This window comes from Pseudomonas sp. L13 (genome assembly GCF_009935965.1).
In the GTDB taxonomy this organism is placed as follows: domain Bacteria; phylum Pseudomonadota; class Gammaproteobacteria; order Pseudomonadales; family Pseudomonadaceae; genus Aquipseudomonas; species Aquipseudomonas lactis.
Genome location: NZ_QODJ01000041.1, coordinates 1 through 54,677, shown reverse-complemented (window position 1 = coordinate 54,677; position 54,677 = coordinate 1). Strand labels below are relative to the sequence as shown.

At 59.0% G+C, this 54,677-nt stretch carries 58 protein-coding genes and 4 pseudogenes (1 of these 62 running past the window's edge); 27 read left to right on the top strand and 35 right to left on the bottom strand.

Translation table 11 applies throughout. The annotated features are described in order from the left end of the window. The 3 genes from DK871_RS19585 to DK871_RS19575 form a co-directional block, all read left to right on the top strand. On the top strand, positions 1-173 hold the end of the coding sequence (locus DK871_RS19585) for a glycerophosphodiester phosphodiesterase (protein WP_105228078.1). It extends 955 nt beyond the left edge of the window; only the last 173 of its 1,128 coding nucleotides appear in the window; its start codon lies off the left edge, out of view; it ends in the stop codon at positions 171-173. 94 nt (positions 174-267) lie between these two features. Next, a complete protein-coding gene (locus tag DK871_RS19580; RefSeq protein ID WP_161906344.1) occupies positions 268-582 on the top strand; it encodes a PepSY domain-containing protein in 315 nt (104 codons plus the stop codon). A gap of 148 nt (positions 583-730) precedes the next feature. Next, positions 731-1,750, top strand: coding sequence for a transporter (locus DK871_RS19575; protein ID WP_161906343.1), 1,020 nt, complete (start codon positions 731-733; stop codon positions 1,748-1,750). Positions 1,751-1,866: 116 nt separating this feature from the next. Here DK871_RS19575 and DK871_RS19570 read toward each other — a convergent pair whose 3' ends face one another. Genes DK871_RS19570 through DK871_RS19560 form a run of 3 tightly spaced genes read right to left on the bottom strand, consistent with a single transcriptional unit; the run spans position 1,867 to position 4,531 of the window. Beyond that, on the bottom strand, positions 1,867-2,841 hold the full coding sequence (locus DK871_RS19570) for a biotin-dependent carboxyltransferase family protein (protein ID WP_161906342.1): 975 nt from the start codon (positions 2,839-2,841) through the stop codon (positions 1,867-1,869). Next, positions 2,838-3,716, bottom strand: coding sequence for an allophanate hydrolase subunit 1 (locus tag DK871_RS19565; protein ID WP_161906341.1), 879 nt, complete (start codon positions 3,714-3,716; stop codon positions 2,838-2,840). Before DK871_RS19565 ends, DK871_RS19570 begins: the two co-directional genes overlap by 4 nt. A 56-nt stretch (positions 3,717-3,772) precedes the next feature. Next, positions 3,773-4,531, bottom strand: a complete 759-nt coding sequence (locus DK871_RS19560) for a 5-oxoprolinase subunit PxpA (protein WP_161906340.1) — start codon at positions 4,529-4,531, stop codon at positions 3,773-3,775. Positions 4,532-4,636: 105 nt separating this feature from the next. Between DK871_RS19560 and DK871_RS19555 the strand changes: the two genes are divergently transcribed. Next, a complete protein-coding gene (locus DK871_RS19555) occupies positions 4,637-5,554 on the top strand; it encodes a LysR family transcriptional regulator (protein ID WP_138763518.1) in 918 nt (305 codons plus the stop codon). Here the strand turns inward: DK871_RS19555 and DK871_RS19550 are convergent. Further along, positions 5,551-6,447, bottom strand: coding sequence for a LysR family transcriptional regulator (locus DK871_RS19550; RefSeq protein ID WP_161906339.1), 897 nt, complete (start codon positions 6,445-6,447; stop codon positions 5,551-5,553). The genes DK871_RS19555 and DK871_RS19550 overlap by 4 nt on opposite strands. A 105-nt stretch (positions 6,448-6,552) precedes the next feature. Between DK871_RS19550 and DK871_RS19545 the strand changes: the two genes are divergently transcribed. Then, positions 6,553-7,311 carry an SDR family NAD(P)-dependent oxidoreductase gene (locus DK871_RS19545; RefSeq protein ID WP_161906338.1) on the top strand — a complete coding sequence of 253 codons (759 nt, stop codon included), beginning with the start codon at positions 6,553-6,555 and terminating at the stop codon, positions 7,309-7,311. 79 nt (positions 7,312-7,390) lie between these two features. On the opposite strand, the gene DK871_RS19540 is transcribed toward DK871_RS19545, so the two are convergent. Further along, positions 7,391-7,855 (bottom strand): multidrug/biocide efflux PACE transporter, encoded by a 465-nt coding sequence (locus tag DK871_RS19540; protein ID WP_161906337.1) that lies wholly within the window; start codon positions 7,853-7,855, stop codon positions 7,391-7,393. Between the two features lie 88 nt (positions 7,856-7,943). Here DK871_RS19540 and DK871_RS19535 point away from each other — a divergent pair, with 88 nt between their 5' ends. Next, positions 7,944-8,798, top strand: a complete 855-nt coding sequence (locus DK871_RS19535; protein WP_161906336.1) for a LysR family transcriptional regulator — start codon at positions 7,944-7,946, stop codon at positions 8,796-8,798. 112 nt (positions 8,799-8,910) lie between these two features. Here DK871_RS19535 and DK871_RS19530 read toward each other — a convergent pair whose 3' ends face one another. Genes DK871_RS19530 through DK871_RS19515 form a run of 4 tightly spaced genes read right to left on the bottom strand, consistent with a single transcriptional unit; the run spans position 8,911 to position 11,448 of the window. Continuing rightward, positions 8,911-10,134 (bottom strand): RNA polymerase sigma factor, encoded by a 1,224-nt coding sequence (locus tag DK871_RS19530; protein ID WP_161906335.1) that lies wholly within the window; start codon positions 10,132-10,134, stop codon positions 8,911-8,913. Continuing rightward, complete coding sequence (locus DK871_RS19525) at positions 10,131-10,607, bottom strand: SRPBCC family protein (protein ID WP_116667868.1); 477 nt, start codon at positions 10,605-10,607, stop codon at positions 10,131-10,133. The genes DK871_RS19530 and DK871_RS19525 overlap by 4 nt, the downstream gene beginning before the upstream one ends. A gap of 25 nt (positions 10,608-10,632) precedes the next feature. Next, positions 10,633-10,986: a YciI family protein gene (locus DK871_RS19520; RefSeq protein ID WP_161906334.1), complete on the bottom strand. Its 354-nt coding sequence runs from the start codon at positions 10,984-10,986 to the stop codon at positions 10,633-10,635. A gap of 42 nt (positions 10,987-11,028) precedes the next feature. After that, a complete protein-coding gene (locus DK871_RS19515; RefSeq protein WP_161906333.1) occupies positions 11,029-11,448 on the bottom strand; it encodes a nuclear transport factor 2 family protein in 420 nt (139 codons plus the stop codon). Positions 11,449-11,593: 145 nt separating this feature from the next. Between DK871_RS19515 and DK871_RS19510 the strand changes: the two genes are divergently transcribed. From DK871_RS19510 to DK871_RS19500, 3 genes are read left to right on the top strand one after another with little or no spacing between them, the layout of a single operon-like run. Next, positions 11,594-12,127 carry an N-acetyltransferase gene (locus DK871_RS19510; protein WP_161906332.1) on the top strand — a complete coding sequence of 178 codons (534 nt, stop codon included), beginning with the start codon at positions 11,594-11,596 and terminating at the stop codon, positions 12,125-12,127. Positions 12,128-12,151: 24 nt separating this feature from the next. Continuing rightward, complete coding sequence (locus DK871_RS19505) at positions 12,152-12,406, top strand: helix-turn-helix domain-containing protein (protein WP_161906331.1); 255 nt, start codon at positions 12,152-12,154, stop codon at positions 12,404-12,406. Further along, positions 12,399-13,607: a type II toxin-antitoxin system HipA family toxin gene (locus tag DK871_RS19500; protein ID WP_161906330.1), complete on the top strand. Its 1,209-nt coding sequence runs from the start codon at positions 12,399-12,401 to the stop codon at positions 13,605-13,607. The genes DK871_RS19505 and DK871_RS19500 overlap by 8 nt, the downstream gene beginning before the upstream one ends. 54 nt (positions 13,608-13,661) lie before the next feature. On the opposite strand, the gene DK871_RS19495 is transcribed toward DK871_RS19500, so the two are convergent. Beyond that, a complete protein-coding gene (locus tag DK871_RS19495; RefSeq protein ID WP_161906329.1) occupies positions 13,662-14,144 on the bottom strand; it encodes a GyrI-like domain-containing protein in 483 nt (160 codons plus the stop codon). A gap of 195 nt (positions 14,145-14,339) precedes the next feature. Between DK871_RS19495 and alaC the strand changes: the two genes are divergently transcribed. Beyond that, on the top strand, positions 14,340-15,551 hold the full coding sequence (gene alaC, locus DK871_RS19490; RefSeq protein ID WP_161906328.1) for an alanine transaminase: 1,212 nt from the start codon (positions 14,340-14,342) through the stop codon (positions 15,549-15,551). 135 nt (positions 15,552-15,686) lie between these two features. Here alaC and DK871_RS19485 read toward each other — a convergent pair whose 3' ends face one another. Further along, entirely contained in the window at positions 15,687-17,039 is a 1,353-nt protein-coding gene (locus tag DK871_RS19485; RefSeq protein ID WP_161906327.1) for a GntP family permease, read from the bottom strand. 84 nt (positions 17,040-17,123) lie between these two features. After that, complete coding sequence (locus DK871_RS19480; RefSeq protein ID WP_161906326.1) at positions 17,124-17,657, bottom strand: gluconokinase; 534 nt, start codon at positions 17,655-17,657, stop codon at positions 17,124-17,126. Positions 17,658-17,882: 225 nt separating this feature from the next. On the opposite strand from DK871_RS19480, the gene DK871_RS19475 reads away from it, so the two are divergent. Further along, positions 17,883-18,914 (top strand): LacI family DNA-binding transcriptional regulator, encoded by a 1,032-nt coding sequence (locus DK871_RS19475; protein ID WP_161793224.1) that lies wholly within the window; start codon positions 17,883-17,885, stop codon positions 18,912-18,914. A gap of 10 nt (positions 18,915-18,924) precedes the next feature. On the opposite strand, the gene DK871_RS19470 is transcribed toward DK871_RS19475, so the two are convergent. Further along, the gene (locus tag DK871_RS19470; RefSeq protein ID WP_161906325.1) at positions 18,925-20,070 is read right to left on the bottom strand and encodes a hypothetical protein; all 1,146 of its coding nucleotides are present in this window, start codon (positions 20,068-20,070) and stop codon (positions 18,925-18,927) included. Between the two features lie 589 nt (positions 20,071-20,659). On the opposite strand from DK871_RS19470, the gene DK871_RS19465 reads away from it, so the two are divergent. The 7 genes from DK871_RS19465 (at position 20,660) to DK871_RS19435 (ending at position 26,355) form a co-directional block, all read left to right on the top strand. Then, positions 20,660-21,430 carry a hypothetical protein gene (locus DK871_RS19465; protein ID WP_256677495.1) on the top strand — a complete coding sequence of 257 codons (771 nt, stop codon included), beginning with the start codon at positions 20,660-20,662 and terminating at the stop codon, positions 21,428-21,430. A 393-nt stretch (positions 21,431-21,823) separates the two neighbouring features. Then, positions 21,824-22,057, top strand: a complete 234-nt coding sequence (locus DK871_RS19460; RefSeq protein WP_161906324.1) for a DUF6124 family protein — start codon at positions 21,824-21,826, stop codon at positions 22,055-22,057. Between the two features lie 248 nt (positions 22,058-22,305). Then, positions 22,306-22,719 carry a hypothetical protein gene (locus tag DK871_RS19455; RefSeq protein WP_161906323.1) on the top strand — a complete coding sequence of 138 codons (414 nt, stop codon included), beginning with the start codon at positions 22,306-22,308 and terminating at the stop codon, positions 22,717-22,719. Positions 22,720-22,861: 142 nt separating this feature from the next. Then, positions 22,862-23,494, top strand: coding sequence for a glutathione S-transferase family protein (locus DK871_RS19450; RefSeq protein WP_161906322.1), 633 nt, complete (start codon positions 22,862-22,864; stop codon positions 23,492-23,494). 90 nt (positions 23,495-23,584) lie between these two features. Continuing rightward, positions 23,585-24,991 carry an MFS transporter gene (locus DK871_RS19445; protein ID WP_161906321.1) on the top strand — a complete coding sequence of 469 codons (1,407 nt, stop codon included), beginning with the start codon at positions 23,585-23,587 and terminating at the stop codon, positions 24,989-24,991. 226 nt (positions 24,992-25,217) lie between these two features. Beyond that, on the top strand, positions 25,218-25,625 hold the full coding sequence (locus tag DK871_RS19440; protein WP_161906320.1) for a hypothetical protein: 408 nt from the start codon (positions 25,218-25,220) through the stop codon (positions 25,623-25,625). Between the two features lie 274 nt (positions 25,626-25,899). Continuing rightward, the gene (locus DK871_RS19435; RefSeq protein ID WP_161906319.1) at positions 25,900-26,355 is read left to right on the top strand and encodes a hypothetical protein; all 456 of its coding nucleotides are present in this window, start codon (positions 25,900-25,902) and stop codon (positions 26,353-26,355) included. Positions 26,356-26,478: 123 nt separating this feature from the next. On the opposite strand, the pseudogene DK871_RS29760 reads toward DK871_RS19435, so the two are convergent. From DK871_RS29760 to DK871_RS19410, 6 genes and pseudogenes are all read right to left on the bottom strand, one after another. Further along, positions 26,479-26,904, bottom strand: a pseudogene (locus DK871_RS29760) (methyl-accepting chemotaxis protein); the annotation flags it as partial. 117 nt (positions 26,905-27,021) lie between these two features. Next, positions 27,022-27,798: pseudogene (locus tag DK871_RS29755) on the bottom strand (PAS domain-containing protein); the annotation flags it as partial. A gap of 188 nt (positions 27,799-27,986) precedes the next feature. Beyond that, positions 27,987-28,937: an aliphatic sulfonate ABC transporter substrate-binding protein gene (locus tag DK871_RS19425; RefSeq protein ID WP_161906317.1), complete on the bottom strand. Its 951-nt coding sequence runs from the start codon at positions 28,935-28,937 to the stop codon at positions 27,987-27,989. Between the two features lie 110 nt (positions 28,938-29,047). Next, positions 29,048-29,569, bottom strand: a complete 522-nt coding sequence (locus DK871_RS19420; protein WP_161906316.1) for a sigma-70 family RNA polymerase sigma factor — start codon at positions 29,567-29,569, stop codon at positions 29,048-29,050. A gap of 108 nt (positions 29,570-29,677) precedes the next feature. Further along, complete coding sequence (locus DK871_RS19415) at positions 29,678-30,469, bottom strand: phosphate/phosphite/phosphonate ABC transporter substrate-binding protein (protein ID WP_161906315.1); 792 nt, start codon at positions 30,467-30,469, stop codon at positions 29,678-29,680. A 9-nt stretch (positions 30,470-30,478) separates the two neighbouring features. After that, complete coding sequence (locus tag DK871_RS19410; protein WP_161906314.1) at positions 30,479-31,408, bottom strand: fatty acid desaturase; 930 nt, start codon at positions 31,406-31,408, stop codon at positions 30,479-30,481. Positions 31,409-31,541: 133 nt separating this feature from the next. On the opposite strand from DK871_RS19410, the gene DK871_RS19405 reads away from it, so the two are divergent. Continuing rightward, the gene (locus tag DK871_RS19405) at positions 31,542-31,955 is read left to right on the top strand and encodes a GNAT family N-acetyltransferase (RefSeq protein ID WP_161906313.1); all 414 of its coding nucleotides are present in this window, start codon (positions 31,542-31,544) and stop codon (positions 31,953-31,955) included. Between the two features lie 117 nt (positions 31,956-32,072). On the opposite strand, the gene def is transcribed toward DK871_RS19405, so the two are convergent. The 3 genes from def to DK871_RS19390 form a co-directional block, all read right to left on the bottom strand. After that, positions 32,073-32,612 (bottom strand): peptide deformylase, encoded by a 540-nt coding sequence (def, locus tag DK871_RS19400; protein ID WP_003193731.1) that lies wholly within the window; start codon positions 32,610-32,612, stop codon positions 32,073-32,075. Beyond that, positions 32,609-33,562, bottom strand: coding sequence for a YihY/virulence factor BrkB family protein (locus DK871_RS19395; RefSeq protein ID WP_032895581.1), 954 nt, complete (start codon positions 33,560-33,562; stop codon positions 32,609-32,611). Before DK871_RS19395 ends, def begins: the two co-directional genes overlap by 4 nt. A 180-nt stretch (positions 33,563-33,742) precedes the next feature. Then, on the bottom strand, positions 33,743-33,928 hold the full coding sequence (locus DK871_RS19390) for a CsbD family protein (RefSeq protein WP_161906312.1): 186 nt from the start codon (positions 33,926-33,928) through the stop codon (positions 33,743-33,745). A gap of 201 nt (positions 33,929-34,129) precedes the next feature. On the opposite strand from DK871_RS19390, the gene DK871_RS19385 reads away from it, so the two are divergent. Beyond that, the gene (locus tag DK871_RS19385; protein WP_003193739.1) at positions 34,130-34,507 is read left to right on the top strand and encodes a hypothetical protein; all 378 of its coding nucleotides are present in this window, start codon (positions 34,130-34,132) and stop codon (positions 34,505-34,507) included. 185 nt (positions 34,508-34,692) lie between these two features. Here DK871_RS19385 and fadD1 read toward each other — a convergent pair whose 3' ends face one another. Then, a complete protein-coding gene (gene fadD1 / locus DK871_RS19380) occupies positions 34,693-36,384 on the bottom strand; it encodes a long-chain-fatty-acid--CoA ligase FadD1 (protein ID WP_161906311.1) in 1,692 nt (563 codons plus the stop codon). A gap of 381 nt (positions 36,385-36,765) precedes the next feature. Further along, positions 36,766-38,454 (bottom strand): long-chain-fatty-acid--CoA ligase FadD2, encoded by a 1,689-nt coding sequence (gene fadD2 / locus DK871_RS19375; RefSeq protein WP_161906310.1) that lies wholly within the window; start codon positions 38,452-38,454, stop codon positions 36,766-36,768. Between the two features lie 219 nt (positions 38,455-38,673). On the opposite strand from fadD2, the gene DK871_RS19370 reads away from it, so the two are divergent. After that, entirely contained in the window at positions 38,674-39,618 is a 945-nt protein-coding gene (locus DK871_RS19370; RefSeq protein ID WP_161906309.1) for an alpha/beta hydrolase, read from the top strand. A 56-nt stretch (positions 39,619-39,674) separates the two neighbouring features. Next, positions 39,675-40,145, top strand: a complete 471-nt coding sequence (locus tag DK871_RS19365) for a MaoC family dehydratase (RefSeq protein WP_003193747.1) — start codon at positions 39,675-39,677, stop codon at positions 40,143-40,145. A gap of 129 nt (positions 40,146-40,274) precedes the next feature. Here DK871_RS19365 and DK871_RS19360 read toward each other — a convergent pair whose 3' ends face one another. Further along, positions 40,275-40,742: a PA2169 family four-helix-bundle protein gene (locus DK871_RS19360; protein ID WP_020303130.1), complete on the bottom strand. Its 468-nt coding sequence runs from the start codon at positions 40,740-40,742 to the stop codon at positions 40,275-40,277. 203 nt (positions 40,743-40,945) lie between these two features. Here DK871_RS19360 and DK871_RS19355 point away from each other — a divergent pair, with 203 nt between their 5' ends. From DK871_RS19355 to DK871_RS19350, 3 genes and pseudogenes are all read left to right on the top strand, one after another. Continuing rightward, entirely contained in the window at positions 40,946-41,182 is a 237-nt protein-coding gene (locus tag DK871_RS19355; protein ID WP_003193750.1) for a DUF3820 family protein, read from the top strand. 11 nt (positions 41,183-41,193) lie between these two features. Then, entirely contained in the window at positions 41,194-41,319 is a 126-nt protein-coding gene (locus tag DK871_RS29750) for a hypothetical protein (protein ID WP_375139748.1), read from the top strand. Further along, positions 41,310-41,801, top strand: a pseudogene (locus tag DK871_RS19350) (class V aminotransferase); the annotation flags it as partial. The gene DK871_RS29750 and the pseudogene DK871_RS19350, both read left to right, overlap by 10 nt. A gap of 191 nt (positions 41,802-41,992) precedes the next feature. On the opposite strand, the gene DK871_RS19345 reads toward DK871_RS19350, so the two are convergent. Genes DK871_RS19345 through zwf form a run of 3 tightly spaced genes read right to left on the bottom strand, consistent with a single transcriptional unit; the run spans position 41,993 to position 44,842 of the window. Then, positions 41,993-42,658: a bifunctional 4-hydroxy-2-oxoglutarate aldolase/2-dehydro-3-deoxy-phosphogluconate aldolase gene (locus DK871_RS19345; RefSeq protein ID WP_026067364.1), complete on the bottom strand. Its 666-nt coding sequence runs from the start codon at positions 42,656-42,658 to the stop codon at positions 41,993-41,995. Positions 42,659-42,675: 17 nt separating this feature from the next. After that, on the bottom strand, positions 42,676-43,389 hold the full coding sequence (gene pgl / locus DK871_RS19340) for a 6-phosphogluconolactonase (protein ID WP_161906308.1): 714 nt from the start codon (positions 43,387-43,389) through the stop codon (positions 42,676-42,678). Further along, positions 43,376-44,842: a glucose-6-phosphate dehydrogenase gene (gene zwf, locus DK871_RS19335; protein WP_120248622.1), complete on the bottom strand. Its 1,467-nt coding sequence runs from the start codon at positions 44,840-44,842 to the stop codon at positions 43,376-43,378. The genes pgl and zwf overlap by 14 nt, the downstream gene beginning before the upstream one ends. 220 nt (positions 44,843-45,062) lie before the next feature. On the opposite strand from zwf, the gene DK871_RS19330 reads away from it, so the two are divergent. Then, positions 45,063-45,923 carry a MurR/RpiR family transcriptional regulator gene (locus tag DK871_RS19330; protein WP_169856377.1) on the top strand — a complete coding sequence of 287 codons (861 nt, stop codon included), beginning with the start codon at positions 45,063-45,065 and terminating at the stop codon, positions 45,921-45,923. 113 nt (positions 45,924-46,036) lie between these two features. On the opposite strand, the gene DK871_RS19325 is transcribed toward DK871_RS19330, so the two are convergent. From DK871_RS19325 to DK871_RS19295, 7 genes are all read right to left on the bottom strand, one after another. Then, positions 46,037-46,882 (bottom strand): D-hexose-6-phosphate mutarotase, encoded by an 846-nt coding sequence (locus DK871_RS19325; protein ID WP_047711647.1) that lies wholly within the window; start codon positions 46,880-46,882, stop codon positions 46,037-46,039. 98 nt (positions 46,883-46,980) lie between these two features. Next, complete coding sequence (locus DK871_RS19320) at positions 46,981-48,327, bottom strand: carbohydrate porin (protein ID WP_161906307.1); 1,347 nt, start codon at positions 48,325-48,327, stop codon at positions 46,981-46,983. A gap of 97 nt (positions 48,328-48,424) precedes the next feature. Next, the gene (locus tag DK871_RS19315) at positions 48,425-49,585 is read right to left on the bottom strand and encodes an ABC transporter ATP-binding protein (RefSeq protein ID WP_047711648.1); all 1,161 of its coding nucleotides are present in this window, start codon (positions 49,583-49,585) and stop codon (positions 48,425-48,427) included. A gap of 2 nt (positions 49,586-49,587) precedes the next feature. After that, positions 49,588-50,433, bottom strand: coding sequence for a carbohydrate ABC transporter permease (locus DK871_RS19310; protein WP_003193763.1), 846 nt, complete (start codon positions 50,431-50,433; stop codon positions 49,588-49,590). Beyond that, positions 50,426-51,334 carry a carbohydrate ABC transporter permease gene (locus DK871_RS19305; protein WP_161906306.1) on the bottom strand — a complete coding sequence of 303 codons (909 nt, stop codon included), beginning with the start codon at positions 51,332-51,334 and terminating at the stop codon, positions 50,426-50,428. The genes DK871_RS19310 and DK871_RS19305 overlap by 8 nt, the downstream gene beginning before the upstream one ends. A 156-nt stretch (positions 51,335-51,490) precedes the next feature. Then, the gene (locus DK871_RS19300) at positions 51,491-52,777 is read right to left on the bottom strand and encodes an ABC transporter substrate-binding protein (RefSeq protein WP_161906305.1); all 1,287 of its coding nucleotides are present in this window, start codon (positions 52,775-52,777) and stop codon (positions 51,491-51,493) included. A gap of 104 nt (positions 52,778-52,881) precedes the next feature. Then, positions 52,882-54,141: an AGE family epimerase/isomerase gene (locus DK871_RS19295; protein ID WP_161906304.1), complete on the bottom strand. Its 1,260-nt coding sequence runs from the start codon at positions 54,139-54,141 to the stop codon at positions 52,882-52,884. Between the two features lie 204 nt (positions 54,142-54,345). Between DK871_RS19295 and DK871_RS19290 the strand changes: the two are divergent. Beyond that, positions 54,346-54,677, top strand: a pseudogene (locus DK871_RS19290) (IS110 family transposase); the annotation flags it as partial.

Sequence of the window (54,677 nt, the reverse complement as noted above, 5' to 3'; positions counted from 1 at the left end):
ACAAAGGCCTGCTGGTGCATGTGTATACCGTGGATGAGCCGGTGGACTTCGAGAAGGTGATGAAGGCCGGTGTCGATGGCATCTTCACCAACCGCGCCGCCGAGCTGTTGAAGTTCTACAAGCGCTGGCCGTCGTCCAGCGTGCAAGACCTGCTCAACGACCATAAGTACTAAAAGCGTTGGTGTCAGTGAGCCATTAAGGATGAGTTAAGTTGCGCCGGTTAATCTGGCGCCACTTAAACAGCTCAACCTAAGAAGGACACACACCATGAAAACCTTGACTGCCCTGTTCGCTGCTACTGCACTGACTTTGACCGCCGGCCTGGCTCAGGCTGATGTTCGTCCGGATCATATCGAGGGCCTGCTCAAGTCTGGCGCCGTGATGCCTTTCGACAAACTCAACGCAGCAGCCGTGGCAACTCACCCTGGTGCTTCGATCACTGACACTGAGCTGGACACCAAACACGGCGTCGCCGACCAGTATGTCTACGAAGTGGACCTGACCGATACCACCGGCAAGCGCTTTGAAGTGAAGCTCGACGCCAAGACCGGTGCTGTACTGGAAAACAAGCAAGACACCTGAGTTGCATCCCCAAAAAACGCGCCACCTTCGGGTGGCGCGTTTTTTTATGCGCGACACCTAAGCGTCACATAACCGTCATCGCACCTTGCAATGATTTGCGCCTGGGTGCCTGTGAAACGTCCTACAGGCCCTTTCTCTGCGAGTCGCCATGAACCACAGCATCGACCACGCCCACCAAGATCCCGATCTGTTTGGCCTGCTTTACGGTTTTCGTTTTCGCCCCGGCGAGAAAGGCCAGCAAATTGATTCCGCCACCGCCCTCACCGCCTTGCAGCAACCACCAGACCCGGAAGAGTTCCTGTGGCTGCACCTGAACCTGGCCCACGCCGCCTGCGAGCGCTGGATGCAGGCGCATTTGTCGCTGCCGGAAGAATTTTTTGAAGCCCTGCATGAAGGCTCGCGCTCCACACGCATCGAGCATGTGGACTCGGCCTTGCTGGCGGTGGTCAACGATGTGGTGTTCAACTTCAGCAGCATGGTGTCGTCGGATATTTCCACGCTGTGGGTGTGCGCCCGCAGCCGCTTGCTGGTGAGCGCACGCCTGCAGCCGTTGCACTCGGTGGATAAATTGCGCTCGTCGGTGAAGGCCGGCGAACACTTTCGCTCCCCCTTGGAACTGCTGGTACACCTGCTGCGCGACCAGGGCGAAGTGCTGACACAGATCGTGCGCAAGACCAGTATCAGCGTTGACCAAATCGAGGATCAGCTGTTGTCTTCGCGCCTGTCCACCAACCGCGCCGAACTGGGTGCCGCCCGCCGCGTGTTGGTGCGCCTGCAACGCCTGCTGGCGCTGGAACCGGGTTCGCTGCTGCGCCTGCTCAATCGCCCGCCGCAATGGCTGCAAAAGGAAGACGTGAAGGAGTTACGCAAATCCACCGAGGAGTTTGCGCTGATCATCAACGACCTGACCGCCCTGGGCGAACGCATCAAGCTGTTGCAGGAAGAGATCGCAGCCAACCTCAATGAACAGAGCAACCGCACGCTGTTCACCCTCACGGTGGTGACGGTGCTGGCGCTGCCGATCAACATCATTGCCGGCTTTTTTGGCATGAATGTGGGTGGGGTGCCGCTGTCTCAAGACCCGGAAGGCTTCTGGATATTGGTAGCCTTGGTCGCAACCTTTACCCTGATCGCCGGGCGTTGGGCCTTTCGCAAATTCTCAAATTGAAATAAGCCCCACTGTGGGAGCTGGCTTGCCTGCGATTGCGGTGGATCAACCAACACAATGCAAGCTGACCCACCGCTATCGCAGGCAAGCCAGCTCCCACAGGGTTATGCGTACAGTCAGTGATTGAAGAGTCCAGCCATGGCCTTGAGCAGCTTCTTGTATACCCGCCGCGCCTCCAAGGCCTCTTCCAGGCTTACCGCCACAAACCCCGCCCGCTGGTTGGGCTGCATCTGCCCGATCAAGTCCAGGTCGGCGCTGATCACCGTGCCAATCATCGCGTAGCCACCGCCCGACACCGCATCGCGGTGCAGCACAATCGGCTCCAGCCCCGCTGGTACCTGAATCGAGCCAATCGGGTAGCAACTGTCGACGATGTTGGACGGATCGGAGCCCGCGCCAAACGGCTGTTCCCGTGGCTGGAAGCTCAATGCACTGCCGCCCTTGAAGCGATAACCGATGCGATCAGCCTCAGAGCCGACCGTCCATGGCTCGGCAAAAAAGCTGCTTTTGGCCTCGTCAGTCAAGCGCTCGTAATACAGCCCCGGCACCACCCGCAACGTCACATCGCCGCCGACCGAACGCCGCAACGCCATCGGCAAGCTGTTGCCCGCACGCCCGGTACCGCTGGCGGTACCGATCGACAACTGATCGCCCTCCTGCAAACGCCGGCCATTAAACCCGCCGAGGGCGCCGAGGGTGTAGGTGGAGCGGCTGCCGAGCACCAAGGGCACGTCGATACCGCCGGCGACGGCAAGATAAGTGCGTGCGCCGGCCTTGGGAAACTCGAACCGCAGCACTTGCCCTGCGCGCACGGCAAAAGCGGTGTCCTGGTGCACCACTTCACCGTCCAGGCGCGGCGACATCAGGGCGCCGCTCAACGCCACCAGCGCGTCTTGCTGGAACTCCAGCTCCGGCCCGATCAGCGTGCATTCCAGGCCCGCCGCGCCCATGGGATTGCCCACCAAGTGGTTGGCCGCACTCAACGCGTATTGGTCCAGCGCGCCCGACGGTGGGATGCCCAAGTGGTAATAACCTTCGCGGCCCAGGTCCTGCACGGAGGTGGCGAGGCCGGGTTTGAGGACCTTGATCATGCCAGCGCCTCCTGCAGGGTTTTCGGATAGCCGATGGGGTCGGCGAGAAAGGCATCCAGGGAAAATTCCACCGGGCGAATGCGTAAATCGAACCGCCCGGCGTCCACCTCGGCGACGGCCCGGTCATAAGCCTCGCGGTCTATCGGCTTGAACTGCACGATATCGCCGGGGCGGAAGAACACCATGTGCGCCTTGAGGTACGCCAACTGCTGCGCCGGGTCGTAGATCGGTGCCGGGGTGACGCCGAACATCTGGTAACCGCCCGCCCCTCGCACCGAGTAGATACAGCCAAAGCAGCCGCCATGGCCCAGGGTCAGTTTCGGCGTGTCGGTGCGTGGCCGCAGGTATTTGGGTACCTGCAATTGCCGCTCGCGTTCGACCATCTGGAACATGAACGGCAAGCCCGCGACAAAGCCGACCATCGACACAAACCACGGCGCGCCACTGTGGGCGACGATGAACGCGTTTACGTCGGCCAGGCCATTGATGCGTGCGGCGTATTCCAGGTCTGTGCCGCTGGGGTCTTGGTGGCGGTCACGAAAGCGCATCAGGGTTTCGTGGGTCCAGGGGTCGTTATAGAGCACCGGGATCTCGATGATGCGCGTGCGCAAGGTGCGTTCGGTCACGGCCTGGGCTTCGGCGCTTTGCACAGCGTCGAGCAGCGCGTGAGGGGCGATGCGGTCGGGGTCGAAGCGAATCTGGAACGATGCGTTGGCCAGGCAGACATCCAGTACGCCTTCAAGCGCCAGGCGCTCCACGGCGCGGGTCACCGCCATGCCCTTGAAAAAGGCCTGCAGGGACATGCTGTCGCTGACCTCGGCAAACAGGTGTTCATCACCGCCGAAGCTGTAGCGGATGGGGGACGTTTCAGCCATGTCTGTTCCTCTTGGAATCATTGTAGAAAGGCAGGCAAAAAAGTAAGGGGTGGATCTTATTGGGGTGTTGTGACGTCGATGCCCGCCTGGTCCAGGGCTGCACGGGTGGCCTCCACCAGCTCCAGGGCGCCGGGGGTGTCGCTGTGCAGGCAGATGGAATCGAATTCGATGGCCAGGTCTTCGCCTTCGACGGTCCGTACCAGGCCGGTCTGGCAGGCACGCAAGACCCGCGCGGCAACCGTGGCGGGGTCCAGCGCCCGCACATTGCGAGTAAACACGATGGAGCCGCTCAGGTCGTATTCACGGTCGGCATAGAACTCGCGCACCACCGGCTGCCCCAGTTCCTTGGCAATGCGCCAGATCACCGAGTTGGGCATGCAGTACAGCAACAGCGTGGGCTCGATGATCTGCAGGTTTTGCACCAACAGCCGCGCAGCTTCTTCATCGCGGGCCAGGTGCATATAGAGCGCGCCGTGAGGCTTGATATGTTGCAGGGTCACGCCTTGGGCACGGGCCATTTCACGCAGGGCACCAAGCTGGTAGAGCATGTCGTCCACCAGTTCCTGGGCCGGTGCGTTGATATGCCGACGACCGAAGCCCACCCGGTCACGAAAGCCTGGGTGCGCGCCGATGGCCACACCCAGTTGCTTGGCGCGCTCGACAGTGCGGCGCATGGTGCCGGGGTCGCCGGCGTGAAAGCCGGTGGCGATATTGGCCGAGCTGATGTAGGCCATCAGCTCTGCGTCGACGCCGTCGCCGATGGTCCAGGGGCCAAAGCTTTCGCCCATGTCTGAATTGAAATCCACTGTCTGCATCGAGGTCGCTCCGCCAAAGGTGATGCCCGCAAAGTAGGCTGGGGCTTGACCCCTTGGGAAGATCTATTATCAGATGGCCCATCTTCTGAAAATCAGATATCGCTCATGTCCCTTACCTTGCGCCAGGTTCGCTACTTCGTCGCCACCGCCGAGATCGGCCAGATTTCCCAGGCGGCGATTCACTTGAATATTTCCCAATCGGCGGTAACCACGGCGATCAAGGAGCTGGAAGCCATGCTCGGCGTACAGTTGTTCGTGCGCTCGGCCCAGGGCATGAACCTCACCGACGCCGGGCGGCATTTTCTCAACCGTGCCTATGTGATTGTGCGCAGCGTAGACGACGCCCTCAACAGCCCGTTGCCGGACTACCGCGCCAGCGGCGTGCTGCGGGTGGCGGCCAGCTACACCGTGCTGGGTTATTTCCTGCCGCACCATTTGCAGCGTATGGAGCACTGGCATCCGGACGTGACCATCGAGGTGTTCGAACAGGAGCGCCAAGCCATCGAACAGGGCCTGCTCGACGGCCAGTTCGACATGGCCGTGGTGCTGACCGCCAACCTCACCCACGCGGATATCGTCTCGGAAATTCTGTTCAACTCCGAACGCCGCCTGTGGCTGCCCAGCCATCACCCGTTGTGCGAACGCGGTGCCGTGAGCCTGGCGGACGTGGCCCAAGAGCCCTACATTTTGCTGACCGTGGATGAAGCCGAACACAGCGCCATGCGCTACTGGGAACAGGCCGGGCAAACCCCCAAGGTGCGGCTGCGCACCAGTTCGGTGGAAGCGGTGCGCAGCATGGTCGCCAACGGCAGCGGCGTGGCGATCCTGTCAGACCTGGTGCACCGGCCCTGGTCTCTGGAAGGCAAGCGCATCGAAACCCTGACCGTCACCGACCCGGTCACGCCCATGAGCGTCGGCCTGGCCTGGCACCGCGAGCGCGACTTTACCCCGGCTATGCAAGCGTTCCGGGACTACTTCCACGACGCGTTCCTGGCACCGCAGCAGTTGTCGGCGCGCCGCTAGAGATGGGCTTGCAGGGTGGCGGCCAACCAGTCCATGAACACCCGCACTCGCAATGGCAAATGCCGCTGGCCGGCGTACAGCAACGACACATCCAGGGGCGGCGCCTGGTAGTCGGGCAACACCGCCACCAACTCGCCGCTGACCAACAAGTCGCGTATGCCGAGCTGCGGCACCTGGGTGAGGCCAAACCCGCCCAGGCACGCCGACTGATAGGCATCGGTGCTGTTGACCGTCACCCGGCCTGCCATCGGTAACCGCTGCACTTTGTTGCCCAGCAGGTATTCGAACCCGGCCGAGCGTGCGCCCAGTGGCCGCACGTAATGCACCAACTGGTGATGCGCCAGGTCTGACAGGGTTTTGGGCACGCCGTACCGTTGCAGGTACGCCGCGCTCGCGCAGTTGACCATCGGCATGCTGCACACCCGTCGCGCCACCACAGTTTGATCAGGCTGGGCGCCGACACGCACGACGCAGTCGAACCCTTCGGCGATCAGGTCCACTTGGCGGTCCGAACAACTGATCTCCATGTCGATCAGCGGGTGGCGCGTCATGAAGGTGAGCAGGTTCGGCAAGATCACGCTGCGTGCCATGACATTGGGCATGTCCACCCGAATGCGCCCAGCAAGCTGGGTTTCATCCTGGCGAAACAAGCCCTCCAATTCCTCCATGTGCGCCAGCAGGTCCTTGCTGCGTTCGTACAGCACACGACCATCCTGGGTCGCCTGCACCTTGCGTGTGGTGCGTTGCAACAGCCGCGCACCCAGCAGTTCTTCCAGCGCCTGCACATGCTCGGACACGCTGGAGCGCGGCAGGCCGAGGCTTTCACCGGCCTGGGTGAAACTCGACAATTCCGTCACCCGCACAAAGGTACGCAGTAGCTCAAGCTTGTTCATGGATTGTTCGCCTTATCCGGCCAGTGATTCCGCAATAGCGCTGTTTATCACGTTATGGCCGGACAAATACACTCAGTCCCACTCACCCCATTCGAGGACTGCACCATGACCCGTAAAATCGCACTCATCACCGGCGCCAGCCGTGGCCTGGGCAAAAGCGCTGCCCTGCACCTGGCTGCGCAAGGCATTGACATCATCGGCACCTACCACAGCGCAGCGGCCGAAGCCCAGGCCGTGGTTGCCCAAGTAGAGGCCCTGGGCGGGCGCGCCGCCATGCTGCAACTGGACGTGAGCCAGAGCGCGACCTTCGATGCATTCGTTGGTCAGGTCGGCACGTTGCTCAAGGATGTGTTCGGCGTGGATCGCTTCGATTTCCTGATCAACAACGCCGGCGTCGGCACCCACGCAAGCTTTGTCGAGACCACCGAAGCCCAGTTTGACCAGCTGGTGGCGATCCACGTGAAGGCACCGTTTTTTCTCACGCAAAAACTGCTGCCGCTGATCAACGACGGCGGGCGCATCATCAATATTTCCAGCGGCCTGGCGCGCTTCAGCCTGCCGGGTTATGCCGCCTACGCATCCATGAAAGGCGCGGTGGAAGTATTGTCGCGCTACCAGGCTAAAGAGCTGGGCCCACGAGGGATTACCGTGAACACCCTGGCGCCGGGCGCAATCGCCACTGACTTCGGCGGCGGTGCGGTACGCGATAACAATGATGTGAATGCGATGGTTGCCAATAACACTGCTCTTGGCCGAGCCGGCTTGCCGGACGATATTGGCGGCGCGATTTCGATCTTGCTGGCCGATGGCAGCCACTGGATCACCGGCCAGCGGATCGAGGCGTCGGGCGGGATGTTCCTCTAAACGGCTCCTCGTTGTAGGAGCGAGCTTGCTCGCGAAAAGCTCAAGAGCGCCGCGTGTTTCCAGAGGCGCCGCGTTATCGTTAGCGATCTTCGCGAGCAAGCTCGCTCCTACAGTGGGCGGTGTTTTTACCGGCGATTTTTTCCCGAATGACGTCGTAACCCCAGTGGTACACGTAGGTGTACGGCAGGAAGAACAACAACACGCCAATGTCGAGGATGAAGGCTTCCAACAGGCTGATCTTCATCAAGGCAGCAATCAACGGCACCGCCAACAGAATCAGGCCGCCTTCAAACAGCAGCGCATGCAGCACACGGGTCCAACCACCGTTGGCCAGTTGCAGGCGGGCTTTAAGGCGGTCGAACAGGCTGTTGAACACCACGTTCCAGCTCAGTGCCAACAGGCTGATGCCCAAGGTCACTGCGCCCATCTCCAACGCCGGCCGGCCAGTGATCCACACCAGCAGTGGCGTGCAGATCAATAGGGCCAGCCCTTCGAAACCAAGGGCTTGAAAAACGCGTTCAGTAAGGGATTTGGTAGGGGTCATGACCCGGCTCCGTGAGTGACGATGGTTGCCATGATCAGGCTTTGTCTCGATACTTCATAACCAATAACCATCGATCAAGGCGATAGCAATGGCTTCCCACGAGGTGCTTCAGGCGTTTGTCCAGGCGGCCACTCAAGGCTCGTTTTCCGCGGCGGCGCGCAAGCTGGGCAAGAGCCAGTCCACCGTGAGCGCGGCGGTGGCGAGCCTTGAGATCGACCTGGATGTGGTGCTGTTTGACCGCAGCAGCCGCAAACCGACCCTCACGCCCGCGGGGCAGGTTTTGCTGCAACGGGCTGAGCAAGTGCTGGAAGCCAGTAGCCGCCTGGAGCTGGCGGCCAGTCAGTTATCGCAAGGCCTGGAGCCGAAGCTGAGTATCGCCATGTCCGATACTTACCAATCCGATCGGTTCGAGGTCGCCCTCACGGCCTTCGAACAACGCTATCCGGACCTTGAGCTGGAATGCCTGATCGCGGAATGCGAAGACCTGATCGCGCTGGTGCAAAGTGGCCGGGCGCAGATCGCGTTTATCGAGCAACAAGAAGTCTACCCGCCAGACCTGACGTTTTCCCCCGTGGAGGAACGCACGGAGATCGCGCTGTTCGTCTCGCCTGGACACCCATTGGCCAGCCTGGACAAGATTCACCCGCACACCCTGCAACAACACCGGGAGTTGCGCTTGGCGAGCATCATCAGCCCCAATGAAAACCGCAGCACGCAACGCGTCTGGTCGGCGCCGAGTTACCTGATGCTGATGGAAATGGCCCAACTGGGTTTTGGTTGGGCACCGATTCCGCGCTGGCTGGTGGAGCGCTTTGGCGGCAACCAGTTGGTTGAACTCAAGGTGCGCAGTTGGCCGCGTTCAGTGGCGGTGGATGCGTTGTGGTCGCGGCAACAGCCGCCGGGGCCTGCGGGGAGCTGGTTGCTGGGCAAGATGCTGGAATGAGCCTGTAGGAGCGAGCTTGCTCGCGAAGAACGTCAACGAAAACGCGTGCCTCCTGAAGAAACGCGGCGTCGGTGAGTTTTTCGCGAGCAAGCTCGCTCCTACATTTGGATCGTCACTGCCTGGGAGAATTGAGTTCGGCGAGGCGTCGCGTGATGAAGCGTTTTTCTGGCGCTTGTTGGGTCAGGGACAAGGCTTTCTCATACGCGCTGCGGGCTTCGTCAAACCGCCCCAACTGCCGGCAAAACTCCCCACGCGCCGAATGCGCCAAGTGGTAGTCCTGCAACTCACCGCGCTGCAAAAGGTTGTCCACCAGCGCCAACCCCGCCAACGGCCCCTGCTCCATCGCCACCGCCACTGCACGGTTCAACTCGATAACCGGCGACGGCAAAGCCTTGAGCAATACATCGTAGAGCCCGACAATCTGCCGCCAATCGGTTTCCCCCGCGCTGGGCGCCTCGGCGTGTACGGCGGCAATCGCCGCCTGCAGGCAATACGGTCCAAAGCGCCGAGTGTTGAGCGCCTGCTCCACCAGTGCGCAGCCTTCAGCGATCAAGGCCGCGTCCCACCGCGTACGGTCTTGAACGTCCAACAGCACCAGTTCGCCGCAGGCAGAAGTGCGGGCGGGCCGGCGCGACTCGTGCAGCAGCATCAACGCCAGCAAGCCCATGACTTCCGGCTCGGGCAGCAACTCAAGCAGCAAACGGCCCAGGCGAATCGCCTCCAGGGTCAGGTCTTCACGGGTGAGGTCGGCGCCCGCTGAGGCCGAATAGCCCTCGTTGAACACCAGGTAAATCACCCGCAGCACACTGTCCAACCGCGCGGGCAATTCGGCCCGTGACGGCACTTGATAGGGGATTTTCGCCTCACGGATCTTGCCCTTGGCGCGCACGATGCGCTGGGCAATGGTGGTGGGCGTGGCAAGAAAAGCGTGAGCGATAGCCTCGGTGCTCAGGTCGCAGATCTCGCGCAAGGTCAGCGCAACCTGGGCGTCGGCCGCCAACGCTGGGTGGCAGCAAGTGAATACCAGGCGCAGGCGGTCGTCTTCCACGTCTTCATCACTCCACGGCGCGGCCTCCAGCGCGTCGGCCTGCTCCTCCAATAACGGGGTAAACCGCGACTGACGCCGCAGGCGGTCGATGGCCTTGAAGCGGCCGGTGGACACCAGCCACGCCCGAGGATTATCCGGCACGCCATCTTGGGGCCAGCGCTGCACCGCGACAAAAAACGCCTCGTGCAACGCCTCCTCGGCCAGGTCGAAATCCCCCAGCACGCGAATCAGCGTCGCGAGCACACGGCGTGATTCGCTGCGGTAAATGGCGTCGATCTGCGGAGTCAATCGACCATGTCCTCGGTCACCAACTTCACCAGGCGGTCCAGGCTCTGGCCCCAACCGTCATGAAAGCCCATGGCTTCGTGGGCCTGTTTGTCTTCGGCACTCCAGTGCATGGCACGGGCGGTGTAGAGGGTCTTTCCGCCGACCTCCTCAAAGGTGACTTCGGCGCTCATGAACGGCTTGCCCGACGGCACCCAGCCCGGCATGAACGCGTCGGTAAACACCAGGCGGTTGGGCGCGTCGATCTCCAGGAATACGCCCTGGGTCGGGTACTCGCTGCCATCTGGCGCGCGCATCAAGGTGCGGAACAAGCCACCGACCCACAGGTTCATCTCGCATTCAGGGGTGGTCATGCCATGGGGGCCCCACCATTGTTGCAGCAGGGTTGGCTCGGTCCAGGCGCGAAACACCCGGCGGCGCGGCGCATCGATCAAGCGGCTGATGGACAGTTCAAATTCAGCGGGTTGAGTGTTCACGGGCAAACCTCCTCAAGTCTTATGATTATGGTGTTGAGAGATTCAATTGGCGCACGGGCCGCACTTCCACACTGCCGACCCGGGCCGCTGGAATATCGCCGGCCACCTGGAGCGCTTCATTGAGGTCCTTGGCTTCGATCAGGTAGAACCCGGCGAGTTGCTCCTTGGTTTCGGCAAACGGCCCGTCGGTGATCGACAGCTTGCCGTTGCGCCTGCGCACGGTAGTGGCGGTGGTCACCGACTCCAGCGGCTCGGCGGCCAGCATGCGCCCGCTGGCCTGGATGGACTCGGCGTAGGCCAGGCACTCCGAGTCGTGGGGGCTGTCGGGCGAGGTGTGCAACACCTGTTCGTCGCTGTAGATAAGGCACAGGTATTTCATGGCGTTCTCCGTTTTCGGACTACTGACTATAGTTCGCGGTGCTCAAGGTTTCAGGTCGAACAACGCCGTGCCGCTTTGCATATCAAACGGCGCCGACCAGTGCTCGTGCACCACCTTCCATTGGCCATCAATGCGCTGGTAGCCGGCGGTTACGCGCATCCAGCAAGCCTTCACCTCACCGTCCGGCCCGGCACCTCCGCAGTGGGCCAGCCAATGGGCGAATGCGCTGTCTGGCGCTTCGACGACATGCAGTTCATGAAACTCGAAGATGCCGGGGCCGGGGCAGTGCTTCATGCACTCCTCCCAATGCGCACGGTAGGCCGCCTTGCCTTTGAATTGCAGGGCGGTTACGGCGTCGAACGAGACGATATCGTCGGCGTAAAAGCTGACAATCTGGTCGATATCACGGCTGACGACGGCGTGTTTCCATTGCTCGATCAGGCTGTTGATTGCAGTGCTCATGGCGATGACTCCTTGGGGTGGAAAATCACGGAAGACACCCTTAGTCGAATGGCCCGAAGGGAAATCGACATCCCCCTGAAAAATAATTTCCCGTGGCCCAAACCCGATAAACTGCCACCTCCCTTACAGCCGTTCGGACAGCCCCATGCAAACCCGCCTCGTTGCCTACGAGGCGCTGAACGCTGTGCAACAACAGCAAGTCGGCGCCATTGAAGTTCACCCTGAGCAACTGCCGTTTTGCGGTGATATGTATTGCGCCCTCAATACCCTGCTCGCCAAGCCAAGCCCTGGGGTCAAGGGCTTTGCGCTGTTGGCCGATGACCTTCCCGTAGCGTTCCTGCTGCTCAAGCGCCCCCCGTGCCTGCCGCATTGGGCCGATGAACACAGCGCTACACTCCACGCGCTACAGGTAGACCGGCATCAGCAGGGGCGTGGATACGGCAAGGTGTGTTTGCAGGCGTTGCCCGCCGTGGCGCGTGAGGCGTGGCCGCAGATCCAAGGGTTGGAATTGTCGGTGGACACCCACAATCTGGCGGCAATGGGGTTGTATCTGGGGGCGGGATGGGTGGATCGCGGTGAGGCGTACAAGGGCCGGGTGGGATTTGAACGACGACTGAGTTGGACGTTTGGTCAGGGAACACTTGACGCACCCAAAATGTCACGTATACATGACTTATGAACATCAATGTAATGTATATGTGACATGGATATTTCAATGATCACTCAGCGCTTGGGCAATCAGATCCGGGCGATGCGCATCAATCGTGGCTACAAACAAGCGGACCTCGCGGCGCTGGCGGGCATCACTCGTCAGAAGCTCATCGAAATCGAAAAAGGCAGCCTCTCGGTTGCCATGAATGCCTATGCACGCGTCATCGCAGCCCTGGGCAGTGAGGTCAAATTGGTGCCCGCCACGATGCCGACACTGGAGGAACTGGAGGACTTGTTTGATGAATAGGCATAGCCTGCGTGTGCATACCCCTCAAGGAGAGAGCGGTAGCGTCTTGAGGAGCACCGACAACTACCTGTTTCGCTACAGCGACCACGCACTCGCAAGCAGCGCACTCTGCCTGGCGATGCCAGTTCGGGCAGAAGAGTATGCCCGTCGCGAACTTCACCCCATCTTTCAAATGAACCTGCCAGAAGGCTACGTGCTTGAGCAATTGCGCAACCGCCTTGCCAAGACGGTAAAAGTCGACCCGATGCTGCTACTGGCGTTATCGGGTAGCAGTGCACCTATCGGGCGAGTGTTTGTGTCTTCGGATCAAGTCAATGAATTGGTCCAACGCAACAGCCCTCCGGCCACCGGGGAGAACCTTAACGAAATTCTCGCCTGGGATGGTGCAGAAGACCTGTTCGCCAACCTCGTAGATCGCTATATCTTGCGAGCCGGTATTTCCGGCGTGCAGCCTAAAGTGCTGGTGCCCGAAAAAGCTCAAACGCCCGAGCAAAAATTCACGTCGAAGACCGATGAGCTGATTATCAAGAGCGGTCGTGAAGAGTTTCCGGGGTTGGCTATCAATGAATACCTGTGCATGTCCATTGCCCAGGAGGCGGGCCTGCCCGTACCACCGTTTTACCTGTCGCAAAACCATAAGCTATTCATCATGCGCCGCTTTGACCGGGACGAGCAGCTCAACCCGCTGGGCTTCGAAGACATGGCCACGCTGATGGGCCTGTCCGCCGAACAGAAATACGCTAAAAGCTACGCCGCCATCGCCAAGGCGGTAAGGATGTTTTGTTCACCGCAAAACCAACGCAGTTCGTTGGACCAATTGTTCGACAGTGTGGCGCTCAGCTGCATCGTGGGTAACGGTGATGCTCATCTTAAAAACTTTGGCGTGCTCTACAGTGACCCGGTGAAGCTCGATGCGTGTTTGGCACCGGCTTACGACATTGTAAACACCACCTGCTATATCCCCGAGGACACGCTCGCGTTGGACCTCGGCGGCAATAAATCATTGTTTGCTTCACGCCTGGGCATTCTCGAATTTGCCCGAACCTGCGAAGTCGAAAACCCCAAAAGGCGCATTCAGGCGCTGCTTCAAGCCCTTGAAACCGTGCTCAAGCGCGAAGACGATTACTGCCGGTTAGCACCTGATGTCGCGAAAGCCATTCGGCAATCCGCGCAGAGCTATCTACAGAGTTTCGGTGGCTGAAAAATCCTTCTTGCAAAAAAGGCCGAAGAACATAAACGCTCTTCGGCCGATAGCTCAGCCCCGCTCCCCGATCGGCAGCCAGATTTCCACCGTCCCCGTGCCCTTCCTGGCATCGAAATCCTCGCTGTAGCGCTCGAAATCCGCGCCCATGACCTTATAGCCCGAGTGCGGCAGCCACTCGAACATGATGCGCTCGTAGGTTTGCTCAAGTGCCTGCACCGGCCCGTAATGGGGGAACACGGCATAGTTGAGCGGCGGGATTTCGATGAACTCGAAATTGCTGGGCACATCGCCCTTGGCCGGGACTTCAACCCCCGCCATGTAATCGAATTCGCCTTGATGGGGGTTGTGGCATACCCCATAGGTCACCCCACCCACGCGGTTCTTGATGTCCTTGATACAGGTGTCGAACAACTCCCACAACCGTGGGATATCGCCCACGGTGGCCTTCGAATATCGCCCTTGCACCCCGGCGATCACCAGGGCTTTGCCGGCTTCCATGCGTGGCTCCAACGGTTGTTTTGTCTGCTGATCCATACGAACAGTCTCCTTCTTATGAGGGAACAAACCCGCATCGAGTATAGGGGCATATCCGCGTTGTACTCCATGTAGAAAAATTTCCTGCACATCTGGACAACTGGCCATCATCGCCCGTATTGTCTGCCCCGCAGGCCACCGCAGTGGCCGACGTCGCTCGGACGGTTCCGGGCGCTTACGTACCTCGAGGCAACAATGGCAGACCAAGGTTCGCCGCGCCGCTTTGCGCGCATAGATCGACTCCCCCCCTATGTTTTCAATATCACTGCCGAGCTGAAGATGGCTGCGCGTCGGCGCGGCGAAGACATCATCGACTTGAGCATGGGTAACCCTGACGGCGCCACGCCTCCTCATATCGTGGAGAAAATGGTCACCGTCGCCCAGCGTGAAGACACCCACGGCTACTCCACCTCCAAAGGTATTCCGCGCCTGCGCCGGGCGATTTCACGCTGGTACAAGGACCGTTACGCGGTGGATATCGACCCTGAGTCCGAAGCCATCGTGACCATCGGCTCCAAGGAAGGCCTGGCGCATTTGATGCTGGCCACCCTGGACCAGGGCGATACCGTGCTGGTGCCCAACCCCAGCTACCCGATTCATATCTACGGCGCGGTGATTGCCGGCGCCCAGGTGCGTTCGGTGCCACTCATCCCGGGCGTGGATTTCTTCGCTGAGCTGGAGGGCGCGATTCGCGGCTCGATCCCCAAGCCGAAGATGATGATCCTCGGCTTCCCGTCCAACCCCACCGCGCAGTGCGTGGAACTGGACTTCTTCGAACGAGTGATCGCCCTGGCCAAGCAGTACGACGTGCTGGTGGTGCACGACCTGGCCTACGCCGACATCGTCTACGACGGCTGGAAAGCCCCGTCGATCATGCAAGTGCCCGGCGCCAAGGACATTGCGGTGGAGTTTTTCACCCTGTCCAAGAGCTACAACATGGCCGGCTGGCGCATCGGCTTCATGGTGGGCAACCCGGAACTGGTCAACGCCCTGGCCCGCATCAAGAGCTACCACGACTACGGCACCTTCACCCCGCTGCAAGTGGCGGCGATTGCGGCGCTGGAAGGCGACCAACAGTGCGTCAAAGACATTGCCGAGCAGTACCGCCAGCGCCGCAATGTGCTGGTCAAGGGCCTGCATGAGCTGGGCTGGATGGTGGAGAACCCTAAGGCGTCGATGTACGTCTGGGCCAAGATTCCCGAGCAATATGCCGCCATGGGCTCGCTGGAGTTTGCCAAGAAACTGCTATTGGAAGCGAAGGTGTGTGTGTCGCCGGGGATCGGCTTTGGTGAGTATGGCGATGATCATGTGCGCTTTGCGCTGATCGAGAACCAGGACCGGATTCGCCAGGCCGTGCGTGGGATTCGCGGGATGTTCAGGGCGGATGGACTGGTCAGCAAAGCCTGACCTGATCCACCTGAAGAAACCCAATCAATGTGGGGGCTGGCTTGCCTGCGATGGCAATGTTGGATTCACTACCGCTATCGCAGGCAAGCCAGCTCCCACATTTGATCAGTTCCCACCCTTGCTTTGGGGTGTGGCTTACACCACCAACGACAGCAACATGATGAAGATCAGCGCCACGATCGACAGAATGGTCTCCATCGCCGTCCAGGTCTTGAACGTCTCGGCCACGGTCATGTTGAAGTACTGCTTGACCAGCCAGAACCCCGCATCGTTGACGTGAGACAGGATCAACGAACCCGCGCCCGTCGCCAGTACCAGCAACTCGCGGTTAACCCCTGGGATCATGCCCACCACCGGCACCACAATGCCCGCGCCGGTAATGGTCGCAACAGTGGCAGAACCGGTCGCCACGCGAATCACCGCCGCCACCAGCCACGCCAGCAGGATCGGGTTGATCTGCGCGTTCACCGCCATATGGCCGATCACGTCACCCACGCCGCTGGTCACCAGCATCTGCTTGAAGCCACCACCGGCACCGATGATCAGGATGATCGCGGCGGTCGGCGCAAGGCTGGCGTCAAGCAACTTGAGGATCTGCTTGGAGTGGATGCCCTGGCGATGGCCAAAGGTGTACAGCGACAACAGCAACGCCAGCAACAGCGCGGTGATCGGGTGGCCGATCATGTCCATCCAGTTGCGCACCACGTTGCCTTCGGCAAACGCGATGTCGGCAAAGGTTTTGAGCAGCATCAGGAACACCGGCAGCAGCACGGTGACCAGGGTGATGCCAAAGCTTGGCAGCGACTTGTTATCGGTCTCGCGGGCCAGTTGGTCCACCAGTTCCTGGGACGGGTTGCCCGGAATGTACTTGGCGATGAACGTACCGAAGATCGGGCCGGCGATGATGGCGGTTGGCAGGGCGACGATCAGGCCGTACAGGATGGTCTTGCCGATATCGGCGCCGAACACACCGATGGCCAGCAGCGGGCCCGGGTGCGGTGGCACCAGGCCGTGCACCGCCGAGAGGCCAGCGAGCAGCGGAATACCGATCTTGATCAACGACACGCCGGTACGCCGGGCGACGATAAACACCAGCGGGATCAGCAACACAAAGCCGATCTCGAAGAACAGCGGGATGCCCACCAGGAACGCGGCGAACATCATGGCCCATTGGACCTTTTCCTTGCCGAAGGCGCGGATCAGGGTCTGGGCGATCTGATCGGCACCGCCGGACTCGGCCATCATTTTGCCGAGCATCGTGCCCAGCGCGAGGATGATGCCGACAAAGCCGAGCACCCCGCCGAAACCGTCCTGGAACGCCTTGATGATCTTGTCCACGGGCATGCCCGAGGTCAGGCCGAGGAAACCGGCCGCGATGATCAGTGCAATGAACGGGTGCACCTTGAACTTGGTGATCAGTACGATCAACCCGATGATAGTGACTACTGCATCTAGCAGCAGGTAAGACTCGTGGGACATGCCAAACATGGGGGGTCTCTCCTGTTTGTTGTTGTTATTAAAGCGGGTGTTGAACTTCCTGCCGGGGATAGCGCTATCTTTTCCGGCAAAAAATTAATGAGTAGGTTCAAAGCCGTGCTCAAGCCACCAAGCGTTGGTCTGCTCGGCCAGTTCCTCGACGCTGTCTTCACTGGCGTTGAGCGCCAGGGTCAGCGGCTCGCCCTTGGGCGATTCCAGGGTGGCGAACTGGCTGTCGATCAGGCTGGCCGGCATGAAATGGCCGGGGCGGTGAGACACGCGGTCAGCGGCGACTTCGCGGGTCAGCTCCAGGAAGACAAAACCCAGGCCCGGCGCGGCTTCGCGCAGGTGGTCGCGGTATTTTTTCTTCAGGGCCGAACAGGTCAGTACGGGATGCTCGCCGGCTTTCAACGCGCGGCGCAGTTCATCGCACAGGATGTCGAGCCAGCCGGCGCGGTCGTCGTCGTTGAGGGGGTGGCCGGCGCTCATCTTTTCGATGTTCGCGGCAGGGTGAAAGCTGTCGCCTTCAATGGCAGTGGCGCCGTTGAGGGCGCACAGGGCTTGGCTGACGCTGGACTTGCCACAGCCGGAAACACCCATGATGACCAGGGCGGTAACAGGTTGACTCATGAAACACCTCAGGACGCAGATAGCGCTACCTTTGCATAGCGTAAGGCTAGTGCAAAAACAGGCTTTTCCCGCGCCGACTTGTCATTTTTATGGAGTGACGCGTGCATCCGTTCCAACAGTTTGACTTCAAGAGCTGGACAGGATCAGGCAACCCTTTATCCAAGAATTTGCAGCCCTTTGGAGACAGCGCTACCTTAGTGCCTCGATTTTTGTTTGGCAAGCCGCCTGATGACCTCCAAGAACGATAAAAATACCCGCACGACGGGCCGCCCTACCCTCAATGAAGTGGCGCGCCTTGCTGGCGTCAGCCCGATCACCGCCTCCCGCGCCCTGCGTGGTATCAGCACGGTGGCCACCGAACTGGTGGAAAAAGTGCAACAGGCCGCCGCCGAACTGAGCTACGTGGTCAACCCCGCCGCCCGCGCCCTGGCTTCGGCGCAGAGCCATTCGGTGGTGGTGCTGGTGCCGTCGCTGTCCAACCTGCTGTTTATCGAAACCCTGGAAGCTATCCATCAGGTACTGCGGCCCAAGGGCTTTGAAGTACTGATCGGCAACTCCCATTATTCGCGCGATGAAGAAGAAGACCTGCTGCGCAACTACATGGCCTACCAGCCACGGGGTTTGTTGCTGACCGGCTTTGACCGCACCGAAAGCGCGCGACGAATGGTCGAGGCCAGCAATGTGCCCTGCGTGTACATGATGGATCTGGACCCTAACGCCGGAGTGAACTGCGTGGGCTTCTCGCAACTGGCCGCCGGCGAGACCGCGGCCGCGCACTTGCTGTCCCGGGGTCGCAAGCGACTGGCCTATATCGGCGCACAACTGGACCAACGCACCTTGCTGCGTGGCGAAGGCTTTCGTCGCGCCTTGCAGCAGGCGGGCATGTACGACCCGGCGTTGGAATTGCTGACGCCGCGCCCATCGTCCGTGGGCCTGGGTGGCGAACTGTTTTTGCAACTGCTGGCCGCCCACCCGGATGTGGACGCGATCTTCTTCGGCAACGACGACCTGGCGCAGGGCGCCCTGCTCGAAGCCCTGCGCCACGGCATCAAGGTGCCTGAACGTGTGGCGGTACTGGGCTTCAACGACCTGCCCGCCTCGTCCTTCATGGTGCCGCGCCTGAGCAGCATCAGCACGCCACGGGAAGCCATCGGGCGCCGAGCGGCGGAGCATCTGCTGACGATCATGGCGGGCAACAAGGTGGCCAAGCCGGTGGTGGATATGGGGTTTGAGTTGCAGGTGCGCGAGAGCACCTGAGTGCCTCGTTTTAATCAGACGCAGGGAGCCGGTAACCACCGCCCTGCGCACCTTCGTGCAACGCCGCCTGGATACGCTCATAGAGCGCATTGGCCTCTTCGGAACTGATGGAACGCGAGCAATCGCGCAACACGATACGAAGCAGGATGTTTTCCTGCCCAGGCAATAACCCCAGGCGAGCAATTGCTTGCGCCGGCAACTCATCTCGAGACCAGCGCCCCTTGATCTGCATCTCTTCCACCCACACAGCATCCTCACCGGCTGCGAGCAGCATCTTTTCGGTGATGGTTTCCTCGCTTTGCCCTGGCGTGACCGCGAGGGAGATGTCCCGAGTGATACACGGCAGTCGAGAGATCGGTTGCCAGGGTTTCAAATCAAACATTTGGGCCCTGACACGGGGATGGGTATCACGCAGGAGCCGAATATCCGGAATGCCCTTGCGCAGCATGGTCAACCGGTCCAACCCCATGCCCAATGCCAAACCACCGTGCTGCAGAGGATTGATGTTCAAGCGCTCAAGAAGTGATTGAGCAATACAACCACACTCCAGTACCTCAATCGGTTTCTCATCAAGCATCAGGTTCACCTCGATCCCCCCCTCGGTGTAATGGTGAGGGCTGTCCGAGAAGACCCAGGCCATACCGGGTACCGCGGCGTCCAAAACATCCCCAACCAGGCGCAGGAGCTGATCTTGGGTAGAAAGCTGCGGGTCACCTAATACCCAGATGTCCATCTGGTGGGGCTCAGCACAGTGCCAACGGTCTCGGCTGTCACGTCTAAATGTCATGCCTGGGGCGGCCAACATCATCATCTGTCCAGGTTGGCGGACTGTGCTTGAGTGCTGTAATGCAGCTGGAATCAAGCTGGTTGTTTGCGTACGGAGCAGGCACAAGTTACCGACCCAGCGCGTATGAGCACTGCCCAATGTAATTTCATCCCCGTCATAACCAAGCAAGCCATAGTTATCTTGAGCCGTTACCACTCGCGGCCCCTGAAGGAGTTGAGGTTCAGGCCAGTGACGCCGAGTCAGCTCGCAAAGTATTTCATCTAGCAGTAGTCGGACCGCATGAGGTTCAGGCGTCACATCGGTGAGGTCCGTAAGTGTAAGTGCCCTCTGCAGCTCGCTGGCAGTTATTACCTTTTTGAATAAACGCATGATCACACCTCCACTATCCGCACCACACTACCGCACAAACAAAAGTTAAAAATTACGCTTAAAAAACAAATAGGATCAACAACCCAACCCATAAAAACTACATTATCAGAATTAACTTACAGACAACTCTCACAGAAACCCTTATTCCTTATAAAAAAATTCCCTTAAAAAACAATCGATATAAAAAACACAAATCAACAGTTTCCTCCACCACCTATCTAGTGCTTCAATAATCCCGCCCTACCAACAGGGCATCCAATCCATTCCTACAGGAGGTAAAAATGAAAGCTTCAGAAGCTACTTCAGTAGTTGAGCCCTTTGAACCAACGCTCAATCACATCACATCCGACGCTGAAGGATTTACTTGGCCACCACTCTCATGGCCTTAACTAGAGCATGAACGCGCCAAGGCCAATGCCTTGGCGCCCTTGCCCAGGAGGAGTGAACATGACGCTTTCCCAACCACCATTTTTGGACATAACCCGTTTTGAAGTGTTCTCAGATTCCGAACCGTTCTTGAAACGCTGCACTCAACTAAACTTCGTTACGCAAAACATTATGCAGGCTGAGTCACTGGCACGAAACAGCATTGTGTTTTCATTCACTGACAGAGCTGCAAAAAAAAACGTTTGAACTGGCGAAACTTACCACCCAAAAACGCTGCATCTTTTGCCCAGTACATGTATTTGAGGCATCCATAGACAATGCCCTTTATGGCTTAGAGCAACTCAACAAAAGCAACATCGCACACGCCTTGACAGAACAGAGAAAAATGGTAGAGCTGGTTAACTGCAAGACGCCTCTAAAACTGTCTGGCCCCATGACTCACTCGAGCGTAACGCTTTCAAATGATGCCGTTCCTTATGCTGTTTTTGAAGAGGACTTGCAGGATGATTTCGTTCATTCAGTTGCAGAGCTTTTCGAGGTTCATTTCGCCCATATGAAACCTCAAGATCCCTGTCCGTTTTATGTAGATGGCGATCTTTATGTTGCGGGAATTCTGACGGTGTGCAGAAAGACAGAGAATGTGGATTGGGTTCTTAAAAACACACTTGATGGCTTGCGCGAAGAGGTTGCCTCCCAAAAAGCCTTACTCAAAATCAGTGGCAACACGGTCACGTCATTCAAAGTAGGTGACCGAGACTACATAGACCTCATTCAGAACGCGGCGGGGCCCAGGGCTGCGAAGCTCACTGAGTTCGCAATCGGCGTAAACCAGGCAATCACCCCACTGATTGATTTCAGGGTCAACTCCCAAATGAACGAAGGTATCAGCGGAGTCCATGTGGCAGTTGGGGATGGAACAACGGGATATCACATTGATTTCCTATGTCCGGGTGTCGCCGTTCAGTCATCATAAAAGTGAGTTGATGACATTCACCCTCGGCAGAACTTTTTTCCCACGAAGAACCGTGGGAATGATCAGACGAACGTAGGATCATCGTAGGACGCAGCTTACTTTGCAGTAAGCGCCTTGCTCCGCTGCCTACGCTTACGTCAGAATCCGCCGGCTTGTGCGCCTCGGTGGCGGTCTCTAAGGTTTGACGGTCGCTGAATTTCTCGGTGATCGGGTTTAGTAGCCTGAGCTTCCTCACACAAGATGCATGAGCCTATCGATGTTTGATGGTGGCTGTGCGCAGGGCGCCTTCGGGTGCGCCGGGTTTGTGTGGGATACCGGTCTACTAACCTGCGTACAGCTGCCACCCTTCGTTTAGTAGCGATGAGGTATCAGCCCAAAACAGGTATTTCAACAATGCAAAGCATCCATCCCGCGCATACGCTTTTCACCGTCATCCCTGATACTTCCCTCGAATCTTTACTGACCAACAGCTACGAAACCGTCTGCTCCGTCAGTACCCTACTGCTCGACCTGTCCGATGACCTCACCGGCAAACACCGTGATGTGGCCCTGGCCATTCATCAATTGAGCGAGTTGAGCGTATTGCTGGTGGGCAAAGCCATGGACCAGCACGTACCGCTGGCCTAGTAGCAAGGGGAGGCTCGGGCCAATAAGCACATCAGTCTGATGTAAGGCAGTCTCCCGTATCTGTCGACATGGGGTCAGATGAGAGTCGACCAAATCGCCTTCTCCTTTCAACAGGCGGTTGTCAATGTAAGCAACCATTCATCGGCCGACACAGAAAACTGTCATAAATGACAGTAGACCACACTGTATATGTGGCCTAAATATTAGGCGCAGCCCCCGCATGCTCATTATTCTCAAGGAGACTCATCATGAATTCGGCCAACAAAATCACTGGTTTCCTAAAAGAGGCTAACCAGAACTTTGATTCTCATAACATTCTCCACTTGAACACCTTCCCAGGCACAAAAAACACCACACTGGCTTTCATACAGGACAGCCATTTTATTGCATTTGAAATAGATAAAAACTTCGCAGCAGGCACCTATAAACTTTCCCATTCAAAAAAGGAGGAACATGTTCAAGTTATTTATAACAAGCCCAATCCTAATGGGGGTTTGTATCAATATCCGGCCATCTCGGGAACGTTTGAAATCGTCAACAACGAAAACAATATCCTTGATGCAAAATTCGCCTTCATAGCCGCCAAAGACGATGATCCAACCGACATTATTACCGTCGAAAGTGGCGTGTACTACATTATTGATTTCAATGCTCCTGAATAACCCCTTACACACCCCTCCCCTTGAAGGCAGCACTGCGCCTAGTCAGGCAAGTGCTTGCCTTTTCTGATCTCTGCCCAACCTCGCTATAGCTCCCAAACGTCTGGTAAATTGCCCCTGTCACTCATGATCGCAGGGAAGCTCAATGGCACACTCACTGAAAATCCTGGGCCGCACGTCCTCCATCAACGTGCGCAAAGTACTATGGACCTGCCAGGAATTGGGCATCGACTACGTGCGCGAAGACTGGGGCATCGGTTTCAAACCTACCCAATCCCCCGATTTCCTCGCCTTGAACCCCAACGCTCAGGTGCCGGTGCTGATCGACGACCATGGCGTGCTGTGGGAGTCCAATACCATCTGCCGCTACCTTGTCGGCCTCTATCAGCGCCATGACTTGCTACCCGTTGAGCCTGCCTTGCGTGCACGGGTCGAACAGTGGATGGACTGGCAGGCCACCGAACTCAACCCTTCGTGGGGCTATGCGTTCCACGCACTGGTGCGTCAAAACCCGGACTATCAGGACCCGCAACGCATCCAGGCGGGTGTGCAGGCCTGGAATGACAAGATGGCTTTGCTGGAACAACAGTTGACCAATACCGGCGCCTACGTCGCCGGCGAAGAGTTCACCCTCGCTGACATCTTGATAGGCCTTTCGGTACATCGGTGGCAGATGACCCCCATGGTGCGGCCACCCTACCCCGCCATCGCGGCGTATTACCAACGCCTCAGCCAGCACGCCGGCTTCAAGACGTTCGCTCTCAACGGCCATAATTAGAGAAGCAGTTGCGCGCTTTAAGCTCCAAGCCCAATAGCGGTTTGGCTTAAAGCTCGAAGCTTCCAACTCGCTGCTAACTGAAGGTTATTCATGCCCACACTCGCCGCCTGCGTCTCAGACCCCACCCGCGCCGCCCACATCAGCGCCCGCATCGACCGCCTGCCCGCCGTCGCCACTATTTGGCGCCTGGTGGCGTTGCTCTCCATCGGCGGCTTTTTCGAGCTGTATGACCTGTTCCAAACCGCCTATATCAGCCCTGGCCTGATCAGCGACGGGATTTTTCATACCGGCAGCGAAGGTGTGTTTGGCTTCTCGGACCAGGCCGCTTTCGCCTCGGCCACATTCCTGGGCCTGTTCCTCGGGGCCAGCCTGCTCAGCCCCATCGCCGACCGCTTCGGGCGCCGGGCGATCTTCACCTTTGCGTTGGTCTGGTACACGGTGGCCACGGTGTTGATGGGCATTCAAACCTCGGCCGTGGGCATCATTTGCATGCGCTTTCTGGTGGGCATTGGCCTGGGTATCGAACTGGTGACCATCGACGCCTATCTTTCAGAACTGGTGCCCAAGCGCATGCGCAGTTCGGCGTTTGCCTTTGCGTTTTTTATCCAGTTTCTGTCGGTGCCGGCCGTGGCCTTGATGTCGTGGTGGCTGGTGCCACAGGCGCCGTTCGGTATAGCGGGCTGGCGCTGGGTGGTGCTCTCAAGTGCGGTGTTTGCGCTGTTTATCTGGCAACTGCGCAAGCGCCTGCCGGAGTCACCGCGCTGGCTTGCACAAAAGGGCCGCTTCGAAGAGGCCGACACGATCCTGAACAACCTGGAGGCACGCTGCCGAAAGGATCACGGCAAGCCGCTGGACACGCCTGAACCCGAAGCGATCAGCGTGCAGGGCAGCGGCCGTTTCGCCGATATCTGGCAGCCGCCCTACCGTCGCCGCGCCTTGATGCTGATCGTGTTCCATGTGTTCCAGGCCATCGGCTTCTTCGGCTTTGGCAACTGGCTGCCGGCATTGCTCTCGGGCCAAGGTGTCAGCGTGACCCACAGCCTGCTCTACGCCTTCATCATCACCCTCGCCTACCCGCTGGGCCCGCTGCTGTTCGTCAAGGTGGCCAACCGCTTTGAGAACAAATGGCAAATTGTCGGCTCGGCCATGGGTGCAGTGATCTTCGGCAGCCTGTTTGCCCTGCAAACCACCGCGCTAGGGCTGATTTTCTGCGGGGTGATGATCACCTTCTGCAACGCCTGGCTGAGCTTCAGTTATCACTCCTACCAGAGCGAATTGTTCCCCACCAATATCCGTGCACGGGCGGTGGGGTTCTGTTATTCGTTCAGCCGTTTATCCACAGTGTTCAGCAGCCTGTTGATCGGCTTTATCCTTGAGCACCTGGGCACGCCGGGCGTGTTGGCGTTTATTGCCAGCAGCATGTTGATTGTGATGATTACCATCAGCTGGTTTGGGCCGCGCACGCGGAATCTGGCGCTGGAAAATATCGCTCACTGATTTAATTTGCATGGCTTTTCAGCAGAGTTGTATTTGGGGCGCTAATAACCGACCGTAATAAGCCTATCTGCTAAAAGCAGTTAAAACTCCACAAACTACACCACTCAAGTACCCGCCGATACTGTCAGCAATGACAGTTGACGCTTTATCGCCCCCCTCCATAATTAAGTCTCACCACCGTCAACAAACGCCACCTCCAAAACTTACTTTGAAAGGACAACCCATCATGCCTAAAAAAATATCCATCGGACGTCTTGAACTTACAAAGCCCGAAAAATTCAAATTTATTTCCGATTCAGCCAGTTTCCTTGAAATCGGCGAAGACTTACGCCTAGATGTATCCCATTACATACCAGAAGAACGAGTAACCATGAACATCGGTTTAGTCGTGAAAGCCGAAAAGGGCGCTTCCCACGGCGACTTCAAAGATAACGCCGAGGTACCTTACAGTTTCTTTCTGCATAGAATAGAAGGCGACCTTGGATTTGCTTATTTCTCAGAAAGCGGCACCTATAATATTAATTATGACCCAGACGCCAATGCATTGAGCGGCACCGTTGCCTTTACTGCAAAACGGGACGAAAACACCCGTTATGATTTTGCATATACCTTTAACATTCCAAGTACCAAATGATTGGTATAGGGGACGTCCTTTCATAGGGCGTCCCTCTGCCCTACCGCCCAGTATTCGGGTGCACACCGGGTGGCTTGATAGATTGAATTAAGGAGAAACGCTCTAAACCACTCTGTGGAACCGCGAGCGTCCGAACCCCGACGGCAACGCTTGGCCGCAGACAGGCTAATATCTGCCGCGACAACCGCGCTATCACCAGCAATATCAAACTTATCGCACCCGGCACAGTATTTGCTCCAGCTGTCGCACCGTCTGTTTTCATAGGTGACCGATCATGCTGGTTAACAACTCTCAAGCGGCGTCGAACGTGCAACAGATCACGCGACCCGACATGGACCCTGCCAACGCCGCCGCCAGTGCGCTGTACAGCGGCGCTTTGCAGGCTGCGCAACACAGCGTGACAGTGCCGGCCGCCCAGAAGGAACTGGACAAGGCCGGTGACCGTATCGACGAAGCCTTCGCCAAGACCCGCGTGCACATGCAAGCCGGTTCAGCACGCAGTGAGTTCACCGACTACATGACTAAAACGCCAGCCGAACGCATCCGTGATCAGTTGCTCAAAGAAAGGGGCCTGACCCTGGAAGAGCTGAACGCCATGCCGGCCGAGCAACAGCAGGCCTTTGCCAAGGAAGTGTCCGAGCGGTTCAAGCAGCAGCAACAGCAGCAGGTAGCGGCGAAGACGGCTGCCCCACAGGCGCAGGCTGTGAAAGAAACCCTGGCCGCGATCTAAGGCCATCCCCTGTAGGAGCGAGCTTGCTCGCGAAGGTCGGCAACGATGACGCGCACATCCAGAATGAACGCGGCGTTCTTGAGTTTTTCGCGAGCAAGTTCGCTCCTACAGACGGCTTTGCAGCTATTGCAGTTGCAAGGTGGAGTTGAACTGACTGATCGCATCCACCACATGCCGTGACCCTTCCTGGATCTCCAGGATCACCTGCCCCGCCTCGTTCGCCAACTCCACGCCCAGGTCCGTGCGGCTCAAGCTCGACTGCATGCTCGACACTGCGCTCAACGACAGGTCGTGGTTCTTGCGCACCACATCCACTATCTCCACCGTCGCCTGGCTGGTGCGGGCCGCGAGGCTGCGCACTTCATCGGCCACCACGGCGAACCCACGTCCATGCTCACCGGCTCGCGCCGCTTCAATCGCGGCGTTGAGCGCCAGCATATTGGTTTGTTCGGCAATGCTGCGGATGGTCTGCACGATGGCGCCGATGATATCGGACTGTTTGTTGACCGCATCGATGCTGTGGGCAGCCTGGTTCAAGTCGCTGGAGATGGCCTCGATGATCTGTACCGTTTGCTGCACCACCTGCGAGCCCTTGCGGGCGCAGGCATCGTTTTGTACGGAGGTGGCGTGGGCCGAATCGGCGGCGGTGCGCAGGGTGGTGACCTGGTCGGTGATGTCGCTGGCAAATTTCACCACTTTGTACAGGCGCCCATTGGTATCGAAGATCGGGTTGTAGGACGCCTCCAGAAACAAGGTCTTGCCGTATTTGTTTTTACGCTCGAAGCGGTGCGAGTGATATTCGCCGCGATTGAGCGAAGCCCAAAACGCCTTATATGCGGCGGACTCCACTTCGCTGCGGTGGCAAAACATACTGTGATGCTGACCAATGATTTCTTCGCGTGAGTACTGCACGGTGCGCAGAAAGTTATCGTTGGCATTGAGAATCTGGCCTTGGGGCGTGAACTCGATGACCGCCATGGACCGGCTGATGGCGTCGATCAGGCTTTGGTTCTCATGCTCATCGTGGACCCGTGCGGAAATATCCGCCGCCACCTTAATCACACTTTGCACTTGGTTGTCGCTGCCCAGTACCGGCATGTAGCTGGCTTCGAGCCAGACCTCCTGGCCGCGCTTGTTAAGGCGCATGAAGGTGCCGCTGAGCGCCTCGCCTCGCGCCAGATCGCGCCACAACTGGTGGTAGGCATCGGTGTGGGTATAAGCCTCCTCGCAAAACAGGCGGTGATGTTTGCCACGGATCTCCTCGACGCTGTAGCCCATGGTTTGGCAAAAGCGTTCGTTGGCATTCAGGATCACTCCCGTGCGGTCGAACTCAATCATCGCCATGGAGTGGCTGATGGCGGCAAGCTTGGCGTTGGCTTCGGTGAGGGCACAGGAAAAATGCTGGATTTGTTGCAGGTCGGCTTTGTGCTGGCGGTTGAACATGGTCAGATCACCCTAGATTCCCGGCGCCTGGAAGGCGCATTCCATTCATACGTTGGATATTTCTGGTACACCTGCATGGGGAAATAACCATTGGAAACGCTTTGTAGGCCAAGCGTCATTCACGGTTCTGGGTGAGCATAGACAGGCCTTGGCACTCTGCAAGGCCACTAATCCGCCAGCATTGCTGTTCAGGGATGATCAAGAGGCTTGAAGACCGCCTGCTGCACATCGACTTTTTTCGGGATCAGGCCATTGGCAAAAAACAGGTCGGCGGTGCGTTGCTGGTTGGCGATGTCGATGGCCGCCAAGGGTCGGATCGGTTCAGGCGAGCGATGTTCGAAGTAGCTTTTGACCACCGCCGGTTGCAGGCCCAGGGTGCCGGCCATCAGCGTGATGCTCGCGTCGGGCTGGTCAAGCGACAGGCGCTGCGCCTTGCCAAGCGTCTGGATAATCGTGGCGATGGCCTCTGGGTGCTGCTGGGCAAACGGATGGTTGACCACGAAGAAACTGCCCGCCGGGTTCAACCCTTGCCCGTCCCGCAGCACGCGTGCCGAGCCGTCGATCACGGCGGCGGAGTAGTACGGGTCCCACACTACCCAGGCGTCCACCTTGCCTTGTTCGAACGCGGCGCGGCCGTCGGAAGGCGACAGGTACACCACGTTCACATCCTTCCACTGCAACCCGGCGTGCAGCAGGCTTTTGAGGAACAGGTTGTGTGCACTGGAGCCCTTGAGCAACGCCACGCGCTTGCCCTTGAGTTCTGCCACGGTCTGCACCGTACTGGCCTTGGGCACCAGCACCGCTTCGGCCTTGCCTTCGTTAGGCTCGACGGCGAAATACTGCAAGTCGATACCGGCCGCCTGGGCGAAGATCGGCGGGATATCGCCAATATTCCCGATGTCCAGGCTGCCGGCGTTGAGCGCTTCGATCAGCGGCGGGCCACCGAGGAATTCGGTCCACTGCACTTGGGTCCCAGGCAGCGCCGCTTCAAAAAGCTTGTGCTCACGGGCTAGTACCATGCTGACCGAGCTTTTCTGGTAGCCGATGCGCAGTGTAGAAGGTTCGGCCGCCGAGCTGGGCTGTGCCAATACCGCCAATGCCAGCAGCGAACTGCCCAGCAGGTGTTTGATTGCTTTCATAAGTTGCCTCTTGGTGGTTCGATCAGATTCAAAGTGAGCACAGTAAGCGTGGGAGCTGGCTTGCCTGCGATGGCGGCCTGTCAGGGCCAGTGGTGTTGGCTGGCTCACCGCTATCGCAGGCAAGCCAGCTCCCACATTTGATCGGTGTGGGATTCAAGACCGGTTACAGCGCGGGCCATGTAATCACTGACCGAGCGCTGGGAAATCCCCAGTTCGGCGGCGATCTGGGGGTACGTCAGGCCGTTGACGCGGGACAACAGGAACGTCGTCTTGACCTTGGCCGGCAAGCGGTCGAGCGATAGATCGATGGCTTGCAGGGCTTCGAGTACCTGGGCCCGGTCCTCGGCGCAGGCTGCATCGTCATCCAGCGCAGCGAGGTAGGCACGCTCCAGGTCACGCCGACGCCACACCTGGTACACCAGGCGCTGGGCAATGGTGGTAAGCAATGCGCGGGGCTGTCGTATCGGGTTTACGTGAGGTGCACTCAGGAGCTGGACAAAGGTGTCGGCGGCGATGTCTTCGGCGTGGGCACGGGAGTTGAGGTAGCGGTGCAAGCGGCTGCACAGCCAAGGGTAATGAATGCGAAACAGTGAGCCCACGTAGTCGCTGTGAGCACTATCGGCGCCGGACATAGTGGCTCCTTCTGAGTAGGTTGCACGGTATGTCCGGTGTTCCGGTGGAGCGATCCTAGCAAGGCTACTTATGCTTTAATAATATTTAAAATGCATTTTTATATAACCTTATTGAAGTTTTGGGTAGCCGGCGCTGGCAGCCTGCCGTTGGTAATCCAACACCACCTGATAGTCGTCTTCGCTGGCAGGGAGCACAGCTCGCACACCGAGGGTTTGCGCCACCTGCGGCAGATCCTGCAACGCCAGGTTCATCGCCTCACGAATCTGCGCCACCTGCGCATCGCTCAAGCCCAGCGCGCCTATGTAGGGCAAAGTCGGGCTCGGCGCGCTGCGGGTGATGACGCGCAGGCCCGCGACCTCTTCAGGGGCGAATCGGGCCAGGTAGTCGTAGGTGACGCTGTCGATGGCGGCGAGGTCGGCGCGGTCTTCACGCAGCCAGCGCAAGCTCTCGCGGTGGGCGCCGCTGATGCCGACGCTGGCGAAGAACCGCCCGTCGCGCTGCAACGGCGCAAGGCAGTGACGCAGCAGGTTCATGCCGCTGTTGGAGTCGTGGTCGTTGATCACGCCACGGCTCTGGTAGAACTGCGCCAGGCGGGTGCGCGGGTTGTCAGCGCGGGTCAGCAACAGGCTGCAATGTTCGCCGTGGCTGCTGTGGGCCAACTCGTAACGGGGGCGGCCAATGATGCGCACCTGGCCGCGCAATTGGGTCATCAGCGGGTAGCCGCAGGTTTGGGTGACGAGCAATTGCGGCGCTAACCACAGGTTGGGCAAGTCGAGGTGGTCGGCATCAAGACGATGCAGCTTCAAGCGCTCGAGAATGCGCGCCAGCCAGTGTTGATTGGCCTGCTGAATGGGCTCGGGCGCAACGTACATGCGCAGGTCGGCATAGTGCTCGGTCATGGTCGTCTCTCAGGCAAACGGGTGCCGGGGGCTGTCGATCGCCTTGAGGGCGTGACGGCTGATCAACTGGCCGTAACCCTGCACCAGGAAACCGCCGCTGCGCGCCAACCACTGTTCACGACGGGCACGGTACACCCTGGGCAGCAAGTACCACGGCAACATCGGCAGGTCGTGGTGTACCAGGTGCAGGTTGTTGTTGAGAAACAGCCAGGCCCAGGGCCAGGACGCTTCGTTGAGCACCGTGCGCTGTTCCGGCCGGGGATGGGGGCGGTGCTCGTAGTAGGAACGGATCGAGGCCAGGGACAAGGCTGGCACGCTGACCAGCAGCAGGTAATGCCAGACTGGCACGGCGCTGTAGCGGGCGATAAATCCAAGCATCAACAGGGTCACGGCGCCATGGGCCAGCCACATCGGCCCTACCTCGGGCAGGCGCTGCCATTGATCGCACAGCAGCCGGCTGATGGCCAACGGCGCCGACAGCAGGAGGCGGCCGAGCACAGTCTTGGTCAGCCAATGCACACTGCGCTGCACGGGCGTGCTGTTGGCCCATTGCTGTTGATTCAGGTAGCGGCTTTCCGGGTCGATGCCGGGCAGGGTCAGGTCTTCATCGCGGTGGTGCAACAGGTGACTGTCCCGATACAGGGTGTAGGGGTACCACACCGCAAATGGGGCGTAGCCCAGCAGTTTATTCACCCGGATCGAACGGGTGGGATGACCATGCAGCAACTCGTGTTGCAGCGACAGCCAGAGGGTTACCAAGGGGATTAGCACCAGGGTGCTCAGCCACACGCCAAGCCAGTGGCTGGCAAACATCACAGCGAACCAAGCGGCATAGACGCCGCATAACAACAGCCAGGTCGGCCATTCGGTGCGGGCGGTGAAACTGTGTGCCAGGGCTTGGATTTCCTGGCGTTGGTTCAGGTCAAGGTAGTTAGCCATCAGCCGCTCGGCGCAAGGGTTCATGACTCTTGTGCAACAAGGGGCGAAAATCTTGCAGATCGTTTGGTGCTGAGCTTAGAAGCAACGCCCGCAGCGGCTACAATGCGCGCCTCGCCCTCTGAGTGGTTTTGACATGCACATCGAACGGCTGGCGCCGCTGCTATGGCCCTTACTGAACAAGTTTTACCGCAGCCATGACTCGTCGATGAAGGCACTCAAGGAAGGGCAATTGTGGGTGGCGCGCGACAGCGAGATTGTGGCCGGTGTGTGCTTGAGCCCTGTAGTGGGTGGGCAGTGGCTCACAGGGGTGTTTGTGGCGCCGGCGTATCGTGGCCAGGGGCTGGCAGCGCGATTGATTGGCGAGGCCGTGGCGGGTTGTGAGGGGACGGTTTGGTTGCTGTGCCATCCGGACCTGGAAGGTTTGTATCTGGGGATGGGGTTCAGCCAGGACACGGTTTTGCCGCAATCGCTGAGTGAACGGCTGGTGCGTTACAAGCGCAATAAGCCGATGATTGCGATGGGGCTCAATGCCCAAGATAAACACTGAACCCATGTGGGAGCTGGCTTGCCTGCGATGGCGGTGTATCAGCTACAAATAAGGTGGCTGGCCCACCGCTATCGCAGGCAAGCCAGGTCCCACAGTTGAACTGTGGGTTCAGTAGGGCTATTCGTCAGCCGTTGGGTCCAGCTCCGGGAACATCACTTCAATAAACCCGAATTTGCTGAAGTCGGTGATCCGCGACGGGTACAGCCGGCCGATCAAATGGTCGCACTCATGCTGCACTACCCGCGCATGGAAGCCGTCGGCAAAGCGTACGATCGGCTCGCCTTTGGGGTCGAACCCTTCGTAGCGGATCTGCTGGTAACGGTTCACGGCGCCGCGCAGGCCGGGCACCGACAGGCAACCTTCATAGCCCTCTTCCAGTACCGGGCTGAGCGGTGTGATCAGCGGGTTGATCAGGATGGTCTGCGGCACCGGCGGCGCGTCCGGGTAGCGTTCGCTGGCTTCGAAACCGAAGATCACCAGTTGCAGGTCCACGCCAATCTGCGGCGCGGCCAGGCCAACACCGCCCACGTGCTCCATGGTCTGGAACATATCGTCGATCAGTTGCCACAACTCCGGGCTGTCGAACATTTCCGGCGGTACCGGCGGGGCGATACGCAGCAGGCGCTCGTCGCCCATTTTCAGGATTTCACGGATCATTGCTCAGGCTCGGTCATGGGCTTGGAGTGGTCCCGGCCTAGGCCAGAGACGTGTTGTTTTTCATCAGTGTGGCCCGGCTCGCCTATTTCCTTCTCACCGGGGTCTTTGCCCTCGGCGGACATGTGTTCGATCACGGCGTTCATCTCCGCGCCCAGTAGCAGTACGGCGGCAGAGATGTAGAAATACAGGAGCAAGACAATGATCGCGCCGATGCTGCCATACATGGCGTTGTAGTCCGCGAAGGTCTTGACGTAGTAGCCAAAGCCCAGTGAGGCGACGATCCATACCACCACGGCCAAGACGGAGCCGGGGGTAATAAAGCGAAATTCCTGCTCGACGTCCGGCATCACGTAGTACATGAGGGCCACGGCGAACATCAGCAAGATCACAATCAGCGGCCAGCGCAGGATGGTCCACAGCGTGACCACGAATTCCTGCATGCCGATCTGCCCGGCCAGCCACTCCATCACCTGCGGGCCCAACACCATCAGCGCGGCGGCGGCCAGCAGCATGCCGGCGATGCCCACGGTGTAGAAAATCGACAGCGGAAAACGCTTCCAGATCGGCCGCCCTTCAACCACGTCGTAGGCGGCGTTCATGGCGCTCATCATCAGGCGCACGCCCGCAGAGGCCGTCCACAGCGCGATGACGATACCCACCGAGAGCAAGCCGCCCTTGGACTGCTGCAACTGATCGATCACCGGGTTGACCTGTTCCAGCGCCTGGGGAGGCAACACCAGCTCCGATTGCAGGCGCAGCCAACTGAAGAAGTCCGGCAGGTGCAGGAAGCCGATCAGGGCAATGAGGAACAGCAGGAACGGAAACAACGAGAACAGCATCTGGTAGGCCAGTGCCGAGGCGTAGGTAGGCATCTCGTCATCGACGAATTCCTTGATGGTGCGTACCAGCACCTTGTGCAGCTTGAGACCATCGAGTACCGGAAAAAGCATAGCGTCTCCTTTCGCCGCAAAGAGGTTGAGTTCGTGGGCGACTCAGGGGCCGTTTTCTACATCAAAGTAGCCCATTTGGCGACTTTGAAACAATTTCGAAAGTTTAGTTGCACGCTCAGATACAAAAACGGCCATCCGTGGATGGCCGTCGGGCTGCTGGGGGCTGCCCGCCAGGACGTATTACTCAGTGGCTTTTTTCACTGCGTCCTTGGTCTTGCCCACTGCTTGCTGCGCTTCACCCTTCTTCTCTTGGATCACGCCTTCAGCACGCAGTTTGTCGTTGTCTGTGGCTTTACCGACACCTTGCTTGATGTTACCCACAGCTTCGTTCGCCATGCCTTTTACCTTATCGGAAGTGCTGCTCATGGTATTACTCCTGATAACAATCAAATGGTTTTGGGTCACTACGTAGCGGTTGACCTGAAGCGCAGCGGCAGAGTTTCAATTATTTTTGCGCAAGCATTTCATCGAAAGCGGCAGGTTTGGCTTTATGTTTTGCAGCCAACCCACGAGAATGCCCGGCACATTCAGGCTGCAACGCTGAATAACAGATCCCGTAGGAAGGTTATGAAACTCAATAAAGCACAGGCCATTGCCCGCAGAAACCAGGAACTGGGCGGTGCCGTACTCGGCGTCAACAACTGCCACTTCACCGACCTGGACCGCAAACGCAACATTTGGTGGTTCGACCTGCCGGTGGGGCGCATTGCCGTGGGCCAGTACGAGTGGATCCACCTGTTGATGCACAACGCCGACACCGACCAGTTGCTGCACCTGAAGGTGCCGACCGTGTTCCTGCGTGAAAAACTCGAAGGGCTGGTGGTGCGCAATGCGGGCAAGCGCAAGCCGGAGATTACCCTGGAGCTAAGCGCGGATAAGGACTCTTTCTTGAAGGACGTACGCCCCGCCGGTGCGGGTGTGAGCTTCGCGCAGTTCGCCCTGTAAGAACCGTGCAGGCTGCCCTGAGAGGCTTTTGTAGGAGCGAGCTTGCTCGCGAAAAACTCACAGGCACCGCGTTTATCCAGGAAGCACGCGTTACCGTTAACGTTTTTCGCGAGCAAGCTCGCTCCTACGGCAGGTGATGACCGCGCCCCCATAAAAAACCCCGCATCAGCGGGGTTTTTTATGGGTTACTTTTTGAGCCCGAGTTTCTTCAGCTCTTCATCCCGCAATTCACGCCGCAGGATCTTGCCCACGTTGGTGGTCGGCAACGCATCACGGAACTCGACGGCCTTGGGCACCTTGTAGCCGGTGACGTTGGCACGCATGTGTTCCATCACCTGGTCCTTGGTGAGCGTAGCCCCTGGCTTGACCACGATGAACAGCTTGATGTGCTCGCCGGACTTTTCATCCGGTACGCCGATGGCCGCACACTGGAGCACGCCCGGCAGGCCCGCGAGCACGTCTTCCAGCTCGTTGGGGTAGACGTTGAAACCGGAGACCAGAATCATGTCCTTCTTGCGGTCGACGATACGCATGTAGCCGTCTGGCTGGATGATCGCGATGTCGCCGGTCTTCAGCCAGCCTTCGCTGTCGAGCATCTCGTCGGTAGCTTCCTGGCGCTGCCAGTAGCCCTTCATCACTTGCGGACCTTTCACACACAGCTCGCCAGTTTCGCCCAGTGCAAGCTCAGTGCCGTCGTCGGCGATGACTTTACATGCAGTGGAAGGCACCGGAATGCCGATGGTGCCGATCTGGATGTTCTGGATCGGATTGACCGTGGCCACCGGGCTGGTTTCGGTCATGCCGTAGCCTTCGCAGATCGCGCAGCCGGTCACCGCCTTCCAACGCTCCGCCGCTGCCAGTTGCAACGCCATCCCCCCCGACAGCGTGACCTTCAGCGCAGAGAAATCCAGCTTGCGGAAACCTTCGTTGTTGCACAGCGCCACGAACAGGGTGTTGAGGCCGACGAAGCCGCTGAACTTCCACTTCGACAGTTCCTTGACCATCGCCGGCAGGTCGCGCGGGTTGCTGATCAGGATGTTGTGGTTGCCGATCAGCATCATCGCCATGCAATGAAAGGTGAAGGCGTAGATGTGGTACAGCGGCAGCGGCGTGATCAGGATCTCGCAGCCTTCGTTGAGGTTGGAGCCCATCAGCGCCTTGCATTGCAGCATGTTGGCCACGAGGTTGCGGTGGGTCAGCATCGCGCCCTTGGCCACGCCGGTGGTACCGCCGGTGTATTGCAGCACCGCCACATCGCCGCTGGCCGGGCTGGCATCGTTGACCGGCTGGCCATGGCCCTTGGCGAGTACATCGTTGAACTTGATGGCCTGGGGCAAATGGTAGGCCGGGACCATTTTCTTCACGTACTTGATCACGCTGTTGATCAGCACACGCTTGAACGGCGAGAGCAGGTCGGCAACTTCGGTGACGATCACGTGCTTGACGGCGGTCTTGGGCACGACTTTTTCAGCCAGGTGCGCCATGTTGGCCAGGCAAACCAGGGCCTTGGCCCCCGAATCATTGAATTGGTGTTCCATTTCCCGCGCGGTGTACAGCGGGTTGGTGTTGACCACGATCAGGCCGGCGCGGATCGCACCGAATACAGCGACCGGGTACTGCAGAACGTTGGGCAGTTGCACGGCGATTCGATCGCCAGGCTTCAAGTCGGTATGCTGTTGCAGATAGGCGGCGAATGCGCCGGACAATTCGTACAGTTCACCGTAGGTGATGGTCTTGCCCAGGTTGCTGAAAGCCGGTTTGTTAGCGAAGCGCTGGCAGGACTGCTTCAGTACCGCCTGAATATTCGGATACTCGTCTGGATTGATCTGTGCAGCAATCCCGGCGGGGTACTTATCCTTCCAAAAGTCTTCATTCATGGAAGCCCACTCCTCAGCGACGCGAATTCATCATCGCATTTGATGCGATTATTATTGGTGTATGTTTTTAGGTGAGTCTGGCGCTTTCAAGCAGGCCTAGAAGTCACAAAGCGCGCCGAGAGTAGCAGCTTTGCCAAGGGCCGCCTAGAGCCAAAAGAGGGCCCTACAGTCATAAACATGACTCAAGAATATCCAATGGTCACTTTTAGAGCAAAAATTCTATAGCGCCAGGAATGGCTCTAGAACAGGCTTTCGAGGGCGAAAAATACAGTGTGGGAGCTGGCTTGCCTGCGATAGCGATGGATCAGTCAATTCAACAGGCGACTGAAACACTGCTATTGCGGGCAAACCAGCTCCCACATTTTTGTACCCTATTTCAATTCAAGCGATGTCGCGCAGCTCCCGGCGCAGAATTTTCCCCACCGGCGTCATCGGCAACGACTCCCTCAACACAATATGCTTGGGCACCTTATACCCCGTGAAGTTGGCCTTGCAGTAGGCCTTAAGCTCCTCGAGGCTCACCCCCTCGGCCCTCGCCACCACAAACAGTTTCACCGCCTCCCCTGTGCGCTCGTCCGGCACGCCGATCACGGCGCAGTTGGCCACGGCCGGGTGGGCCATGATCACGTCTTCGATTTCGTTGGGGTACACGTTGAAACCCGAGACGATGATCAAATCCTTCTTGCGATCTACAATGCTGATATAGCCATCGGTGTCGATCACCGCAATGTCACCGGTCTTCAACCAGCCATCGGCGTCCAGGGTTTCGGCGGTGGCGGCCGGTTGCTGCCAGTAGCCCTTCATCACTTGCGGGCCCTGGATGCACAGCTCGCCGCGCTCGCCCAACGGCAGTTCTTGCCCCAGGTCATCCACGACTTTCATCGCCGTACCCGGCACCGGGATGCCCACGGTGCCCAGGCGCGACAGGCCGCCGTAGGGGTTGGTGCTGGCCACTGGCGAGGTTTCGGTAAGGCCATAGCCTTCGCCGATGGCGCAGCCGGTCAGCGCCTTCCAGCGTTCCGCCGTGGCCTTGACCAGGGCAGTGCCGCCGGAGTTGGTGATCTTCAGGTGGGAGAAATCCAGGGTCTTGAAATCCGGGTGGTCCATCAGCGCCACAAACAGTGTGTTCAGCCCCAACAGGCCGGAGAACTGCCACTGCTTGAGTTCCTTGATAAACCCGCCGATGTCCCGTGGGTTGGTGATCAGCACGTTGTGGTTGCCGGAGACCATCATGCACATGCAATTGGCCGTGAATGCATAGATGTGGTACAGCGGCAGCGGTGCAATCATCACCTCCTGCCCTTCCTTGATCAGCGGATGGCCGTCGTCGCCCAGTTGCGACATGCACGCCCGCACCTGCTGCATATTCGCCACCAGGTTGCCGTGGGTGAGCATCGCGCCCTTGGCCAGCCCAGTGGTGCCGCCGGTGTATTGCAGCACGGCGACGTCATCCAGGGTCACCGGATGGCGCGTCACACCAAGGCCCGCGCCCATGCGCAGGGCGCGCTTGAACGACACTGCTCGCGGCAGGTGGTAGACCGGGACCATCTTCTTGACTTTGTCGACCACGGTGTTAACCAGCCAGCCTTTGGCGGCGGGCATGAAATCGCCCATCCTGGCTTCGATCAAGTAGTCGATCTCGGTATCGCTGCACACCTCCTGCACCCGCGAACCGAACAGGTTGAGGTAGACCAGCGCGCGCACACCGGCGTCCTTGAACTGGTGGCGCATCTCGCGCGGGGTATACAGCGGGTTGGTATTGACCACGATGAGGCCGGCGCGCAGTGCGCCGAATACCGCAACCGGGTAATGCAGCACGTTGGGCAGCTGCACCGCGATGCGCTCGCCGGGCTTGAGGTCGGTGTGCTGCTGCAGGTAACCGGCAAACGCCGCACTCTGGCGTTCAAGCTCGGCGTAGGTGAGGGTAATGCCCATGCTGCTGAATGCCGGACGGTCGGCAAAGGTCTTGCAGGAACGCTCGAAGACCTCGATCACCGACTTGTAGGTGCGAAGGTCGATGGCATTGGGGACTCCCGCCGCGCGTTTGTCATTCCAGAAATCAGGTTGCATTATTCTTGTCCTCTTTACCTGAGTGTGTCCGGCCGCTGCCATGCAGATGTGCAGCAATAAGAAGCGGAGCTTTGGGGAAGTTAGCAGCTATGGCCAAACAGGCAAGACGCTGAACTGTGTCATTGATTGTATGAATCTTGTACCTAAGGCGTAGGCAGATACCCCGCCCCACGCGGGATGAGCTATACAATGCAACCACTCTGAGCAAAGGAAGCCGCCATGAACCACAGCACCTTCTGGCTGACCGCGAACGACCACACCCGTCTGTACGTCAACCAATGGCTGCCCGACGGCCCGCCCAGGGCCGTGGTGATGATCTCCCATGGCATGGCCGAGCATGGCGGCCGCTATGCGCGCCTGGCGCAGGCATTGTGTGCAGCAAGCCTGGGTGTGTATGCGCTGGACCAGCGTGGGCATGGCCGCACTGCAGAGGCCGGCACCGTTGGGCTATATGCTGAAACGGATGGTTGGAACAAAGTGGTGGGCGATCTGGCCAGCCTCAATCAGCATATCGGCCAACAGCATGCCGGGCTGCCGATCATCCTACTGGGCCACAGCATGGGCAGCTATATCTCCCAGGCGTACTTGCTGCATCACAGCGCCAGCTTGCATGGCGCAATACTCAGCGGCTCGAATTTCCAGCCGGTGGCCCTCTACCGTGCAGCGCAAATCATTGCGCGCATCGAGCGAGCACGCCAAGGCCTGCGAGGGCGCAGTGCGTTGATTGACTTCCTGTCGTTCGGCTCATTCAACAAAGCCTTCAAACCCAACCGCACCCAGTTCGACTGGCTCAGCCGCGATCCGGTTGAAGTGGACAACTACATCAACGACCCACTCTGTGGCTTTCGTTGCACCAATCAACTGTGGATCGACCTGCTGGGCGGCTTGCAGCAGATCAGCAAAGTCTCCAACCTGGCGCAGATCGATCCTGGCCTGCCGATCCTGGTGATGGGCGGCGATTGTGATCCGGTGAGTGAAGGCAAGCGTCTCAAGGATCTGGCCCACGCCCTGCGTGAGGCCGGTTGCCAGGACGTGCAATTGACGCTCTACCCGCAGGCGCGCCATGAAGTCTTCAACGAAACCAACCGGGATGAAGTCACCGCCGACCTGCTGGCCTGGCTCGACCAGGCGCTGGCGTTGCGCAGGCCCACCCGCTGCGAATAGTTTTTGCTTTAAAATCAGCCGATTAATTACCGTTAAGCCACAGGATGCACGTTGAGATGACCCAGGTAACCAACACCCCGTACGAAGCGCTTGAAGTGGGCCAGACTGCCAGCTTCAGCAAAACCGTCGAAGAGCGCGATATCCAGCTGTTCGCCGCCATGTCGGGTGACCACAACCCGGTGCACCTGGACGCTGAATACGCCAAGGCGACCATGTTCAAGGAGCGGATTGCCCACGGCATGTTCAGCGGTGCACTGATCAGCGCCGCGGTGGCTTGCGAGCTGCCTGGGCCGGGCACGATTTACATCGGCCAGCAGATGACCTTTCAGAAACCGGTGAAGATCGGCGACACCCTGACCGTGCGCTTGGAAATCCTCGAGAAACTGCCGAAGTTTCGCGTGCGTATTGCCACTCGGGTGTTCAACCAGCGCGATGAGTTGGTGGTAGATGGCGAGGCGGAGATTCTGGCGCCACGTAAGCAGCAAGTCGTGACCCTGACCGAATTGCCGCCGATCAGCATCGGCTGATCCAGCCCTTGCATAAAACAAATGTGGGAACGGGCTTGCTCGCGAAGGCGGTGTGTCAGTCAATACAACCGTGACTGATCCACCGCTTTCGCGACCAAGCCCGCTCCCACATTAGGTCCAGCGTAAGGCTTACGACTGAGCGCGAGCCTGGTTACGCAGGGCTTTTACCTGGTCGTGGTTGCGCTGCACACCGTGGTACTGACGCTCAACCAGGTCGCGAATACCCACCAGGTTATGCTTGTTGATCTTCTCGATGGCTTCCTTGTAAGCCTTCAGTGCGTGATCTTCACCGCGCTCGGCTTCGTTCAATACGGCCTCTTCATCCTTGCCGGTGACCATCGACTTCACGTCGACCCAGCCACGGTGCAGGGCGCCGGCCATGCTGCCGGAATCTTCAGGATCGCCACCCAAGGCACGCACGGCAGTTTTCAGTTCTTCGGCAGCGGTACCGCAATCAACGGCACGCTTGGCAAACAGTGCCTTGAGTTCTGGATGCTTGATGTCTTCAGCGCATTCCTTGAAACCCTTTTGGCCGTCGATGCTGGTCTCGATCAGGTCGTTGAGTACGGAGATCGATTCTTTGTTGATATCAGTCATTTTCAATTCCTTGTACGGGTTAGAAGGTTGCCTTGGTTATTGCAGCGCCCGTGCCAGGTTTTAAAAAATTATTTTTATGTTTAATTTCAACATGTTACGAATTATTGAACCATCTGTATCTTGGTTATTTGCATGATCTGTCATTTGGCCTTCATGCAGAATGCCTGTATTTTCGAAAGCCTGGCCTCAACCCTGCGACGCTCATGAATCCCGAAAAACTCGAACTGCTCATCACCCGCCAAATGCCCTTCGGCAAATACAAAGGCCGGATCATTGCCGACCTGCCTGGGCCCTACCTGAATTGGTTCGCCCGTGAAGGTTTCCCCCACGGGGAACTGGGCGGTTTGCTGGCCTTGATGCAGGAAATCGACCACAACGGCCTGTCCGAATTGCTCGAACCGCTGCGCGCCAAACACGGCAGACCCGCCCCCCGCCATTAGAGAGATTCGACATGCCAAGGAATGCTGATAACGAACCGCACTGGCAAGCCATCGCCCAGCGTTACGAGTGCGAGCCCGGCCCGATCAACCTGGAAAACGGCTACTTCGGACGCATGAGCCGGGCGATGCACCGCTGACCCTGGGCTTTTTGTACATCGCACCGGAACGCCTGGCCGATATCGACCCGGACATGGGTGAATTCCACTACCCGGCCACCGATGTGCGAGCGCGTACGTCCTACAGCACGCCGAACTTCCCCGCGCTGATGACCTTGCCCCTGGTGCTTGAAGAGCATCGACAATTGGGTGGCGCTGCGGCCAAGGGCGCACGCGTCAATCACCTGCGCAACCTGTGGGTGAACCAGGTGCGGCCGTTGGCGGGGATTGAAGTGCTGACTTCGGATGACCCGCGACTGTATTGCGGGATCACCGCCTTCAAGTTCATCGGGCATGATCAGCAGGTGATGGTGGACCGGTTGCTCAAGCAGCACGGCCTGTTCACCACTACGCGCACGGGCGCGGCGTTTGGCACCTGTATTCGGGTGACGCCGGGGCTGGTGACGTCGGCGGCGGACATCAACGCGCTGGTCCATGCAATCACCCAACTAAACACCGACTAAAACTGTAGGAGCGAGCTTGCTCGCGAAAAACGTCAACGATAACGTGTGCTTCCTGAATAAACACAGCGCCGGTGCGTTTTTCGCGAACAAGCTCGCTCCTACAGGAATTACAGGCAAAAAAAAGCGGCACACCGACCAAGTGCGCCGCAAAAATGCCGTTAAGCACAGCAACAACGATTCGATAAATCAGTTCAGTCCAGCAGCGCCAGCGCCTGGGCAGTGACTTCCTGGATACGCGCCCAGTCGCCGTTCTTGACCCACTCCGGATCCAGCATCCAGCTCCCGCCCACGCACATCACGTTCTTCAACGCCATGTAGCTCTTGATATTAGCCGGGCCAACACCGCCAGTCGGGCAGAATTTCACTTCGCCGAACGGGCCGCCGAGCGCCTTGATGGCCGCAACGCCACCGCTGACTTCAGCCGGGAACAGCTTGAAGCGGCGATAACCCAGGCCATAGCCTTCCATGATGCCGGAGGCGTTGCTGATGCCCGGCAGCAGCGGGATCGGGCTGTGCACCGAGGCTTCCAGCAAGTCACGGGTGATGCCGGGGGTGACGATAAATTGCGAGCCTGCCACTTCTGCCGCTTCGAGCATGTGACGGTCGAGCACGGTACCGGCACCGGTGCACAGCTCAGGACGTTGCTCGCGCAAGACCTGAATGGCCTTGAGGCCGAACTCGGAACGCAGGGTCACTTCCAGCGCGGTCAAACCGCCAGCGGCCAGGGCGTCGGCCAACGGCAGGATGTCCTGCTCGCGGGCGATGGTGATCACCGGCAGGATCCGCGCCTTGGCGCAGAGGCTGTCGATCAAGGCAACTTTATCCGCCATGGACACGGTCGGTTGAGGGCTTTTCATAGCGGCTGATCCTTGGCTCATGGGCACCAGTAAATCTCTAGAGTAGGTTGCAAAAACGCGCGAATCGGCATGGCAGCAACATCGTCGCTGGCCAGGGCGGCGCTCAAGGTCGTCAATTTCGAACTGCCGGAAATCGACAGCACGGTGTAGTCGGCCGTGGCCAGCAACGCACGACTCATGGTCAGGCGCTGGTGCGGCACAGTGGGCGCCAGCATCGGCCAGCAACGGCGGGTACCGTCGGCCTTCAGCGCTTCACTCAGGTTGGGGCTGTTGGGAAACAGCGATGCGGTGTGGCCGTCATCGCCCATGCCCAGCACCAGCACATCAATGGCTGGCAACTCGCCCAGCAGGCGATCAGCCTGCTCGGCAGCGTCTTCAAGGTTGGCGGCAGAGCTGTACAGGCTCAAGAACTTCGCCTTGGCCGCCGGACCTTGCAGCAAGTGTTGCTTCAACAGGCCAGCATTGCTGTCGGCATGTTCGACCGGCACCCAGCGCTCATCGGCGAGGGTGATGGTGACCCTGGACCAGTCCAGGCCCTGCTTGGCCAGGTTCTGGAAAAACGCCACGGGGCTGCGGCCACCGGACACCACCAACGTCGCCTCGCCACGGGCACTGATTGCCCCGCGCAGTTGTTCAGCCACGTCATTGGCCAGGCCATCGGCCAGTAGCGCAGGCGTACGGTACTCATGGGCAGTGACGCCCTGAGGCAGTTTCAATTCAGATATCGCCATACCACGACCTCCCATCCCGCGTGATCAGTGCAATCGAGCTCATCGGCCCCCAGGACCCCGCCGCATACGGCTTGGGCGCATCACCGGATTTTTTCCACCCGGCGATCAACTGGTCACACCACTTCCACGCGGCTTCGATTTCATCTTTGCGAACAAACAGGTTCTGATTGCCGCGCATCACTTCCAGCAACAATCGCTCGTAGGCATCAGGGATGCGTGCGCTGCGATAGGTGTCGGAAAAATTCAGTTGCAGTGGCCCGCTGCGCAGTTGCATGCCTTTGTCCAGGCCCTGCTCCTTGGTCATCACACGCAAGGAAATACCCTCGTCCGGCTGCAGGCGGATGATCAGCTTGTTGCTGATCTGCAGGCGCTGCTCGGGGGCGAAGATGTAGTGGGACGGTTCCTTGAAGTGGATGACAATCTGCGACAGCTTTTGCGGCATACGCTTGCCAGTACGCAGATAGAACGGCACGCCGGCCCAGCGCCAGTTACGGATATCGGCACGCAGGGCAACGAACGTCTCGGTGTCGCTCTGGGTGTTGGAATTGTCTTCTTCCAGATAACCCGGCACGGCTTTACCGGCGCTGTAGCCGGCGATGTACTGGCCGCGCACCACTTGAGTGGTGAGGCCCTCAGGGCTGATCGGCGCCAGGGCCTTGAGCACCTTGACCTTCTCGTCGCGGATGCTGTCGGCAGACAGGTCGGCGGGCGGGTCCATGGCAATCAGGCAAAGCAGTTGCAACAGATGGTTCTGGATCATGTCGCGCAGCTGGCCGGCCTTGTCGAAATAGCCCCAACGGCCTTCGATGCCAACCTGCTCGGCCACGGTGATTTCCACATGGGAGATGTAATTCTGGTTCCACTGGGTTTCGAACAGGCTGTTGGCGAAACGTAGGGCGATCAGGTTCTGCACCGTCTCTTTGCCCAGGTAGTGGTCGATGCGGTAGGTGCGGTTTTCCGGGAAAAACTGCGCCACGGCGTCGTTGACCTTGCGCGACGACTCCAGGTCCGAACCGATGGGTTTTTCCAGCACCACGCGGGTATTTTCCGCCAGGCCGACCTTGGACAGGTTTTCGCAGATCGCGCCGTACACCGCCGCAGGGGTGGCGAAGTAAGCGATCAGGCGTTGATCGCTGCCGACTTTTTCGGCCAGGGCAACGTAGTCGTCGGCCTTCATGAAGTCGACATGCACATACGAAAGGCGCGCGAGGAAACGCTGGGCCACGGCTTCGTCGAGTTCCTTGCCGACGTACTTACGCAGTTCTTTTTCGATATGGGCCAGGTGTTGCTGCTCGGAGCCGGCTTCACGGGCCAGGGCCAGGATGCGTGTGTCGTCGTGCAGCAACCCGGCGCCATCGAGTTGATAAAGGGCAGGAAATAACTTGCGCAGCGCCAGATCACCCAAGGCGCCAAACAGGGCAAAGGTGCAGGGTTCCACGGTTATCGAAGGCATGATGTTTGTTCTTTTATCAAGTTAAGCTACAAATACCTTTTTTCAAGGCATCACTCAAGGAAAAATGTAGTAATAACCACAACATTTTCCGGAAAAACGCATTGCGAGTGGTGGTGTTCAGCTACCCTCAGTAGGATAGGCCACCGCGAAAAGCCACTCATCGATTGGTTACCGCCTTTTTATTTGCATCGTCGCCCGAAGGAAAGACTGAATGGACCGCGTGCGAAATCTTCTGGAACAGATCCGGAACCGCCTCGAAGAATTGAACAAGGCCGAGCGCAAAGTCGCTGAAGTGATCCTGCTCAACCCGCAGCAGGCCACACGCTTCTCGATCGCCGCCCTCGCCCAGGCCGCTTCGGTCAGTGAACCGACGGTCAACCGTTTCTGCCGTTCGTTCGGTGTCAGCGGCTACCCTGAACTTAAATTGCAGCTGGCGCAAAGCCTGGCCAGTGGCGCCGCGTATGTCAGCCGCGCCGTGGAGGCCGATGATAACCCCGAGGCCTACACCCAGAAGATCTTTGGCAGCGCCATTGCCTCTCTGGACAGTGCCTGCCAGGCCCTGGACCCGGCGCTGATCAGCAAGGCCGTGGACTTGTTGATCCAGGCACGGCAGATCCACTTCTTTGGCTTGGGCGCTTCAGCCCCCGTGGCCATGGATGCGCTGCACAAGTTCTTCCGCTTCAACCTGGCAGTGACCGCCCATGCCGACGTGCTGATGCAACGCATGATCGCCTCGGTGGCGCACACCGGTGAGTTGTTCGTGATCATTTCCTACACCGGCCGTACCCGCGAGCTGGTGGAAGTAGCGCGTATCGCTCGGGAAAACGGTGCGTCGGTGCTGGGCGTGACCGCCGAGAACTCGCCGCTGGCCAAAGCCAGTACAGTGAGCCTGAACATTCCATTGCCGGAGGACACCGATATCTACATGCCGATGACTTCTCGGATCATTCAGTTAACGGTGCTGGATGTGTTGGCAACCGGCATGACCTTGCGTCGCGGGGTGGATTTCCAGCCGCATTTGCGCAAGATCAAAGAGAGCTTGAATGACAGCCGGTATCCGGTGGGGGATGAGTTCAACTAGCAGGCAGTTCTACCAGCAGTACCGGCGCTATCGCAGGCAAGCCAGCTCCCACATTTGGAATGCATTCCCCTGTGGGAGCTGGCTTGCCTGCGATAGCGCCATCAGCCACACCGCTAAGCCCCAGCCCGCGCCTGCAAACTCAAGTGCGCCCTCTCCCCCGGCGCCAGGCTCGCCGCCGCCATCGCCGCCTCTACGCACACAAACCCCGACGCTTCGTTAAAGCTCACACCCAATAACGGCCGGCTCCCCGGGTGCCACACCACGGTGTCGGCAGTGTCGCCCGTGTCGATGCACAGTTCGCGCTGCCAGGCGTGGTCCTTGAGCTGTAGTTCACCCTCATGCTGGAACACCCGCTGGCATCCACCATCGACCCGCAATTCACCTTCCTGCTGGCAAACCTGGCGATTGAGCTGGTCATAACCCTGCGCCCCTTCGAGCCCAGACAGCGCTACCTCATCAACGTGACCAATACGCCAGTAAGCGTGCAATGCATGGCTCAACTGGCACGGCAACTCGTCGTGATGCTCGGTACTCAGGCGCAGTTCCAGGGTGTCGCCCAGGTGCGCGTGCAAGTCCACCTGCCAGTCGCACAGCTGCAATTGCCAATGCAGGCGCACGCCGTCGTCATCGGTGCTGCTGTCGAGCAGTTTCCAGTCGATCAAGCGGGCCCAACCGTGGGAAGGCCAGGCATTTTCGCTGGGGTGGCGGCCATACCACGGCCAGCACACCGGCACGCCGCCCCGAATGGCGCCGACCTGCGGCCACTTGGCCGCGCACCACAGCCAAGGTTTCTGGCCGGTAGGCTGAAAGTGCAACAGTTGCGCGCCCTGGCGACTGAACACCGCCTGGCACAGCGGGTGGTCGATCACCAACACATCGCGCATCTGAAAGCGCTCCCAGGCGAACACCGGACGCTCGCGCAGGGATTTGAAAAAGCGTTGCAGCGGTTGCTCGTGCATGTGCCCAGGTCCCGAATATCACAGTGCCACGCAAAAAAAAGCGGATAGCCATGGCTACCCGCAAATGCGCACAGAGAGAGGAGCTTATCGCAACAGCGTTAGAACGTAGACTGAATTTTCAGGCCCGCTACCAGCGCGTTGTCGACTTTATCCACGCCGCCAGGCTGGACAACGTACTGCAGGTTCGGACGCACGGTCAGCCAGTTGGTGACGTGGAAACCGTAGTTGAGTTCGACGTTGTACTCAGTCTCACGAATCGGCGTGTACAGCGGATTGTCGTAGTCGCTCACACCCCTGGCGTCGTTGAGCAGCTCAGAGTTCTTCTTCACATCATTGTTGACATGCAGGCGAGCGACGCCAATGCCGACGTCATCTTTTGGACGCGCGTCGAATGGGCCTTTGTACACCAGCATCAACGACTGGTAGTTGTCGACCAGGTTGGTTTCCTTGTCATGGAAGGTCGCGTTGGCTGCGATGTTCAGGCCACGGGAAGCGTCGCCGTTATGGGTGGTGAGTTGCTGTTGCGCAACGAACCAGTAGCCTTTCTTGCTGCTGCGGGTACGGAAGTCTGCTTTAGTAAGGACCGCATCGTTACCGTTGACGTCTTCACGTACATCCGGAGCATCGGCCGCACTTTTATAGAAGCCCACACGGTATTCGCCCGGCAGGTTATTAACCTTCGGCGACCAGACCAATTCCACCGGGATCACGGTGCCCTTGGTGCCACTGCCGCTCAGTTTGAAGCCGTTGCCGTGCTCCAGCTGCGACGGGTTCTGGTTGTAGGCACCGATTTGCGCATACAGCTCAGGCGTGATGTTGTACTTCACGCGGATAGCGGCCTGGGCGACCGGCCAGTTGTACCAGGTATTGACGTAGTTACCGACCTGGGAGCCGCAGAACGACAGGTTCTGGAAGTCGCACGGGAAGGTGTTGAAGTCTTCACCTTCACCGAAGTAACCGAGCTTCACGTCCAGCTTGTTGTCGAACATCTGGTGCTGAATCCAGAACTGGGTCAGACGCACCATGTGGCCACGGCCATACACTTCTTGCGAGGAACTCAAGGTGCCGGCACGCGGGTCGCCAATGCGGTCATTGGAGATGTTCTGGCCATTACGGTTGGTCAACTGGATCTTGGCCTGGGTGTTATCCCAGCCCCACAGTTTTTGCAGGTCCAGCGCCACGCCCAGACCGAACTGGTCGGAGTAACGACCGGTCTTGTCGTCGTTGTAGCCGCCGTGGGCGTTGTAGCCCATCTCGCCCACGTAGTCGGCCTTGATGTCGATACCTTGCTCGATCAGCTTGGTACGCTCGCCGCCCCAATCCCCGGTCATCCACTTGGAATCGGCGCTGAATGCATCGGCCGCCATCGCATTGGCGGACAATACAAGGGCTGCTGCCGCTGACAGTTGGCAGATCAGCCGGGTGTTGTTGTGTTGCTTTTTCATCCCTACATCCTCGTCTTTATTGTTATTAAACTGTTTTTATCTAACGCGGGTTACATTTTTTATTTAAAACAACAGGTTAAGCATTAATCACAATGCTTCAACGGCCCTTGAACTGGGTCACATTGTCGGCATGCCCCTGTGCCGGCAATGAAGCCGCCGTGCCCAACCGCTCGCCGGTCTTGGCGTCAAACAGCAATACCTTGGCCGGGTCGAACTGCAAGGTCAGGGTCTCGCCCACTTGCGGTGCCACGTCCGGCGCCAAACGGCAGCAGACCTTGGTGTCGTTGAGCTGCACAAACACCAGGGTGTCCGGGCCGGTCGGCTCGGTTACCTGTACTTCGGCGCGAATGCTCGACGAGCCATTGCCCTCGCCCGCGGCCAGCACGATCTGCTCCGGGCGCAGGCCCAGGATCACATCGCGGTCTTCGAGCCCGGCGTCATTCATGCCCAGCGCCAACTCGCAACGGGCCTGGCCGCTGTCGAGCACCGCCAACAGATCACCGTTCTGGCGTTTTAGGCGCATGGGAACGAAGTTCATCGGTGGTGAACCGATAAAGCTTGCCACAAACAGGTTGGCAGGGTCGTTGTAAATTTCTTTCGGCGTGCCGAATTGCTGGATGATCCCGTCCTTCATCACCGCCACTTTGTCGCCCAGGGTCATCGCTTCGATCTGGTCGTGGGTCACGTAGACGGTGGTGGTTTTCAGACGCTGGTGCATCAGCTTCATTTCGGTACGCATCTCGACGCGCAGCTTGGCGTCGAGGTTGGACAGCGGTTCGTCGAACAGGTAGATCTTCGGCCGACGCGCCAGGGCACGGCCCATGGCCACGCGCTGTTGCTGGCCCCCGGACAACTGGCCCGGCTTGCGGTTGAGCAGGTGTTCGATCTGCAGCAACTTCGCCACGCGCGCCACTTCGGCGTCGATGTCGGCTTGCGGCATCTTGCGGATCTTGAGGCCGAACTCGATGTTCTCGCGCACGCTCATGGTCGGGTACAACGCGTAGGACTGGAACACCATGGCGATGTCACGGTCCTTGGGGCTCATGCCGCTCACGTCTTGATCACCGATCATGATCGCGCCGCCGGTGATGGTCTCAAGGCCGGCGATGCAGTTCATCAGCGTTGATTTACCGCAGCCCGACGGGCCGACCAGGATGAGGAACTCGCCTTCCTTGATCGACAGTTCGATGTTCTTCAAGGTGTCGGGCAGGCCGGCGCCATAGGTCTTGTTTACATTGCGAAGTTCAAGCGTAGCCATGATTACCCCTTGACCGCGCCGGCCGTGAGGCCGCGCACGAAATACTTGCCTGCGATCACATAGACCAGCAGGGTCGGCAGCCCGGCGATCATCGCCGCCGCCATATCCACGTTATATTCCTTGGCCCCGGTGCTGGTGTTGACCAGGTTGTTCAGCGCCACCGTAATGGGCTGGGAGTCGCCGCTGGAGAACACCACACCGAACAGGAAGTCGTTCCAGATCTGGGTGAACTGCCAGATCAGGCAGACCATGATGATCGGCGTCGACATCGGCAGGATGATCCGGCGGAAGATGGTGAAGAACCCCGCTCCGTCCAGGCGTGCCGCCTTGATCAGCGCATCCGGGATGCTCACGTAGTAGTTACGGAAGAACAGCGTGGTGAACGCCAGGCCGTAGACCACGTGGATAAACACCAGGCCGGTGGTGGTGCTGGCCAGGCCCATCTTGCCGAGGGTGAACGACGCGGGCAGCAGCACGGTCTGGAACGGCAGGAAGCAGCCGAACAGCAGCAGGCCGAAGAACAGCTGCGAACCGCGGAAGCGCCAGAACGACAACACGTAGCCGTTCAAGGCGCCGATGGCGGTAGAGATCAGCACAGCAGGAACGGTGATCTTGATCGAGTTCCAGAAGTAGCCATCCACAGTGGCCCAGGCCTTGACCCAGCCGATGCCGCTGACCACGGTGGGCCAGCTCAGCAGGTTACCGGTGCTGATGTCTTCCGGGGTCTTGAAGCTGGTGAGCAGCATCACCACCAGCGGCACCAGGTACAGCAGCACCGCCAGGATCAGCACCGCGTAGATCGCGATGCGGCTCAGGCTGATGGCAGGTTTGGCGGCGAGACTAGTCATTGCGCTTGGTCCTCAGCTCGGAATACAGGTACGGCACGATGATCGCGAGGATCGCACCGAGCATCAGGATTGCACTGGCCGAGCCCATGCCCATCTGGCCGCGACTGAAGGTGAACGAGTACATGAACATCGCCGGCAGGTCGGACGAATAGCCCGGGCCGCCTGCGGTCATTGCCGCCACCAGGTCGAAGCTCTTGATCGCAATATGCGCCAGGATCATCACCGCACTGAAGAACACCGGACGCAGGCTGGGCAGCACCACGCTCCAGTAGATACGTGGCAGGCTCGCGCCATCAATCTGCGCAGCGCGAATGATCGACTGATCAACACCGCGCAGGCCGGCGAGGAACATCGCCATGATAAAGCCGGAGGCTTGCCATACAGCGGCGATGACCAGGCAGTAGACCACGCGGTCCGGGTCGATCAGCCAGTCGAGACGGAAGCCTTCCCAGCCCCAGTCCCGCAAGAGTTTGTCCAGGCCCATGCCCGGGTTGAGCAGCCATTTCCAGGCGGTACCGGTGACGATCATGGAGAGCGCCATCGGGTACAGGTAAATGGTGCGGATAAAGCCTTCGCGGCGGATTTTCTGGTCGAGGAAAATCGCCAGCAGCACACCGATCACCAGGGTGATGCCGATGAACATGCCGCCGAACACGGCCAGGTTCTTGCTCGCCACCCACCAGCGGTCGTTGTCGAACAGCCGCTGATACTGCGCCAGGCCCGCCCATTTGTAGCTGGGCAGGAAGGTCGAGGTGGTGAACGACAGCACGAACGTCCACAGGATGTAGCCATAAAAGCCCACCAGCACGATGAACATGCTCGGCGCCAGCACCAGTTTAGGGAGCCAGCGCTGCAGCACATCGAATGGCGAGGCCTTGCTGAATGCAGCAACAGAACTCATGGGAAAATCCAGTACAGAGAAAAAGGACTAGCAGCTGAACCGAACCCTGTAGGAGCGAGCTTGCTCGCGAAGGACTTCAACGATAACGCGTGCATACAGGATGAACGCGGTGACCTTGAGTTTTTCGCGAGCAAGCTCGCTCCTACAGTGGCTGTGTTACTTGGCCGACTTGATCGCCGCGCCAAGCTTCTTGGCCGTGTCGGCCGGGTCGGCTTTCGGGTCGTTGATGTAGTTGGTCACGACATCAAAGAACGCACCTTGCACCGCCAGGGTCGTGGCCATGTTGTGGGCCATGCTTGGCTGCAGGCCACCGGTCTTGGCGTCGGCCAAAAAGTCCTTGGCGGCGGTCTGGGCGCAGGAATCAAAGCCGTAGGATTCCATCTTGGTCAGCATGTCGTTACGCACAGGGATCGAGCCCTTGTTGATGCTGAACACCTTCTGGAAGTTTTCACCCAGCACGACTTTGGCGATGTCCTGCTGGCCCGCCGCAGTGCCTTTGTCTTTCTGCTTGAACACCGCCAGGGAGTCGATGTTGTAGGTGAAGGCTTTATCAGTGCCCGGGAACGCTACGCACTCATAATCCTTGCCGGCGACTTTCTTGGCCGCAGTCCATTCTGACTTGGCCCAGTCACCCATGATCTGCATGCCGGCCTTGCCGTTGATGACCTTGCCAGCTTCCAGGTTCCAGTCCTGGCCCTTGCCGTCGACGTCCATGTAGGTCGCGACTTTCTTCAGCTCGGTGAGGGCCTTGACCATTTCCGGGCCGGTCAATGCGCCGTTATCCAGGTCGACCAGGGCTTTCTTGTAACCATCAGCGCCCATTACCGAAAGCACCACCGCTTCGAACACGGTGCTGTCCTGCCAAGGCTGGCCGCCGTGGGCGAGCGCAATGAAGCCTGCAGCCTTGAGCTTGTCGCCCGCTGCGTAGAATTCTTCGAGGGTGGTTGGGTTCTTGGTGATGCCGGCTTTCTTGAAGACTTGCGGGTTGATCCACAGCCAGTTCACGCGGTGGATGTTCACCGGCACGGCCACGTAGTCACCGTCGTATTTCACGGTGTCGGAGACTTTCTTGTCGAGCAGCGAGTCCCACTTTTCTTCTTTGGCGACGTCTTTGAGCACGTCGGTGTCGAGCAGGCCAGTAGACGCCCATTCCTGGATGTCGGGGCCTTTGATCTGGGCAACGCCTGGCGGGTTGCCGGCGACCGCGCGGCTTTTGAGCACGGTCATGGCAGTGGCGCCACCGCCACCGGCTACAGCACCGTCTTTCCAGGTGAAGCCGTCTTTCTCAACTTGGGCCTTCAGGACATCCACAGCCGCTTTTTCACCGCCGGAGGTCCACCAATGCACCACTTCCACCGTACCTTTGGAGTCGGCGGCAAATGCACTGAGGGGGAACAACGAGGCAATGGAAATAGCGACGGCGAGGCGATTAATCGCGTTCATCTGAGTACCTTTTCTTGTTGTTATGCATGCAAGTCTAGAGCTTGCGCTGCACGGAGTTTAAACATGGATTTTCAGGGCGCAGGTAACAAAGGGACGCACAAATGTCACCACTTGGTGACATAGCATCCGCTGCCCAATGCACTGGCCAAGCTGGGTGCCAAGGGCAGTGCAGGCAGCACAACCGCTTGCCAGGCATGGTACAGATCAGGTTTGCCGCCCCAGATTTTACTGCTGGTTTGGTTGTGCGGGCTGAGTTCGTGGTGCCAACTGCCCTGGAGCCGGTCGATGAAGTGGGTTTCGCAAAACTCCCAGAAGCGTCGGTACCAGGTTTCGTAATGCAGCTCTCCGGTACGTTTGAGCAGCGCCTGAGCGGCGGCGCTGGCTTCAGCATGGGTCCAGTGCAGGCGCTCGCGTACCACCGGGCACTGGTTCCAATCCAAAGTGTAGACAAGGCCCGGCGCACCATCCACCGCCCAGGCGTACTCGCAGGCACTGGCGAACAGGCCTTTGGCGTCGCTCACCAGCCAGTCCGGCGTGGCGAGCTTGGCCTTGAGGCGCGCAGCTTCCAGGTGCAGCAGCAACCGCGCCCATTCAAAACCATGGCCGGGTGTGATGCCGTAAGGGCGAAAGCCATCGGCGGGGTTGTCTTGGTTGTAACCGAGCAAGGGCTGCCACTGGGCATCAAAATGCTCGATGACCATGAACTGGTTGCCGGCGGCGTGGGTGTGGATCACTCGCTCGACAATGCGCAGCGCGCGGTCCAGCCAGCGTGTATCACCGCTGACATCGGCCAACGCCAGGAAGGCTTCGGTGGCGTGCATGTTGCTGTTGGCGCCACGGTAGGCTTCGACGCCGCTCCAGTCCCGGGCAAAGGATTCGAGCATGACGCCCTCCTCTTCGCTCCAGAAGAACTGGTCGATGATATGGATCGCGTCGTTCATCAAGGTTTGTGCACCCGGCGCGCCGGCCACCACGGCAGAGCTGGCGGCGAGGGCCACGAAGGCGTGCAGGTAGGCAGCCTTGCCGGTATTGCCATCAACCGCGTGGGGCGCGGCGAACCAGCCACCGTGCTCGCTGTCGTGCAGCGGGCCGCTGAGGGCCGCCACACCGTGCGCCACCAGTTCTGAATAACCGGGCAACCCCATGGCATGGGCCATGGCAAAGCTGTGGGTCATACGCGCTGTGTTCATGGTTTCGGCGCGGGCGTTGGCTGGCAACTGGCCTTTATCGTCGAGGTTGCCGAAACCGTCCGGCAGGTGCGACGCCTTGGCAAACGCCAGCAGGCGCTGGCCTTCGGCGGCGAGCCAAGCGTGATGGGCAGGTGCATTCAGCCAACTGCTGGCAGGCAGTGGATGGGTGGTCATGGGTGGCCCTTATTGTTTTTTTGGGATGACCGGAGTCTAAACAAGGGCGTGGGATGGGCAAGTAACGAAAGGGAGGGTAAATGTCACCAAATGGTGACAATCAACACCCTAATCCTAATGTAATTGGATGGACTCGCCCAAGCCGAGGCGTCTATGCGCCACGGTGGCATTCTTATAGAAGCCAACGACAGCGAGGGCGAGTCCATGAAAAAGCATACGACGATCAATCAGTCTTTGTCAGCCGATGTATCTACTTGCATAAACGTCGCGGTAGACCTTGCCAAAAAGGTCTTCCAGGTGGCCGGTGAGAATGCGCTCGGCCAAGTGATATTCGAGGATCGGATTAAGTCACGTGAGGCCTTTCAAGCCTTTCTTCTTAAGCTCCCAGCAAGCGTGACGGTGCTGGTGGAAACCGGGCCAGGTGCTCAGGCATGGGCGCGATTGCTGCAAGCGCAGGGCAATTCAGTGCGCATCCTGCCGGCTCAGCATGTGGCCACTCATCGCAGCGGCCCGAAAAATGATCGCAACGATGCCTT

Excerpts from the sequence above, each read along its gene's own strand:
- DK871_RS19445 (WP_161906321.1), top strand. The coding sequence starts at position 23,585 with ATGCCCACACTCGCCGCCTGCGTCTCAGACCCCACCCGCGCCGCCCAC.
- DK871_RS19435 (WP_161906319.1), top strand. The coding sequence starts at position 25,900 with ATGCTGGTTAACAACTCTCAAGCGGCGTCGAACGTGCAACAGATCACG.
- DK871_RS19550 (WP_161906339.1), bottom strand. The coding sequence starts at position 6,447 with ATGAACAAGCTTGAGCTACTGCGTACCTTTGTGCGGGTGACGGAATTG.
- alaC (WP_161906328.1), top strand. The coding sequence starts at position 14,340 with ATGGCAGACCAAGGTTCGCCGCGCCGCTTTGCGCGCATAGATCGACTC.
- DK871_RS19545 (WP_161906338.1), top strand. The coding sequence starts at position 6,553 with ATGACCCGTAAAATCGCACTCATCACCGGCGCCAGCCGTGGCCTGGGC.
- DK871_RS19450 (WP_161906322.1), top strand. The coding sequence starts at position 22,862 with ATGGCACACTCACTGAAAATCCTGGGCCGCACGTCCTCCATCAACGTG.
- DK871_RS19500 (WP_161906330.1), top strand. The coding sequence starts at position 12,399 with ATGAATAGGCATAGCCTGCGTGTGCATACCCCTCAAGGAGAGAGCGGT.
- DK871_RS19565 (WP_161906341.1), bottom strand. The coding sequence starts at position 3,716 with ATGGCTGAAACGTCCCCCATCCGCTACAGCTTCGGCGGTGATGAACAC.
- DK871_RS19415 (WP_161906315.1), bottom strand. The coding sequence starts at position 30,469 with ATGACCGAGCACTATGCCGACCTGCGCATGTACGTTGCGCCCGAGCCC.
- DK871_RS19425 (WP_161906317.1), bottom strand. The coding sequence starts at position 28,937 with ATGAAAGCAATCAAACACCTGCTGGGCAGTTCGCTGCTGGCATTGGCG.
- DK871_RS19510 (WP_161906332.1), top strand. The coding sequence starts at position 11,594 with ATGCAAACCCGCCTCGTTGCCTACGAGGCGCTGAACGCTGTGCAACAA.
- DK871_RS19390 (WP_161906312.1), bottom strand. The coding sequence starts at position 33,928 with ATGAGCAGCACTTCCGATAAGGTAAAAGGCATGGCGAACGAAGCTGTG.
- DK871_RS19460 (WP_161906324.1), top strand. The coding sequence starts at position 21,824 with ATGCAAAGCATCCATCCCGCGCATACGCTTTTCACCGTCATCCCTGAT.
- DK871_RS19310 (WP_003193763.1), bottom strand. The coding sequence starts at position 50,433 with ATGACTAGTCTCGCCGCCAAACCTGCCATCAGCCTGAGCCGCATCGCG.
- DK871_RS19495 (WP_161906329.1), bottom strand. The coding sequence starts at position 14,144 with ATGGATCAGCAGACAAAACAACCGTTGGAGCCACGCATGGAAGCCGGC.
- DK871_RS19515 (WP_161906333.1), bottom strand. The coding sequence starts at position 11,448 with ATGAGCACTGCAATCAACAGCCTGATCGAGCAATGGAAACACGCCGTC.
- DK871_RS19420 (WP_161906316.1), bottom strand. The coding sequence starts at position 29,569 with ATGTCCGGCGCCGATAGTGCTCACAGCGACTACGTGGGCTCACTGTTT.
- pgl (WP_161906308.1), bottom strand. The coding sequence starts at position 43,389 with ATGGCGATATCTGAATTGAAACTGCCTCAGGGCGTCACTGCCCATGAG.
- DK871_RS19325 (WP_047711647.1), bottom strand. The coding sequence starts at position 46,882 with ATGCACGAGCAACCGCTGCAACGCTTTTTCAAATCCCTGCGCGAGCGT.
- fadD2 (WP_161906310.1), bottom strand. The coding sequence starts at position 38,454 with ATGCAACCTGATTTCTGGAATGACAAACGCGCGGCGGGAGTCCCCAAT.
- DK871_RS19560 (WP_161906340.1), bottom strand. The coding sequence starts at position 4,531 with ATGCAGACAGTGGATTTCAATTCAGACATGGGCGAAAGCTTTGGCCCC.
- DK871_RS19575 (WP_161906343.1), top strand. The coding sequence starts at position 731 with ATGAACCACAGCATCGACCACGCCCACCAAGATCCCGATCTGTTTGGC.
- DK871_RS19520 (WP_161906334.1), bottom strand. The coding sequence starts at position 10,986 with ATGAAATACCTGTGCCTTATCTACAGCGACGAACAGGTGTTGCACACC.
- DK871_RS19580 (WP_161906344.1), top strand. The coding sequence starts at position 268 with ATGAAAACCTTGACTGCCCTGTTCGCTGCTACTGCACTGACTTTGACC.
- DK871_RS19505 (WP_161906331.1), top strand. The coding sequence starts at position 12,152 with ATGGATATTTCAATGATCACTCAGCGCTTGGGCAATCAGATCCGGGCG.
- DK871_RS19365 (WP_003193747.1), top strand. The coding sequence starts at position 39,675 with ATGACCCAGGTAACCAACACCCCGTACGAAGCGCTTGAAGTGGGCCAG.
- DK871_RS19295 (WP_161906304.1), bottom strand. The coding sequence starts at position 54,141 with ATGACCACCCATCCACTGCCTGCCAGCAGTTGGCTGAATGCACCTGCC.
- DK871_RS19410 (WP_161906314.1), bottom strand. The coding sequence starts at position 31,408 with ATGGCTAACTACCTTGACCTGAACCAACGCCAGGAAATCCAAGCCCTG.
- DK871_RS19305 (WP_161906306.1), bottom strand. The coding sequence starts at position 51,334 with ATGAGTTCTGTTGCTGCATTCAGCAAGGCCTCGCCATTCGATGTGCTG.
- DK871_RS19485 (WP_161906327.1), bottom strand. The coding sequence starts at position 17,039 with ATGTTTGGCATGTCCCACGAGTCTTACCTGCTGCTAGATGCAGTAGTC.
- DK871_RS19405 (WP_161906313.1), top strand. The coding sequence starts at position 31,542 with ATGCACATCGAACGGCTGGCGCCGCTGCTATGGCCCTTACTGAACAAG.
- DK871_RS19360 (WP_020303130.1), bottom strand. The coding sequence starts at position 40,742 with ATGACTGATATCAACAAAGAATCGATCTCCGTACTCAACGACCTGATC.
- DK871_RS19355 (WP_003193750.1), top strand. The coding sequence starts at position 40,946 with ATGAATCCCGAAAAACTCGAACTGCTCATCACCCGCCAAATGCCCTTC.
- DK871_RS29750 (WP_375139748.1), top strand. The coding sequence starts at position 41,194 with ATGCCAAGGAATGCTGATAACGAACCGCACTGGCAAGCCATCGCCCAG.
- DK871_RS19535 (WP_161906336.1), top strand. The coding sequence starts at position 7,944 with ATGGCTTCCCACGAGGTGCTTCAGGCGTTTGTCCAGGCGGCCACTCAA.
- DK871_RS19370 (WP_161906309.1), top strand. The coding sequence starts at position 38,674 with ATGAACCACAGCACCTTCTGGCTGACCGCGAACGACCACACCCGTCTG.
- DK871_RS19455 (WP_161906323.1), top strand. The coding sequence starts at position 22,306 with ATGAATTCGGCCAACAAAATCACTGGTTTCCTAAAAGAGGCTAACCAG.
- DK871_RS19555 (WP_138763518.1), top strand. The coding sequence starts at position 4,637 with ATGTCCCTTACCTTGCGCCAGGTTCGCTACTTCGTCGCCACCGCCGAG.
- def (WP_003193731.1), bottom strand. The coding sequence starts at position 32,612 with ATGATCCGTGAAATCCTGAAAATGGGCGACGAGCGCCTGCTGCGTATC.
- DK871_RS19480 (WP_161906326.1), bottom strand. The coding sequence starts at position 17,657 with ATGAGTCAACCTGTTACCGCCCTGGTCATCATGGGTGTTTCCGGCTGT.
- DK871_RS19300 (WP_161906305.1), bottom strand. The coding sequence starts at position 52,777 with ATGAACGCGATTAATCGCCTCGCCGTCGCTATTTCCATTGCCTCGTTG.
- fadD1 (WP_161906311.1), bottom strand. The coding sequence starts at position 36,384 with ATGAATGAAGACTTTTGGAAGGATAAGTACCCCGCCGGGATTGCTGCA.
- DK871_RS19540 (WP_161906337.1), bottom strand. The coding sequence starts at position 7,855 with ATGACCCCTACCAAATCCCTTACTGAACGCGTTTTTCAAGCCCTTGGT.
- DK871_RS19385 (WP_003193739.1), top strand. The coding sequence starts at position 34,130 with ATGAAACTCAATAAAGCACAGGCCATTGCCCGCAGAAACCAGGAACTG.
- DK871_RS19440 (WP_161906320.1), top strand. The coding sequence starts at position 25,218 with ATGCCTAAAAAAATATCCATCGGACGTCTTGAACTTACAAAGCCCGAA.
- DK871_RS19320 (WP_161906307.1), bottom strand. The coding sequence starts at position 48,327 with ATGAAAAAGCAACACAACAACACCCGGCTGATCTGCCAACTGTCAGCG.
- DK871_RS19570 (WP_161906342.1), bottom strand. The coding sequence starts at position 2,841 with ATGATCAAGGTCCTCAAACCCGGCCTCGCCACCTCCGTGCAGGACCTG.
- DK871_RS19470 (WP_161906325.1), bottom strand. The coding sequence starts at position 20,070 with ATGCGTTTATTCAAAAAGGTAATAACTGCCAGCGAGCTGCAGAGGGCA.
- zwf (WP_120248622.1), bottom strand. The coding sequence starts at position 44,842 with ATGCCTTCGATAACCGTGGAACCCTGCACCTTTGCCCTGTTTGGCGCC.
- DK871_RS19395 (WP_032895581.1), bottom strand. The coding sequence starts at position 33,562 with ATGCTTTTTCCGGTACTCGATGGTCTCAAGCTGCACAAGGTGCTGGTA.
- DK871_RS19345 (WP_026067364.1), bottom strand. The coding sequence starts at position 42,658 with ATGAAAAGCCCTCAACCGACCGTGTCCATGGCGGATAAAGTTGCCTTG.
- DK871_RS19315 (WP_047711648.1), bottom strand. The coding sequence starts at position 49,585 with ATGGCTACGCTTGAACTTCGCAATGTAAACAAGACCTATGGCGCCGGC.